This is a genomic window from Streptosporangium sp. NPDC004631 (genome assembly GCF_053601935.1).
Genome location: NZ_JBSGCR010000001.1, coordinates 1 through 57,671, shown reverse-complemented (window position 1 = coordinate 57,671; position 57,671 = coordinate 1). Strand labels below are relative to the sequence as shown.

Here is a 57,671-nt window from a genome sequence, read left to right as displayed (position 1 = left end):
GGGGTGTGCATGGTTCATATGACTTAGGTCACGTTTAGGGCACTTTTTGGCGGGCAATGCATGCCGGCCGGCGGTCAGGGGAACCGGGGGTGTCGCGGGCGCGGTGACCTGGGACATCGGGACAAGCCGGGGCGGACGTGGAGCCGCAGGGGTTTCCGGGGATCGACCCGGGTGATCCGATCCGGCGGAACGGCGGCCCCCGCCGGGGGGCCGCCACGGCGGAAACGCCCTGCCGCGGGCCGGCGTCACCGGCGACATCGGACGGGAACGCGCCGCCCGCCGCAGCAGGGGGGCCGGCCCGGGTGTCGTCGCAGGCCGGCCGGCGGGGCGGCGTCCTTGGAGGCGGGATTGCGGGTTTCCCGCGACGAGCTGCGAGACTTCCTCCGTGCCCGCCTCACGGATCCGGTGGATCGAGGCGGCGCACGGTGCCGGCGCCGATTTGGAGACCTGACGATAGATGCTCGAAAAGACCCCGCTCCGCATCGAGGTGCGGCGCACCCCCTCCGACGCCACCCTGCTGGTGCTCAGCGGTGATCTGGACTACGACACGGCCGCCGAGCTCCTCACCCTGGCGGAGGGCCTGTCCCGCCGGGACGTGCGCCACCTGGAACTGGATCTGTCCGGCCTGAACTTCGTCGACTCCTCCGGGGTGGCGGCCCTGATCAACGTCTACAACGCCGCCCGCGACCACGGCGTCGCCATGCGCGTCGTCGCCCTCACCTCCTATCTGCGTCACATGTTCCGCGTCACCGCCCTGGACCAGATCTTCGACCTGCCCCCCGGCTGACCGGCCGCCCGTGGCACAGGGGCGCGGGGGGCCGGGAGGGCCGGGCCATCCGGTGCGGACGCCGCCGCGGTCGCCGTACCCGGCCGGTGGGAGAGGGCCACGGCCGGGGGCCGGTGGTCAGGACGGGGGCGCGGGGCGGGGCGGCTCGGCGAGCGGGCAGCCGCCGGGGCGGGGGACGTGCTCACCGTCCACTCCCCAGCTGTCCCGCAGCCGCGAGGGAATGTCGAGCCCGACCCGCCGCCCGCCGGTGAGGGTGCGCACGCCGCCCATCAGGAGCAGCCGGGCGGCCCCGTCCAGGACCGTGCGGGCCGTCGCGCTGCTGTCCTCGGCCCGCTCCAGGCCGCGCAGCAGGCGGTTGCCGGCCGCGGTCATCCGGGTCCAGAAGCGGGCCCGCGGGACCCGGAGCGCGTCGGCCACCCACGGCTCCACCACCTGCCGGACCAGGGCGGCGGCGACTCCGTCGAAGGCCCTTCCGGGGGTCATCTCCCGGTAGAAGTCCAGCAGGCCGCGGGTGAGCTCGATCCCCTCGGGGGACGCCCCGAAGTGGCGTTCGACCACCAGGGCGTTCACCTCCCGGGCCTCGGCCAGGCTCCGGGGCATGATGTCGGCGCGGACGCCGAGCATGGCACCGGTCACCCGCCAGACGTAGTAGTAGTCCTCGGCCTCCCGCGCGGTGACGGTGACGCCGAGCCTGGCCATCCCGTCGAGGACGTGGACCGAGAAGATCAGCATCGCGCCGAGCAGGTCCTCCTGGCAGATCGGGACGCCGTCGCGCGCCTCGTCCCACTGCCCGCTGGAGCGCACGAGATGACGGACCGCGGCGTGGATCAGCCGGGTCTTCTGGATGGTGGGGACGAAGTCGCCGCCGGAGCCGAACGGGTCGGGCGCCATCATGTTCATCACGAACTGGCAGGTCTCGGCGAGCCGCCGGTGCGGCCGGTCGAGCCGGTGGGTCAGCGCCAGCACCCGCGAGGGGACCACCGCGGCATAGCAGCTGACCATCGCGCCGTAGCAGAGCACCGAGGCGACGTGCATCCCGTCGTCGAGAAAGAAGTCGTGGGCGTCCGCGATCCGGGAGGTGTCGGCCCACTCGGGCGGGGCGTCGGTGGCGAGCAGGAACGCGCGCACCGAGGGGGGCAGGTTCTCCGGGATCGGCTGGTCGTTGTCGTGGAACTCCCGCAGGACCTGGTTGACCTGGTCGGTCTTTCCGGAGCTCACCAGATCGGCGATCACCGTGTCGGCCATCGGGTCGCCCTCGCGGCGGAGGGCGTCCAAGGTCTGCGAGGTGTGCCGCATATGCATACCACCACCTGGATCCGGGGGGGGGGCGCCGGTCCGCGCACGCCCGGGGGCGGTCGCGCGCGGCGGCGCCGAGAAGCCCTGTGACTCCTCTGAGTGAAATTCATGCTACAGAAGGTAAAGGTGGTGTGATCGGCGTATGCCCAGGGGGTGCGGCCGCCGCCGATCGGTGGCCCCGCGAACTAGGGGGTGGCCTCCCACAGGTCGGCGCTGTGAGCGTCGACGAGCAGGCCGATGCGGCGCAGGGCCGCGGCGGCGGGCTGCGCGTCCAGGCGGCGGCCGTCGCGCAGGCGCAGGGCGACCTGGTCGCCGGCGGCCTCCTTGGGGCCGATCACCGCCTGGTAGGGCACGAGTCGGGCGGCCCGGATGCGGGCGCCCAGGGTGCCGTGGTCCGGGCCGGTGATCTGTGCGCGCAGTCCCCGGTCGAGGCAGCGTCGCGCGAACCGGGCGGCCTGGTCCGTTTCGGCGCCGGAGACGGGGAGGACCACCAGCTGAGTGGGGGCGAGCCAGGCCGGGAAGGCGCCGCCGTGCGTCTCGACGAGGTGGGCGACGGCCCGTTCCAGGCTGCCGATGACGCTGCGGTGGACCATGACCGGCCGGTGCCTGGCGCCGTCGGGCCCGATGTAGTGCAGGCCGAACCGCTCGGGCTGGTGGAAGTCGACCTGGACGGTGGACAGAGTGGCCTCGCGGCCGGCCGGGTCGGTGATCTGAACGTCGATCTTGGGGCCGTAGAACGCGGCCTCCCCCTCGACGGCCTCGTAGACCACGCCGGAACGGTCGAGGACGTCGGTGAGCAGGGCCGCGGACCGCTGCCACATCTCGGCGCCGGCGACGTACTTGCCGCCCGCCCCGGGAAGGGAGAGCCGGTAGCGGGACGGGCGGATGCCGAGGGCCGCGTACGCCCGGCCGATCAGTTCCAGGGCCGCGTGCGCCTCGTCGGCGACCTGGTCCGGAGTGCAGAAGATGTGCGCGTCGTTCAGCTGGATCGCCCGGACGCGGGTCAGCCCGCCGAGCACCCCGGAGAGTTCGGAGCGGTACATGCCGCCCAGCTCGGCCATGCGCAGGGGGAGCTCGCGGTGGCTGTGGGCGCGGGACCGGTAGATCAGCGCGTGGTGGGGGCACAGGCTCGGGCGCAGGACGAGCTGTTCCGCGCCGAGGTCCATCGGCGGGAACATGTCCTCTCTGTAGTGGGACCAGTGGCCGGAGATCTGGTACAGCTCTCGTTTGCCCAGGATGGGTGAGTACACGTGCCGGTAGCCTGCCCGGCGCTCGGTGTCGCGGATGTACTCCTCCAGCGTGTGCCGTACGGCCGCGCCGTCGGGCAGCCAGTACGGCAGTCCCGCGCCCATCAGCGGGTCGGTGTCGAACAGGTCCAGCTCGCGGCCGAGCCTGCGGTGGTCGTTCATCGTGGTCTCCTCGCGGATGCCGAGGCGGGTGACCACACGGCGAAGCCCCGGGGCACTCGCCCCGGGGCCTCGGACTAGGAAAGCGGTCAGCGCGCCGGGACACTCTCCGGCGTCGTCGTGATCATGGCAGCGCGCTTCACGGCGGCAACGGTAGCAGATGAGGCCCGGTAGGCGCGGCGGCTCCTCTCCCCCGTTCTCCCCCGTGCCCGGCGGCCTCCGCCATCGGGCGTGCCGGCACGGGGGGGAACCGGCGCGGTGCCTCCGGCGTCACCGCCACGGGTGGTCTCCCGGCGAGCGCAGCCGGTGGGTGAGGCTGGTGTGGCGGCGTCCGGCGCCGCGGGTCCGCACCGCCTGCGCGAGAGCCCGGCGCGAGCCCACGATGACCACGAGCTTCTTGGCCCGGGTGATCGCGGTGTAGAGCAGGTTGCGCTGCAACATCATCCAGGCGCTGGTGGCGAGCGGGATGACCACCGCCGGATACTCGCTGCCCTGGGAGCGGTGGATGGAGACCGCGTAGGCGTGGGCCAGCTCGTCCAGCTCGTCGAAGGCGTACTCGACGTTCTCGTCTTCGTCGGTCAGCACGGTCAGCTTGTGGTCGTCGGGTTTGATGTCGACCACCATGCCCACGGTGCCGTTGAACACCCCCGCCGCGCCCTTGTCGTAGTTGTTGCGCAGCTGGGTGACCTTGTCGCCGACCCGGAAGACACGTCCGCCGTAGCGGCGCTCGGGCATGCCCTCGCGTGACGGGGTCAGCGCCTCCTGCAGTGTGGCGTTGAGGTTGCCCGCCCCCGCCGCGCCCCGGTGCATCGGTGCCAGCACCTGCACGTCCCGGCGCGGGTTGAGGCCGAACCTGCGCGGGATCCGGTTGGCCACCACGTCCACGGTCAGCGCCGCGATCTCCTCCGGCTCCTCACACGGGAACAGGAAGAAGTCGGTCATGCCCTCCAGGGCCGGGGGCAGGCCGGTGTTGACCCGGTGGGCGTTGGTGACCACGCCCGACTCCTGAGCCTGGCGGAAGATGTGCGTCAGCCGTACACGGGGGATCTCCTCCTCGGCGGCCAGCAGGTCCCGCAGCACCTCGCCGGCGCCGACCGAGGGCAGCTGGTCCACGTCCCCCACGAACAGCAGGTGCGTTCCGGGGGCCACGGCCTTGACCAGCTTGTTGGCCAGCAGCAGGTCCAGCATCGAGGACTCGTCCACCACGACCAGGTCGGCGTCCAGGGGGTTGTCGCGGTCGAAGGTGGCGTCGCCGCCGGGGCGCAGCTGCAGCAGCCGGTGCACGGTGGTGGCCTCGTGGCCGGTCAGCTCGGCGAGTCTCTTGGCCGCCCGGCCGGTGGGGGCGGCCAGGATGACCCTGGCCTTCTTGGCCCGGGCCAGGGTGACGATGGAGCGCACGGTGAAGCTCTTGCCGCAGCCGGGGCCGCCGGTCAGCACCGCGACCTTCTCGCTCAGCGCCAGCCGTACGGCCTGGGCCTGCTCGGCGGCGAGTTCGGCGCTGGTCTGCTCGCGCAGCCATCGCAGGGCCACGTCCCAGTCCACGGATCCGAAGGCGGCCAGCCGGTCGTGCCCGGAGTTGAGCAGCCCGCGCAGCGAGCCGGCCAGCGACAGCTCCGCGCGGTGGAAGGGGACCAGGTAGACCGCGGGGACGGCGCCGTCTCCGACGGGGACCTCCTCGCGGACCACGCCCTCCTCGGCGACCAGTTCCTCCAGGCACTGGACGGTCAGCTCGGCCGGGACCTGGAGGATCTTCACCGCGTCGCCGACGAGGTTGGGGGCAGGGAGATAGCAGTGGCCGTCGTCGGCGGCCTGCGACAGGGTGTAGCGCAGGCCCGCCTTGACCCGTTCCGGGCTGTCGTGCGGAATGCCGACGGCCTGGGCGATGGTGTCGGCGGTCTTGAAACCGATGCCCCACACGTCGTCGGCCAGCCGGTACGGCTCGTTCTTGACGACCGTGATGGAGGCGTCGCCGTACTGCTTGAAGATCCGCACCGCGATGGAGGTGGAGACCCCGACCCCCTGCAGGAAGATCATCACCTCTTTGATGATCTTCTGTTCCTCCCAGGCGACGGCGATCATCTTGGTCCGCTTGGGGCCGAGCCCGGGGACCTCGACGAGCCGCTCGGGGGTGGTTTCGATGATCTCCAGGGTGTCCGCGCCGAAGTGGTCGACGATCCGCTCGGCCATCTTCGGCCCGATGCCCTTGATCAGCCCGGAGCCCAGGTAGCGCTGGATGCCCTGGACGGTGGCGGGCAGCACGGTGGTGTAGGACCACACCTCGAACTGCTTGCCGTAGCGCGGGTGGGAGGTCCACCGTCCGGTCAGCCGCAGCGACTCGCCCGGCTGGGCGCCCAGCAGCGGCCCGACCACGGTGAGCAGGTCGGTTCCCGAGCGTTCGGCGGCCACCCTGGCGATGGTGTAGCCGGTCTCCTCGTTGGCGTAGGTGATCCGTTCGAGCACGGCCTCCAGCACGGTGCCGGGGGTGCGCTCTGCCGGAGGGGTGGTCATGCCGGGTATTCTGCCGCAGACGGGCACCGTCCTGCTCCGGCGCCGGGCATTCCGTCTTCCGGGCGTGCGGCTCCCCCGGTGTGCGTTCCGCCGCGCTCCGGGCGGTCCCGATCACGGAGGTTCGGCTCCGCATCGGAGTCGCCCCCTGGCGGGCCTTCATGACGGGTCATGCCCGGTGCGGCGGCAGGTCGGCCGTCCAGCAGGGCCCGGGCGATCGCCACCTGCTCCGGCTGCAGGGCGGTTCCGCCGTCCTCGACGTCCCACAGGGCGTTCTGCGGCACCCGGCCGAGGGTCCAGCCCGCCGCGCGCCGCCGGTCCAGGCCCAGGATCTCCGTCAGGGGCAGGCCGTCCGGCGCCGGGAGCGAGACCGGCCGGGCCAGCAGTTCGGAGAGGATCCGCAGGGCCGCCGGGTCGTCGTGGAGGCGGGAGAGCGGGCGGGCGGTGTCCAGGCGTTCGAGCAGCATCGCGCCGGTGGCCGGGTCGTCGTGGAGCGGTCGTACCGCGCCGTCGCCGTTCCAGGCGCGCAGCGCCACCGGCTCCCCGGCGTTCTCCTGGTCGACCGGCTGGAGTTTGAGGGCCGCCGCGGTGCCGTGCCGGTCGCCGCCGAGTGGCGCTCAGTGCCGCCTCTCCAGCAGGGGGTCGGTGATGCCGGGCGGGCTGATGAGCAGGGCCTCGTCCCAGCAGGCCAGGCGGGCGCCCGCCTGGTAGGCGCTGCCGAGGAAGTCCAGCACGGTGGCGACGGGATCGTCGTGGGCGCGCGCGTCGTCGTAGCGCAGGACCGCCAGGTGGTTGCCCCGGGCGGGCAGCCAGGCCGCCCGCTCGGGGCGGAGCGGCTCCGCGGCGAGCCCGGCCGGCTCGGGGGCGGTGTAGGAGTAGAAGGCCGGCCAGGGCATGGCGTCGTCGCCGAACCAGAACCCGCTGCTGATCACCTCCTCGGAGTAGGCCTCCCTGGTGACGGGGTCGGCCTGGGGCTGGGCGCCGGCCGGGCGGCCGGAGAAACGGGTCACGGCGATGTCGAAGGTGTGCCAGAAGTGGTGCACCGGGCTGATCTTGCCGTGGAACTCCGCCGCGAACCGTTCCAGCACCAGGTTGACCTGGGACAGGATCCGCCAGTAGCGGGTCACCAGGGCCGGGTCGTAGCCGGCGTGCCCGGTGTCTCGGGCGAAGGGCGTCTCGTCGGTGAGCCCGAACGGCTCGGCTTCGATCTCCACCTCGGCGCCCAGGTCCTCCAGCACCTCGAACAGGGTTCGGTGGAAGGAGGCGACCGACTGGCCGATCAGGCTGAACGTCGCGCTCCGCCCGTCCAGCCGGCTGACGACGAGCCGGTGGCCGACGAAGTCGAAGTCGACGGTGAGGATCGGCGTGTCGTCGAGGCCGCCCATGGGGCGCGAGGTGATGCCCCGCCCGGTCAGGTGAAAGGCGACGTTCCACCAGTGGTTGCGGCGGACGCTCAGGGCCAGCCGTACCTTGCCGACGATCTGGGCGAACCGGTGCACCGTCTCCTTCGTGCCGCTCCAGTCCTCCAGGGGCATGGCGGGAAACCACTCCATCGCTGCCTCCTTAACCGTCCGTCCTGCCCGGCGGTCTCCGACCGGCACCCCGCCACGTCAGAGCCACACTTTCAGCATTATTCCCACTTAAAGTAGTTAAATCATGACTTTTGGTAGTCTATTCGTGGGCGGTCCCGGATGGAGGGGCTCCTCGCCGGGTTCCGGGCGACGCGTTCCCGCGCGGCCTCATCGGCGCGGCGTACCCGGGACGAGGTTGACGACCGCTCGGCGCGGGGCGTTTTCGGGGCCTGAGGAGGCCGCACGCGCGCCGGAGGTTCCGAGGCCGGCCGTCGACGGGCCGGGCCTCGCGCAACCGGCGCGCCCGGGTCCGGCGCAAGGGCGGGGCTATCGACATCATCACCGGCCGGGTGGCTGACAGCGTGCTGTGTGCGGTTTGTGAGCGGCGGGTTGGAGGGTGAGGTCGTCCGCGTCACCCATCACCCATCACCCGGAGGAACGGGTATGTCCCCACGTGATTCTTCGTCTGACCGCGCGGTGCGGCCACGTTGGCTGCGCACGCTCGCAGCCTCGGCACCGGCCGTGAGCCTGGCCGTGGCCGCGGCGTTCCCGGCCGCCGCCGCGGCCACGGCGTCCGTGCCCCGGAGCGGCACCAAGGCGCAGCGCGCCCAGCTACAGCAGCTGGCGCGGAAGCTGGTGGAGGCCGGGGCGCCCGGCGTGATCGTGCGGGTCGACGACGGCCGCGGAAGGCCGGTCGAGATCACCGAGCAGGCCGCCTGGACCAGACGGGATCACCTGCTCAAGGCGGGGGACGAGTTCCGCATGGGCTCCAGCACCAAGACCATGGTGGCCACGCTCGTGCTGCAACTGGTCGCCGAGGGCGGGCTCGCCCTGACCGACCCGGTGGAGAAGTGGCTGCCGGGCAAGGTGCCCAACGGCAAGGCGATCACGTTGCGCATGCTGCTGAACCACACCGGCGGCCTGTTCGACTACACCCAGGACGCCGTGGTCCGGCCCTCGATGCTCGGCAGAGACCGGCGGCGGTGGACCTCGGCGAAGCTGCTCGCCGTGGGGGTGAAGCACGATCCGCTGTTCGCGCCGGGCACGAAATGGTCGTACAGCAACACCGGCTACGCCGCCATCGGCGCCGTCCTGGAGAGGGCCACCGGGGCGAGCCTGGCCGATCTGGTCCGGGACCGGATCGCCCGGCCGCTCGGCCTCAAACACACCTACTACGCCACGGACTCCATCTGGCACGGCCCCCATGCCCGCGGCTACGAACCGGACGCCGCCCACATGCCGCCGAGTGTGCCGGCCGGGTTCAGGAACTTCGCCGGGGCGCGCCACCACGGTCACGTGAACGTCTCCGACAACGACCCCGGGTGGGGCGGGGCGGCCGGGGCGGTGGTGTCCACCACGCAGGACTGGTCCCGGTTCCACACCGCGTTGATGTCCGGCGCGCTGCTGCCCGCCGCCCAGACGGCACAGATGCGCACCACGGTGCCGGTGGACTCACGGCAGCCGGCCGGCCCAGGCTACGGGCTGGGCATCCAGACCGGTGCCACCCCGTGCGGCACGTTCTGGGGTCACGACGGCGGCATGCCCGGCTACCTGACCACCGGCCTCACCGACCGCACCGGCAGCCGCACGGCGACCGTCCTCATCTCGACGGAGTTCTGGGCCGAGTTCGAGACCGACCCGAAGATCGCCAAGGCCGCCCAGGCGCTCCAGGCCGCCGTGACCTGCACGATGTTCGGCAAGCCCGTGCCGGCCGCGGCTCACGCCGGCTGACCGGCGCAGCCGGCCGCGGGTGCGGTGACGGTCGCGGACACCAGGCCTTCGGCCTCGGCGCGCGACATCGCCGCACCCGCGGCGTGCGCGGCCGCGAACCCGTCGGCGCCCAGGGCGGCCGTGGCCCGCCGCGTGATCACCAGCATGTCGGCGTCGCCGAGGTCGTCCCAGCCCCGCAGCACGGCGGCGACCCCGAGCAGCCGTCCCGCCCGCTCCGGCCGGTCGCGGCACAGCTCGATCGCGGCGACCACGGCCGCGATCGAGGCCGCGACCGGCGTATGCCAGGTCAGCGTCAGGTGCACCGCCGGGTGGTCGAGCCGGCGTAGCGCCCTGTCCGGGAAACCCTCCGCGACGTCCACCTGGGCGAGCACGCCCAGCAGCAACGCGGCCAGGTGCGGGGTCGACCGGCCGGGTGGCGCCTCGGCCAAGCCGGCCCGGGCGTGTTCGCGGGCCGGCCCCGGCCGCCCGGCCCGCCACTCCAGTCGTGCCAAGCCCAGGCGCGCCTGAGCCTGCGACTCCGCCGACCCGGTCCGCTCGGCCTGGTCGAGCAGGCCCGTCAGCTGCCGCCGCCCTCCGTCCACGTCGCCGGCTTGAGCCCGGTGCAGTGCGGCCGCCACCTCGTTCTCCATCGTGTGCTCGGGCATGCCGAGTTCCCGGAAGTACCGGGTGGCCCGCTCGGCCGACGCGGGCGCGCCGGCCGGGTCGCCGGCCCGCCGCAACGCCGAATTCAGGGTGCTCAGTGTGATCGCCAGGCCCCACCGCTCGCCGAGTTCCTCGAAGCCGGTCAGCGCGCGCGACAGCACGTGCGTCGCCTCGGCGGGGTGCCCGGTGTTCATGGCCAGCACGCCTCGGACCAGCAGGGCCAGCGACCGGCTCCAGAGATCCGTCCGCTCGTCCGGGGTACTGAGCGTGTCCGGTGCGGTTCGGTCGCGTCCCGAGCCTATGGCGAGCGCCAGCCGGGCCATCTCCAGAATGGGGTGGGTGCCGGGGGCGGCGTGCTCCAGCGCCTCCCTGATCCGGTCGAAGGCCGCTTCCGCCTCGTCCGGCCGGCTGATGGCCTCGGTGGTGGCGAGCGCGTGCGCGGCGACCACCAGCGCGCGGGCCCGCGGCTCGGTCGGGCCGCGAGCCTGGAGCACCCGGCCGAGCAGGTCCAGCGACTCCGGCGGGTGGTCTCGCAGGAACCAGAACCAGCACAGTGCGGCGCCGAGCCGGACCGCCAGGTCGGCGTCTCCGGACTCGGCCGCCCAGCGGATCGCGGCCGACAGGTTGTCCCGTTCCGCGGACAGGCGGGCCAGCCAGCGCAGCTGGTCGGACGTGCGCAGGCGCGAATCCGCGGTCTCGGCCAGCCGGAGGAGGAACCCGGCGTGCCTCCCGCGTACGACGTCGACCTCGTCACGCCGGGCCAGTTGCCCGAGGCCGTACTCCCGGATGGTCTCCAGCACGCGGTAGCGCGGCTCGACCGGGTCGGCGGGCTCCACCGGGTGCAGCAGGGACTTGTCGACCAGCGCCGTCAGCAGCTCCCGGACGTCGCCCAACCGGCCGATCGCCTCCGCCGCGTCCTCGGTGAAGGCGCCGGGCACGACCGACAGCCGTTCCAGCAGCGCTCGCTCGTCGGTGTCGAGCAGGTCCCAGCTCCAGGCCACCGCCGCGCTCAGGGTCCGGTGTCGCGGCAACGCGGTGCGGCTGCCCCCGGTGAGCAGCCGGAACCGGTCGTCCAGCCGTGCGGCGACCACCTCGACCGGCAGGGCACGCAACCGTGCCGCGGCCAGCTCGATCGCCAGCGGCAGGCCGTCCAGGCGGCGACAGATCTCCACCGCCGCCGTCAGCGCGCCGCCCTCCGGGGCGAAGCCCGGCCGCACCGCGGCGGCCCGGTCGTGAAACAGCCGGACCGCCGCGCAGGCACGGGCCCGCTCCACCGTCGCCCCCGGTTCCGGCAGCTCCAGCGGGAGCACCGGGTGCAGGGTCTCGCCGTCGATCCGCAGGGGTTCCCGGCTGGTAGCCAGCACCCGCAGCCTCGGGCACCGGCCGAGCAGGGTCCCGGCGAGCGCCGCGGCGGCCTCGATCACGTGCTCGCAGTTGTCCAGCACCAGCACCAGGTCGTCGTCCGCGAGTGTCCCGACCAGGCGGTCCAGAACCGCCTCCGGGGTGACAGGCCGCGGCTGCGCGCCCTCCGCGCGCACCCGCAACAGGTCGAGCACCACGCGGGGCACGTCGTCCGCGCCGACCGGGGCCAGCGGGACGAACCACACCCCGCCGGACGGTGTGAGCCGTCGGCCGACGGTGTTGGCCAGCCGGGTTTTGCCCGCTCCTCCGGGACCGGCCAGGGTGACCAGCCGGACTCGGCCGAGCAGTTCGACCACGCGGCGGACGTCGTCGTCGCGGCCCACGAAGCTGGTGAGCGGGACGTCCAGATTGCCGTGCGATCGCCGGGGACGGGGAGGTTCACCGCGCAACACCGCCAGGTGGGCCTCCTGGAGCCGCGGCCCGGGATCGCTGCCGAAACCGTCCGCCAGCAGGCCGCGGATCCGCTGGTAGGCGGCCAGCGCCTCGGCGCCGCGGCCGTTCAGCGCCAGGGCTCGGATCAGCTGGGCGTGCAGCCGTTCGCGCAACGGGTGCGCGGCGGTCAGCGATTCGAGCTCGGCGACCAGGTCGAGGTCGGCGCCCAGCGCGAGCTCGGCTTCGACCCGGTCCTCCAGGGCGGCCAGCCGGGCCCGCTCAAGCCGTTCGGCCTCGGCGGCGGCGAACGGCGCCTCCCGCACGTCCGCCAAGGCGGGGCCGCGCCACAGGCTCAGGGCCTCGCGCAAGGTGGCGGCGGCCTCGGCGGGCCGGGACTCCGCGTGCGAGCGCCGGCCCGCGCGGGCCAGCCGCTCGAACCGGACGGCGTCGACCGCGTCCGGCTCGACGGCCAGCCGGTACCCGGCCGGGCCCAAGGTGAGCAGCCCGGGGTCGCCCAGGACGCGCCGCAACCGGGACACCAGCGACTGCAGCGCGTGCAGGGGGGCCGCCGGTGCCGTCTCGCCCCACAGCGCCTCGACCACGGTCGCCGGCCGGACGGCACGCCCGGCGTCCAGCGCCAGCCGGGCCAGCAACACCCGCAGCCGCGCGCCCCCGACCCGCGTCGGGCCGGCAGCGGTGTCCAGCACCAGGGAACCGAGGACGCCGACGCGCACCCGTCCACTGGTGCCGCACGACTCGACCGCGTCTGCCATGGCCAGGAGTCTGTCAGACGGCAACGTATTACCTGACAATCAAGGTTCGAGGCCCGCCCTCTTCCCCGCCTCCGCCGGCCTCCTGGTCCCCCGTCGCGGTTTTGACCGTCACCGCCTCGAAAGGGCTGGGATTCGACGCCGTGGTGGTCGTCGAACCCGCCGAGATTCTGGCCCGGACCCCGATGGGCGGCCATGATCTGCAGGTGGCGATCACGCGGGCGACGCGGCGGCTGATCGGTGACCCACCGGGGGGATCTGCCGGGATGCTGGTGAGGCTCCGGCGGCACTAGCCTGGGGACACTTGTCGTGTCGGGGAGGGGTCAACTGATGTCGCCGGTTCTGGAGAGTACGGCTCGCGCGCTGCTGCGCAGGATCGCGGTGGAGCAGGCCGAGTCGCGACTGCCCTCCCTGACCGCGGCCGTGGTGCGAGACGGACGGCTCGCCTGGTTCGGCTCGCGCGGCAGGGTGGAGGGGGCCGCGCCGGACCAGAGCACCCAGTACCGGATCGGCTCCATCACCAAGAGCATGGTCGCCACGGTGGTCATGCGGCTCCGCGACGAGGGCCGGGTGGACCTGCTCGACCCGATCGGCAAGCACGTTCCCGGCACGCCGGTCGCCGAGGTGACGGTCGCCCAGTTGCTGTCGCACACCGCCGGGCTGACCGCCGAGTCGCCGGGGCAGTGGTGGGAGCGGACCCCGGGCATGCCGGTGGACGAGCTGATCGGCCTGCTCGGCCCGGAGACCGCCCGGCATCGCCCAGGCCGCCGCTTCCACTACTCCAACCTGGGTTTCGCCCTGCTGGGCGAGCTGGTGTCCAGGCAGCGGGGGGTGAGCTGGGCGCGGGCCGTGCAGGCGGAGGTGCTGGAGCCGCTGGGCATGCGCGACACCACCACCCGCCCGCGCTCCCCGCACGCCACCGGCTACGCCGTGCACCCGTGGGCGGACGTGCTGCTGCCCGAGCCCGAGCACGACGCGGTCGCGATGGCCCCGGCCGGGCAGTTCTGGGCCACCTCCGCCGACCTCGCCCGGTGGGCGGTGTTCCTGGCCGGCGACACCGCGGGCGTGCTGGACCCGGCCACGGTGGCCGAGATGCGCGAACCGGCGATCGTCGACGACGGCGACGCCTGGACCGGTGGTTTCGGCCTGGGCCTGCAGCTCGCCCGGGCCGGCGGTCGCCGCCTGGCCGGTCACACCGGTTCCATGCCGGGCTTTCTGGCCACGGTCTGGGCCGACCCGTCCGACAGGGTGGGCGTGCTGTTCATGGCCAACTCCACCTCGGGGGTGAGCCGTACCCTGCTGACCGAGCTGCTGGCCATCCTGGACGCGTACGAGCCGCGCCTGCCCGCCGAGTGGGAGCCCGCCACGGCCGACGCCGACCTGCTGGAGCTGACCGGCCCGTGGTACTGGGGGCCGAGCGCGTACGCGCTGCGACTACTGCCCGGGCGGGGGCTGTCACTCAACCCGATCGGCGGCGCCGGGCGGGCCTCCCGGTTCGCCGCCCAGACCGACGGGACCTGGCTCGGCCTGGACGGCTACTACGCCGGTGAGAGGCTGAGCCTGGTCCGCCGGGCCGACGGCTCGCTCAGCCACCTGGACCTCAACACCTTCGTCTTCACCCGCACCCCCTACGACCCCGCGGCGGGCGTGCCCGGCGGGGTGGACGAGGGGGGCTGGCGCGGCTGAGCGGCGAGTGCGGCGGGCGGGCCGACCCGGTCGTCCGCGCCGCCGGACTTTTTCGCACCGCCGTACGCTGCGCGTTCTCCGAGCGGCTGACGGCCCCGGCAAGAACAAGACTGTTTCTCCAGGAATCCTCCCGGCATCCTGGCACGGCCGGATCGAACGACGGGAGAACCCAGCAGATGACGGCCGCGCAGAACGCCGACACGCCCCTCCACCTGGCGGGGAACAACGCACCGGTCACCGAGGAGACGACGCTGGAACCGGCCGAGGTGATCGGCGCCGTTCCCGGGGAGCTGAACGGTGTGTACCTCCGCAACGGCCCCAACCCGCGGACCGGCTGGTCGCCGCACTACTTCGCGGGTGACGGCATGGTCCACGCGGTGGCTTTGGGCGGCGGGCGGGCCCGCTGGTACCGCAACCGGTACGTGCGGACCCCGCTGTACGAGCACCCGGGCGAGTCGCGCTTCGCCCTGGCCTTCGACCAGGCCACCGGGCAGGTGGACTACCGGGTCTCCACCGCCAACACCCACCTGGTCTCCCACGCGGGCCGGCTGCTCGCCCTGGAGGAGGGAGGCTTTCCCCACGAGATCACGCCGGAGCTGGAAACGGTCGGGCCGTTCACCTTCGGCGGGGCGCTGCGCACCCCCATGACCGCCCATCCCAAGATCTGCCCCGGGACCGGCGAGCTGCTGTTCTTCGGCTCCCGGCTGCGCCCGCCGTACCTCACCTACCATCGCGCCGCGCCGACCGGCGAGCTGCTCCAGTCACAGGTGGTGGAGGTCCCGCGGGCGACAATGATGCACGACTTCGCCATCACCGAGAACCACGCGATCTTCATGGACCTGCCCGTCGTCTTCGACCCGGCGACGGCCGCCGGCGGCGGGATGCCGTGGCGGTGGGACGACGGGCACGGCGCCCGGTTCGGTGTGATGCGCCGGACCGGCGGGCCGGTGCGCTGGTTCGACGTCGAGCCGTGCTACGTGTGGCACACCATGAACGCCTCGGAGGCGGACGGCGCGATCACGGTCACCGGCTGCCGGGTGCCGACGCTGTGGCGGGACGGCCCCGAGGACATCGGCGGTGGCCTGCCCACCTTGCACGAGTGGCGGCTGGACCTGGCCGCGGGCACGGTCGCCGAGCGGCCGCTGGACGACGCGGCGATCGAGTATCCGCGGGTCGCCGACGCCGAGGTCGGGCGGCGCCACCGCTTCGGGTACGTCACCGGCTTCTCGCTGGAGGCCGAGCCGGAGCGCTCGGAGATCTACAAGTACGACTTCGCCAGGGGCGCGACCCGCGAGGTGCATCGGCTGCCCGCCGGGCACACCTGCGGCGAGGCGGTCTTCGTCCCCCGGCGGGTGACGTCGGGTGACGACGACGGATACCTGATGACTTTCGCCCACGACCGCTCCCGCGGCACCGGCTACCTGGCGATCCTGGACGCCGCCGACCTGTCGGCCCGGCCGGTGGCGGAGGTGCACCTGCCGGTCCGCGTCCCCACGGGCTTCCACGGCAACTGGCTCCCCGGCCGCTGCCCCGATCGTACGGACCCGAATGGAGGGCTTTGATACGCGGCGGCCGGGCCGCGGGCCGCTGACGGAGCCGACACCGACGCTGAGACCCCGGCCGCGGCCGCCGGGGAGGGAACGGCCGCGCCACGGGATCGTTACGGGGTCAGGCGGTGAAGGTCACGCGGGAACAAGGTGGTGCGGCGGATGTTGTCGGCCCTGGTCAGCCGGGCGGTCCACCGTTCCAGGCCGAGGGCGAAGCCGCCGTGCGGGGGCATGCCGTGCCGGAAGGCCGCCAGATAGCCGGCGTACGGCTCGGGCGATTCCCCGCGGGCCGCCAGGGCCGCGAGGTAGTCCTCGTAACGGTGCAGGCGCTGGCCTCCGGTGACCAGCTCCAGGCCGCGGAAGAGCAGGTCGAAGCTGTTGGAGTACTGCGGTCTGCCGGGCTCGGGGTGGGTGTAGAAGGGGCGTTTGGCCATCGGATAGCCGGTGACGAACAGGAACTCGCTGCCGTGCTCGCGCAGCGCCCACTGCGACAGCAGGCGTTCGTGGGCCGGGGCGAGGTCCGGCTCGCCCCGGGGGTCTTCGCCGGTGTGGGCGGCGAGGAGTTCCTGGGCCCGGGTGAAGTGGATCTCGGGGATCCGGTTCGGGACGTCGGGTGGTTCGACGCCCAGCAGCGCGCACGCCTCGCCGGCGTGGTGTTCGACGGCGGCCGTCATGCCGGCGAGAACCTCGCGCAGCACGGCCATCACCTCCCGGTGGTCGGTGATGAAGCCGAGTTCGGCGTCCAGCGAGGTGTACTGGGCCAGGTGTCGTGCGGTGTCGTGGGGCTCGGCCCGGAAGACCGGGCCGGTCTCGTAGACGCGTTCGAAGACGCCGACCATGGCCTGTTTGAAGAACTGCGGGGACTGGGCCAGGTAGGCGTGGGTGCCGAACCAGTCGATCGCGAAGACGTCGGCGCCGGACTCGGTCGCCGAGGCCACCACCTTGGGCGTGTGGATCTCGGTGAAACCGAGCGCGTCCAGCGCCGTTCGAAAGCCCGTCACCGAGGCCGCGGAGATGGCGTGGGGGGCCCGCAGCAGCGGATGCCGCAGGGCGACCGGGGCGTGGTCGAGGATGGTCGGCAGCGTGGCCGGCACCGCGGGGCGGTAGAGGTCGAACGGCGGGGCCGCGGCCGGCCCCGACAGTGCGGTCACCGCCGGGGAGGTCACTTCGGCTCCCCCGGGGGCCTGGGGGCTGGCGGTCACGGTCCCGGTGATCTGCAGGACGGTCTCTTCGGGGTAGCCGCCGACCATGGTCATGGCCTCAGGGTCGGTGACCACGGCCTGGGCCAGGCCGGAGCGGTCCCGCAGGATGAGGAAGGCCACGGATTTCAGAGTTCGCCTGCGGTGGAGCCATCCCTGGACGGTGACCTGCCGGCCGATCCGTCGCGGAAGCTCCGCGGCCAGGGTCCGGCGGACGGGTGAAGCGGATGTGGATGTGGATGTGGAGATCATCACAAACCTCTGGTCAGTGAGTGGTGATCCCTTGGGAGTGCGGGCGAGAAGGGAACTCGCGGTGCCACCGCACTTTCGCCGCCGTACGACGGCGGCCTCAAAGGGCCCGGTGACGGGGGCCGGCCGGCGGGGCATCGGGCGCGGACGCCGTTCCTCCCCGCACTCGGGAGGGTCTTCGTCACCGGGGGCAGGTCCGCCTTCGCAGCTGCCGGCGGCTCTCTCCTACCCGCCCCGGTCGGTGACTACTCGTCTCCGTCAACGCGTTGCGGGAAGAGTACGTGTGCGCTGTCGTGTATCGCAACCGAATTGCCGTGAGCCGTGTGCTGGTCGAAGCTGGTCAGATCAAACCAGGCGACGCCGATGGAGACCGCGAAGGCGGCCCCGCGTAACCAACAGATGGAGACACGATGAGCATGGTCACGAGGACGGACACGCGGTCGCCTGCGCCGCACGTTGCCGACAGCCACGATCTGATCCGCGTGCAGGGCGCGCGCGAGAACAACCTCAAGGACGTCAGCGTCGAGATCCCGAAGCGCCGGCTGACGGTGTTCACCGGCGTCTCCGGCTCGGGCAAGAGCTCTCTGGTGTTCGGCACGATCGCCGCGGAGTCGCAGCGGCTGATCAACGAGACTTACAGCACCTTCGTGCAGGGCTTCATGCCGACGCTGGCGCGGCCGGAGGTCGACCTGCTGGAGGGGCTGACAACGGCGATCATCGTCGACCAGGAGCGGATGGGCGCCAACTCCCGCTCCACCGTCGGCACCGCCACCGACGCCAACGCGATGCTGCGGATCGTCTTCAGCCGGCTCGGCGAGCCGAGTGCCGGGCCGTCGTTCCACTACAGCTTCAACCTGCCCGCCGGCGCCTGCCCGCGCTGCGAGGGCATGGGCAGCGTCACCGACATCGACCTCACCCAGCTCTTCGACGACTCCAAGTCGCTCGCCGAGGGCGCGATCACCGTCCCCGGCTACAAGGCGGACGGCTGGGGGACAGTGCGGATCTTCACCGAGTCGGGCTTCCTCGACCTGAACAAGCCGATCCGCGACTACACCGAGACCGAGCTGTACGACTTCCTTCACCGCGGGCCGACCAAGGTGAAGGTCAACGGCGTCAACCTCACCTACGAGGGGCTGATCCCGAGGGTCCAGAAGTCGTTCCTCTCCAAGGACCGGGAGGCGATGCAGCCGCATATCCGGGCGTTCGTGGACCGGGCGGTCACCTTCACCGCCTGCCCCGAGTGCGGCGGCGGCCGGCTCAACGAGGCGGCCCGGTCGTCGCGGATCGGCGGGATCAACATCGCCGATGCGTGCGCGATGCAGATCAGCGATCTGGCCGAATGGGTCCGCGGCGTCGGCGAGCCGTCGGTGGCGCCGCTGCTCGCGACGCTGCAGCAGACGCTCGACTCGTTCGTGGAGATCGGGCTGGGCTATCTCTCGCTCGACCGGCCGTCGGGCACGCTGTCGGGCGGCGAGGCGCAGCGCGTCAAGATGATCCGCCACCTCGGCTCCTCGCTCACCGACGTCACCTACGTCTTCGACGAGCCCACCACGGGTCTGCACCCCCATGACATCCAGCGGATGAACGACCTGCTCCTGCGGCTTCGGGACAAGGGCAACACGGTGCTCGTCGTGGAGCACAAGCCGGAGACGATCGCGATCGCCGACCACGTCGTCGATCTCGGCCCCGGCGCCGGTACGGCGGGCGGCACCGTCTGCTTCGAGGGCACCGTCGAGAGGCTGCGGGCCGGCGACACCCTCACCGGCCGTCACCTCGACGACCGGGCCGCCGTCAAGGAGACGGTGCGGACGCCCACCGGCACGCTGGAGATCCGCGGCGCGACGGCGCACAACCTGTGCGACGTCGACGTCGACATCCCGCTCGGGGTGCTCGTCGTCGTCACCGGCGTCGCCGGCTCCGGCAAGAGCTCGCTCGTGCACGGGTCGATCCCCGCCGGCGCGGGTGTGGTGTCGATCGGCCAGGGCGCGATCCGCGGCTCGCGGCGGAGCAACCCGGCGACGTACACCGGACTGCTCGACCCGATCCGCAAGGCGTTCGCGAAGGCCAACGGCGTGAAGCCGGCGCTGTTCAGCGCCAACTCCGAGGGCGCCTGCCCCAACTGCAACGGCGCCGGCGTCATCTACACCGACCTGGCGATGATGGCCGGCGTCGCCACCACCTGCGAGGAGTGCGAGGGGAAGCGGTTCCAGGCATCGGTGCTGGACCATCACCTCGGCGGCCGCGACATCAGCGAGGTACTCGCGATGTCGGTGACCGAGGCCGAGGAGTTCTTCGGCGCCGGCGAGGCGCGCATACCGGCCGCGCACGCCATTCTCGACCGGCTCGCCGACGTCGGGCTCGGCTACCTCAGCCTCGGCCAGCCGCTCACCACACTGTCCGGTGGTGAGCGGCAGCGGCTCAAACTGGCCGCCCACATGGCCGAGAAGGGCGGCGTCTACGTCCTCGACGAGCCGACCGCCGGCCTCCACCTCGCCGACGTCGAGCAGTTGCTCGGCCTGCTCGACCGGCTCGTCGACTCCGGCAAGTCGGTCATCGTCATCGAGCACCACCAGGCGGTCATGGCGCATGCCGACTGGATCATCGACCTCGGCCCCGGCGCCGGCCACGACGGCGGCCGGATCGTCTTCGAGGGCACCCCCGCCGACCTCGTCGCCGCCCGCTCCACCCTCACCGGCGAGCACCTCGCGGCCTACGTCGGCACCTGACCGAGGCCCTCGCGGACACCGTGAGACGAGTTCTCTCACCACGCGGCGGGCGCTGCGGCGGGGATGCCGTCGTGCGGGGCGAAACAGGTGACCAGGCCGATGGTGGCGCCCCACACCCCACGCCATGCATGGGTTGCGGCTGGGCGGCAGGACGGGGCGCGGGGTGCGTTCGCCGGCCGCCCGCGCGCGTCCGCCAGCCCATAGCCGGCGGCGACAGGCCAGCGGTGATCGGTGCGGACGTGCCACCACCCGGCTACGTTACCGCTTGGCCGCAGACCGATCCGCCCGGCCACCGGAGGGTCCGCCTCGCCTCAGGCGGGCGAACCGCAAGAGGGCGGCTCCGGCGAAGTAGGCGGCCAGCGCCGCCGTGGGAAGACCGGCGGGACCATGGTGTCCCGGACCGGCCAAGGCGATGCCCAGGAGTCCGGCCAGCACGCCGGTCACGCCGATGGCGGTGAGGGCGCAGGCGCCGCTTCCCGGCCGGGGGCGCGGGCCGGTACGCCGTTCGACCGGCCCGAACACCGCGACCAGCACGCCGAGGATCAATGCCAGGACGGCGAGCCAGGGCAGGCGCAGCAGCAACCAGGGGACGGACCCCGCAGGAGGCTGCGGGAGCAGTCCGGTCGGATACAAGGCCAGTACGCCGAGCACGACGGCGGTCATGTGCCACAGGAACAGGGTCATGACGACCGAGTTGACCGCGACGACGGCCGTCCACGGGCGTATGCCGCGTAGCCACCGGTTGGCCGGGCCGTGGAGCAGCAGCGCGAGCCCGGTCTGGGCCGTGGCCAGCGCCAGCAGGGCCAAGGTGGGCGGCGAGGTGTTCTGGATCTCCTGCCCCGCCGCGCCGACCATGCTGATCGGGTAGGGACCGAACACGGTGAGCGCCACCAGAGCGATCAGCCCGAGGAGGGCCAGGGGCAGCGCGACGGACCGCCGAGATGGCAGGCGCCCGTCCTGCCAGGCGAAGCCGAGCTGGTGGACGGCCAGCCAGGCGAACAGGAAGTTACCCTCACTCGCGTACGGGATCCGCAAGGTCAGCCTCGCCATGTCACCGGCTCCGACCAGGGCGGCCAACACGATCGGCACGGCCAGGCCGTAGCGGCGGTGGAGCGCGTGCATCGGCGGGGTAAGGACCACCACGGCCAGATACGCCGTCAGGAACCACAACGGGATCCCGGCCAGCCAGGTCGCCGCGCCGATCAGGGCGGGATCGGCTCCCGCGGCCTCGGCCGTCAGAGCGGCCGTGGTAAGCACGGCCAGCAGCGTGGTGGTGGGCCGCACAAGCCGGTCGGTACGGCGCAGCGTCCAGCCGACGGCGTTGCCGCCGTGGCGGCGGTGGGAGGCGAGCGAGGCCGCGTTGGCGAAGCCGCCGACCAGGAAGAAGATCGGCATGACCTGGAACAGCCAGGTCAGCGGGTGGGTCCACGGCACGATGTCCAGGACGTTGGCCCCGCGCAGGGCGCCGTCGTAGGTCACCTGGACGGCCAGCCAGTGCCCGGTCACCACGATGGCGATCGCGACAGCACGCAGCAGGTCGACATGGCGGTCCCGGTCTGCGGGGGTCTGTTCGGCCTTTCGCCGCAGCCTCCTCGTCGCTCGCCGGATGGCTCCCATGACTGTCCGGCCTCACGCGGTACGCGCGGTGGCGCGGGCCCCGTACACCGTGTGTTCTGTCATGTGGAGCCCTTACCCACTCGGGCGCGGAACGCCTGCGATCCTCAGGTCATGCCGGCGGCCGACCGAGCCGGTCTACGTGCCTTCGTGATGGATGTGTACTCCCGGGCGATCGCCGGGGGTGTCCCCATGGGATTCGTCAAACGGCGTCGGGCCCCCGCCCCTCGCGTCGGCGAGGCGTCCACGCTGTCTCCTCCGGTCATCAGATATAGCCAGCGATCAACTCTCGAACACTCACTCACAGGCGCTTTCCTCATGTAAACGACCAGAACCGCCAAACCCCGCGCGAAAGCGCGAGGCTAATCCCTGAAATCTCCCGCGCGGGACACTGGATCCTGTCACGTTTAAAATCTCCTTCCGCTTTGCGATCTTTACCATCCCGCATCATCTCATACGATGGGCGAACTGCTGCATTCGGTAATTATGGCGGGCCGGCGGAAAGGATATCGGCACACGCAGAGGCTTACCGGAAAGGTAGACTGCCATGAATGTCTTCCGTCGCATATTGCCCATCCCGGCGCTTACACTCACGGTCGCCGCACCGATCGCGCCCGGGGTCGCGCACGCCGAGGCGCCCGAGCCGGGCGCCTATCGCCTGCTCAATTATCGCCGCGTACAGTGCCCCACCGGGCGGTCCGACAATCTCGTTTCGCCGGCGGACTGCCCCGATAATTCCACCGATCAGGTCTGGCTGATCGAGGCGCTGCCGCTCGCCGGATACTACCGGTTCCGAAACCGGGTCAGGAACAAGTGCCTGGCCTTTCCCAGCGGCGAGGACGGCTCGGACGCCAAGATAGTCGACTGCGTCGACACCTTCGACGATCAGTGGTGGAAATTCGATCCGACGTCGGACCCCAATGCGTTCGAACTGCGAAATCACAGGAGGAACAAATGCCTGGTGGGCCGATCCACGTATGGTCGGGCTACAGAAAGCGCTTGCACGCTCAACTTCACCGAACAATGGTGGTACTTCGTCCCCTCAAGCTGACCTGGCGGTTGAGCTGGGCCCCGTTCCTGGCGAGCGGTTGACGGCTCGTTGGCGGCGAGCACGGTATGCCTCAGTGTGAGGTGCCGGCGTTTGGGGGTGGAGCCGGCGGCGGCGTGCCTGCGGCCTTGGCATAGCGCGCGGCGAGCTGGGCGAACGCGCTGGTCAGTTGTGGTGGACCGATGACGTGGATATCGGTGTCGAAGCGGCCGATGATGGCGGCGAGGCCGGTCCACGACCAGGAGCCGAGGGTGAGGCGGCAGCGGCCGGGGCCGAGTTCTTCGACGATTCCGTCCTGCGCGAAGGGGGCCACGGCCTGGGCAGGGAGGTTGAGGACGACCTCGCCGCGGCAGGGCCAGTCGCAGGCAGAGCCGTCGGTTCCCCGGAATCGGCCGATGAAGAACGCGGTGACGTCGTCGCCGGGCAGATCACGTGGGGTGAAGCGCGGCCCGGTCGGGGTACGGGGGCGTATGCGGTCGGCGCGAAAGGTGCGCCAGTCACCGCGATCGAGGTCCCAGGCGATCAGATACCAGTGGCCGCGCCAGGTGAGCAGGTGGTGGGGCTGTGTCCGGCGGGGCTGCCCGGCGGAGCCGGTGGTGTCGTGCCCGTAGTCGAAGCGCAGCTCCTCACGGGTGTGGATGACGCGGCTCAGCTCCACGAGGAGCCGCGTGCCGGCCGCAGAGGTGTTGCCGCCCTCGGGTGGCCGAACGGCGGTGATCTGCAGTATGTCGATGCGCTGACGCAGACGGGGCGGCATGACCCGGCGGATGGTGGACAGGGCACGTGCGGCGTCTTCGCCGATCGTGCCGCTGGTGGCCGCGGACTGCAGGGCGAGGGCCAGGGCGACGGCCTGGTCCTCGTCGAACAGCAGCGGAGGCAGCTGGGAGCCGGCATCCAGGCGGTAGCCGCCGGAGGGTCCCTTGAAGGCGAGGATCGGGTAGCCCAGTTCCCGTAGGCGGTCGATGTCGCGGCGTACCGTGCGCGGGGTGATGCCGAGCCGCTCGGCGAGGTCGTCACCGGACCAGTCGCGCCGCGTCTGGAGCAGTGAGAGCAGCGAGAGCAGCCGTGAGGACGTTTTCTGCATGTTCCCCATTCTGCCCGCAGTACAGGACGCAACCTGTCCGCTATCCGTGGAAGGGTTGGTATCACGACCCGCCGGAGGGGCCATGGCCCCTGGTCACGAGGTTGCTTCCCGCAAGGTTTCATCGCTGCGGCGGTGCGCCTCACCGAACCGCGAGCAAGGAGAAAACCATGTCCGTTACGACCACCACCCACCTGAACTTCCGGGGCGACGCGCGAGTGGCGCTGGACTACTACCGGTCCGTCTTCGGCGGGCGCGTCGCCGCCGTCACGTACAAGGACATGGGAAACGCGCAGAACGAGAACGAGGCGGACTGGGTGGTGTGGGGCGAGGTGGCGGGCGGCAACGGCTTTCACGTCATGGCCTGCGACGTACCCTCCCGTCTGCCCTGGGACCAGGGCAGCAACCCGTTCTTCGTCTCCGTGCGCGGTGACGATACCGACGAGATCGGTGTCCTGTGGCAGAAGCTGGCAGAGGGCTCGACAGTGGTGCAGCCCCTGGAGGCGTCGCGGTGGGCGCCCCTGTACGGCATGCTCACCGACCGCTTCGGCGTGACCTGGGTCCTGGACGTGGCGGCCGCCCCGTACAACGGCTGATCCGCATCCGGCACCCCGGGTCTGCCGGGGCGGGCGGCGCTGCTTCCGGCCGCACGGCCTCCAGCAACCGCAGGGGCCGCGTCGACGTTCGGCGCCCGCCCCACACCGACAACTTCTTTTGTATTGACAAAAGAAGTTGTCGGTAACTATCGTCAAGGCATGTTCGAAGTCGGGATAATCGAAGAGGCCGGTGCCGCCGAGGTGGCGCTCGACCCGATCCGGGCGCGCTTGCTCGCACTGCTGGTGGAGCCGCACTCGGCGACCAGCCTGGCGGCGATCGTCGGGCTGTCCCGGCAGAAGGTGAACTATCACCTGAAGACCCTTGAGACCCACGGCCTCGTGGAGCTGATCGAGGAGCGGCGCAAGGGCAACGTCACCGAGCGGGTGCTGCGGGCGACCGCCGCGTCGTTCGTGATCTCGCCGTCGGCGCTCTCCGAGGTCCAGCCCGACCCGGCCCGCTCGCCCGACCGGCTCTCCGCGCGCTGGTTGCTCGCCGTCGCGGCCCGGCTGGTCAAGGAGGTGGGCACGCTGATCACCGGCGCCGCCCGCGCGGGCAAGCCGACCGCGACGTTTGCCCTCGATGGCAATGTCCGGTTCGCCTCGGCCGCCGATCGCGCCGCGTTCGCCCAGGAGCTGACCGCGGCGGTCGCCGCCCTGGTGAGCCGCTATCACGACGAGCACGCCCCCGGCGGCCGTGACCACCGGGTCATCGTCGCCATCCACCCGAGCCTCCGCTCGGACACCGCACCGCAGATCGACGCGGGCAGCATCGACACCAAGGAGTCCTGAAATGTCGCATGAATTCCGCCTCACCCACGACATCGACCTCCAGGCCACCCCCGAGCAGGTCTGGGCGGCGATCGCGACCGGCCCCGGCGTCGACTCGTGGTTCATGGGCAAGAACGAGATCGAGCCTCGCGAGGGGGGTAGCGCGTCCATGACGATGCCCGGCTTCACCGGCGAGTCCACGGTCACCGCCTGGGAGCCGCCGCACCGGTTCGGCTACCGCGCGGAACCCGGCGAGGACGGCGCGTTCATGGCGGTCGAATACCTCATCGAGGGCCGTGACGGCGGCAGCACCGCGCTGCGGTTCGTGCACAGCGGCATTCTGGCCGGCGACTGGGAGGCGGAGTACGACGCGCTCCGCAAGGGCAACCCGCTCTACCTGCGGACCCTCGCGCGGTATCTGGAGCATTTCACGGGCCGCACCGCCGTGCCGGTCACCGCGTTCGGCCCGCAACAGCCCGACCAGGACCTGGTCTGGGCCGGCCTCACCCGCGCCGTGGGCCTGTCGGAGCAGGTTGGCGAGGGCGACAAGGTGCACTTCACGGTCGGCGGCCAGACTGTCGACGGCGTGGTCGACACGGTGCTCGCCCCTGGTTTCCTGGGCGTGCGGACCGACGACGCGCTGCTGCGGTTCGTCGGCGGTGGCGGCGTCATCCTGACCGGCCACCACATCTTCGCCGACATCGACCAGACCGCCGCCGAGCAGACCTGGGGCGCGTGGCTCGCGTCCGTCTACGCCTGAATCACAGGTTCAGCGCCGACGGCACCACGGTCACCGGCGCATGGACCTACTCCCGCCCGGATCAACGTCGTGATCATAAAGTTCCGGGACGACGGCCGCCCGGGCGGGGCGGCCGTCATCTGGACTGGTAGAGGAACTCCAGCCCAAGGGGCGTGAGCCGGTGCCGGACGGTGTTGCCGTGCCGCTCACTGGCCACGAGCCCGGCGGCGCGCAGGAGTGAGGCGTGCTCGCTCGCCGAGGCCATCGAGATGCCGAGGGTTCTCGCGAGTTCACCCGTCGTGCAGATCTTGTCGCTCAGCGTCCGCAGAACCGAGGCGCGCGTGCGGCCGAACAAACGCCGCAGCACCTCTTCGGTCGGCCCTGTTCCCTGGGCGGCCCGGGTCAAAAACGAGACCGGCTTGTGGCCGACCGGGTACAGGAGCACCGGCGGCAGGGAGGGGTCGTGGAAGGTCACGGGGTTGATCGCGCAGAAGAACGCGGGGATCAGCACTAAGCCGCGGCCTCGCAGGTCCAGGTCCTGGTCGTTTCCGTAGGCGAGTTCCACCGTGGTGCGGGGGGCTCTTCGGACCGACGGCTGATCCTTGAGGCGGAGGATCGCCGACACCGGCCCCTCCGCCGCGCCGCCGATCGATGTGGCGCTGCGCTCGGCGACCTGCGAGATGTAGCCCCAATACGGCCGCAGCGCCACGTCGAAGTAGGTGCGCATGGACCTGCCCAGCGTACGTACGGCCGCGCCGTCCTTCCGCGCCAGCGCGTCCGTCCAAGGCGGCCGCCAGCCTCCGCCGAACCGCAGGTCGAGCTCCTCGGCGATGCGCTGACGCGGGGTGTTCAGAACCGCGTCGATCCCGTCCCGCGGATCCTCTCCCCCGACGAGAGGACTGAGGAAGTCCGGCGAATAACCTTGGGACGGTACGACATCCAGAAGTATTCTGCTCTCCGGTGGTATCCGGGCCAACGCCCTCTGTCGCCACTGCCCGAAGACCAGTTCGTCGGATGCCGCTCCCAGCATGTACAGGCTGAGGACGATCTCCCACATGGGATCGGGTTTGGAGACGACGCGGAGCCGCTCCCAATCTTGGGAGGAAAAGTGGATGCGCAGCATCTCGCGTTCCGTCTCACTCTCCCCCAGAACACATGAACGGAGCGGATCACACGGTCGGCCGCCGTGATCCAACTGGGGCGAACCCCGTGAAAGTCCTCTCTCGTCCACGCCCACCGGCGTCCGGGCCGCCCCGGGTGGCCCCGCACCAGGCGAAAAACTCCGGCTAGACGGATCGCCGTCGAACACCGGGAGGTCATGGTTTCTGACTCCGGACACCAGTATGCCGAGACGCGGGCGAGATGTCGATCTCCAGGAGGCATGGGGATCACGACCCCGTGACCTCTGTTTTTCGGCGACCACCGAAACAGCGCCCGATCGCCTTTCTGGTCGGCGAGACCCGACCTACCGTTTCCGGTGTGGATCTACAGGGGAATCAGCACCGAAGGGGGAAAGAGCGATGATGCGCGTCTCGAAGAAGATCGCCGCGACGGGACTGGTCGCGGCCGCGATGACCGCGGGAACACTGGTGACGGCCGCTCCCGCGTCCGCCGCCACCTACGGCGGGCAATGCGGCAGCGGATACAGCGTCGTCAACCAGCGGACCATCAGCGGTAAGGGCACCGTCTACCTGACATACAACTCCTCCAACGGCAACAACTGCGTCGTCACGATCCGCAACAACCCCGGCGCGGCCGTCCATATGTTCGCGGGCATCGCACGGCAGTCCGATCCGGCCTGGGGGGCCGTGGACGAGGGCAACTACACCACCTACGCCGGACCCGTGTACCGCTACGCCAAGGGGTCGTGCGTCACCTGGGGCGGGGCCATCAGCGGCTCCTACGCCGGTGGCGAGAACACCAACTGCGGCTGACCCGACGACCGACGGGCATTCAAGGAGGACTTCATGAAGAGACCGCTCTCGAAGGCCGCACTGATCGGCGGTGCCGCCGCGGCCGTCGTCGCCGGGACCATCGTCACGGCCGCCCCCGCGTCCGCCGCCACCTACGGTTCGCAGTGCGGCAGCGGATACGGCGTCGTCAACCACTTCAACCTCCCCGACAACCGGGGGACGGTGTTCCTGACCTACAGCTCCTCCACCGGCCGGAACTGTGTCGTCACCGTACGGACGAACCCCGGGGCCGCCACGCTGACGGAGGCGTACCTCAGGCGCTCCTCCACCTCCACCTGGACCAGGGACAGCGGCAACTACACCACCTATGCCGGGCCCGTCTACGTGTCGGCGGCGGGTCATTGTGTCGACTGGGGCGGCACCATCGGCACGGCCACCCAGTTCCGCTACGGCACCAACTGCGGCTGATTCGAACGAAGAGCCTGGAACGATCAGGAAGAAGGAAGGCCATATGACGCCCGTCAAGAAGGTCGCCGCCGCAGCGGTGTTCGCCGTCACCGCACTCGCCGGGGCACTCGCCACGGCGTCGCCCGCAGCCGCGGCGGCCTACGGAGGCGAGTGCGGATCCGGCTACAGCGTCGTCAACTCCGCCGCGATCGGCAACAAGGGAACGGTGTTCCTGACCTACAGCTCCTCCACCCAGAAGAATTGCGTGGTCGCCAAGCGGAACACCGCGGGTTCGGCCGTGCTGGTCGAGGCGGGTCTTTCGATCAGCCCGGCCGGAAGCCACTGGGACGTCTATGACGGTGGCAACTACACCAGCTACGCCGGCCCGATCTACCTGTCCGCGGCGAACAGGTGCGTGGACTGGATGGGCCGGATCACCGGCACCGAGGGCGGCAAACGCCGGACCAACTGCGGCTGACGCCCGGTCGCGGCAGCCGTACCCGCGGCCGCCGATTCCATCAACGAGGGCCGCGGTGTGTCATGACCGCGGCCCTCGTTGACCCTGCCGGCGTGTCCCGGCCTCCCCCTCGGCCGAGTGGTGAATCCGTCACCGCCGCCGCCCACCTCGGCGTCGGCCCGCACACCCCCTACGCCCTGGTCCCCCGTGCCGCCCGGGGTCAACCGAGCCGAACGCCCGTTCTTACGGCCGCGGCCACTTGAACGGGATGGCTGAGCTGCGGGTGGTGCCCGGCCCCGGCGACGACGGTCACCGCAACATCAAGGGGGGCGCCGATGAGCGGGTCGAACTCACCGGCGACAAGGTGGACCGGCACCGGGCAGGTGGCTGTCAGCTCTCGCAGCTCGGCGCGCTCGGCCTGACGTTGCGCCCGGTTGAGCCATCGCGCGGTGCGCCGGGCGACGCCCGGCCGCCGCAACTGCGCGACCGCGTCGTCCAGCGATCGCCGCCGCGCGAGGTCGGCGCCCTCGGAGCCGAGCAGCGCCTTGCCGAGTCGCCGGGCTGAGGCCGTCCGGAGCAGAGGGCCGCTGAGCGCCGGTGTCCGCAGATGCCACCGGGCGCGCCGCTGGAGGAAGTAGGGCGAGACGAGGACCAGACCGGCGACCCGTTCCGGGTGGGCGTGCGCATAGCGCAGAGCGGGCGCGGTGCCCGCCGAGTGCCCGACGAGGATCGGCCGGGTCCGCACGGGAGACAGCAGTTCGGTGAGCCAGTCGGCGGGGTCGCCGGCGGAACGGGAGGAGCGGCCAAGGCCGGGAAGGTCCGCCACCAGGGCGGTGTCGTTCAACTCGGGCAGTACGCCCTGCCAGGCTTCGGCGTTGAGAGGCAGGCCGTGCAGCAGGACGTAACCCGGAGAAACGCGATCACCGGCGAGGTGGGTCCGAGCCCCCGCGACCAGGTGGAATCCACCCTTCAGCGGCGGCTGGGCGGCACCGAACCGTTCCGTGACGAGCCGGTCACTCCAGCGGCGCAGTGCGTCGTGCACGGGTGGGTGGCTCAGCCCGGCCGCCTTGGCCAGCGCGTCGGCTGATGAGGTGTCGTATCGATCCTCGGACAAGAAGGTCAGCGTCTCGGGGTCGACCCCGGTGAGCGCGCGAGGCAGCCGTCGTACGAGGCCGACCGGCGCGACCGCGCGTGGCTCGCGCACGCCGAGATGCCGCGCCAGGAGCGCGACCAGGTCGGGCAGTTCTGGAGTGGCGTCGTCCAGGACCCAATGAGCACGGTAGGGCTCACGGTCGTGCTCGGGTACGGCGGCCAGGAAGCGGGCGAGGTGATCGACGGTGACCACGGGGACGAACGTGCGCCGGGAGCCGGCCAGCACCGGTAGCCGTCCCGTCCACAATTTCTCGATCACATCGGCCAGGCCGATGTACTGCCCGGCTTCGCCGCTGATCGAGTGCCCGATCACGGTGGCGGGATGGACCGCGGTCAGGGGAACCCCTTCTTCCGCGGCAAGGACCCGTACCGCCGCGTCACCCTCGCGCTTTGAGGCCTCGTACGCGCCGTGACGCCGGTAGAGCTTGGTCAGCTCGTTCTCGGGGGCGGGGTACGAGGGCGTCTCCGCCCCCACACGGTATCCGGATATGTGGATCAGGCGCCGCAGACGCGGGCGTGTACCGGCCCAGCGCAGCACGTTCAGGGCACCGTCGACATTGGCGCGCCGGGCCTCTTCGCGGCCCAGCCCGAAGCGGAACACGGCTGCGGCGTTGAAGACGTCCTGTACGGAACTCAGCCGGTCCCGGCCGGCCGTGACGAGTCCGAGCCCCGGCCGGGTGATGTCGGCCGTGACGACGGTGAGCGCCCGTTCGTCAACGCCGTGCTCACGTAGCCAGGCGCGCAGTTCAGCACCACGGGCCGGGCCTCCCCGGACGGTCACGGCGACCTGCCGTCCCCGGGCGAGCAACTCCGCCGTCAGCCATCGGCCGATGAAGCCGGTCGCGCCGACGACGAGGGTGTCGGGTTCCGTCACCATGAGCACTCCTATAGACCGATCTACATATTCTTGGCCCAAGCGGATGCGAGGGCCCTCACGCCTGGCCGAGACGGCGCCGGGCGCCTCTCAGGCGCCGAGCAGAACCCCCGCGGAACGCCGTGCCCGCTCTATGGGCTCTCGACTGCGCCGGGCACGGGCCAGGACGAGCGCTCCCTCGATCAGGGCGAGCAGGGAACAGGCCAGATCCTCGGCGTGGCCGGGGGCATGGCCGTCGGCGACCAGGCGGTCCGCCAGCGTCCGCTGCCAGCCGTCGTAGGCGTCCGCGCAGACCTTCTGCAGCGCGTCGTTGGTGGCCGCCACGTCCAAGGCAACCGTGGCGATGGGGCACCCCTTCGCGTACCCGGCGCTCTCCATCCGGTCGGCCAGCGCGTCCAGCACCGCCTCGATCAGCGCCCTGGTGCTGGGGACACCGTCCGCCAGGCTCCTGATCAGGGTGTCGATCTCCCGGCCGGAGACGGCAAGGGCCTCCGCGATCAACTGATCCTTGCCTCCGGGGAAATGGTGGTACAGCGAGCCCCTGGGGGCCTTGCCCGCCTCGATCACCTCGTTGAGCCCCGCGCCGAAGTAACCCCGCGCCTCCACCAGCGTGCGCGCGGCGTCGATCAGCCTCGCCCGCGTCCGGTCTCCCTTCACAGCCATACGGCTAAATTAGACCGATCTACATAATCTGTCCAGCCGGATCGATGTATTCCGGGGCGGATGCCGCGACCGGCTACGCCGGAGGTGCCCTCTATCGGGAGGTCGATGCGATGACCGGCGGCGAGCCGAATACCGCCCCAACCCCGCGCACCGCAGGGCTGAACTCCCAGTTGCCACCAACCGGGGTTTGGAAGCCGTACGCCGTATCAACCCGGCTCACCGGGCGCTGGCGGATCAAGTAATCGACAAGGCCTCCGGCGTACTTGTTCATGAGCGCTTACGCCGATGGGCATCCCGGCCCCCTGTGATCAGGGCCGTTGTCCGGCACCGGGCCCGGCGAGAGCGAGCGGAATCAGGCCGGCTCCGCTCGCGTGGCGGGTACGTTCGATGGCGGTTGGACGGTAGGGAAAGGCAGTCGCGGTGACAGGCACGTCTCCCCGTGACGACCACGAACCCGACCGCGGCCGAACAGGCGACAGCTGATTACACGAGGTCGCCAGAGTGGCACCCGTTCGTCGGCGGCCGGCGCGGCGACCTCGTGCTGGAGCCCGATGACGGACTCCGGCAGTTCCATCAGATCAAGGCCCCGCCCTCGCCCTTGAGCATGCCCGAGAGCGGCCAATTCCGAGGCCCGGCGTCGGCGGTCCTTCGCTCAGACCCGTGCGACCAGGCGCAAAGTAGCTATGAGTGACCGGAAAGGCCCGGACGGCTCGACATGTAGCACTTACCGACAGTCCACCTCATAGCAAATGGTAACCACTAAGATACGTTGCGTCATGTGGAGGGGTGGGGATCACAGCGAGGCACCCATCACCCGCGAGAAAGGTCATCCCCCTGATGCGCACTCGTATCCGCCTGGCGGCACTGGCGGCCGGCGCCGCCGTCCTGGCTGTCGGCGGCACGATGCCGACCTCGGCGTCGGCCACAACCCCGGTTTCGGCCTCCGGTACCCGCTACCAGCTGCTCGCGCCTTCTGGCATCACCTATCTGCCCGCGAACGTCGACCTGCAGCCCACCGCGTCCGGCACCTGGGCCAACACCGGGTTGCAGGTCACCCTGCCCGTGGCCGGTACCTACGCGCTCGACCTGAACGTCCGGGCACGGCTGCAGGCAGGTCCCCCGGTCAACACGTACATGGTCGCCCGTCTGTGGAACGTCACATCAGGCACCGTCGTGCCCAACAGCGAACGGATCCTCAGCCAGCTCATCGACTACACCGCGGCCGGCGCCGGGGCCATCGCCAAGAACACGACCTCCCCGATCAGCGAGCGCATCACCGTGACCGGGCCGACCACGATCCGGCTGCAGGCTCAGCGGGTCAACGCCGCCGGCGCTTCGACCATCGCCGCCATCTGGAGCGATGGTGCCGGACGCACGTCCTTCCGCTTCGACAGGATCTCTTGATCGGATCGCGCGCCGGTGAACCCGACCCCTGAGATCCCCCGAGTGTTCGGTGCGCCGGGCAGGAAAAGGGGTTGGGGGGCACCGGCACGAAAACCCGCGCCGAGCATCTCCGGGGAGGAGCCTGCGGGCAGCTGTTAGCACCGAGAACGACCGTGGAGCCTCGGCACTGTGGGCTGACTGGACAGAGCATGAACTCTGTCCAGTCACCCCCGGTCAACGCCTCCGCGCCGGTTCCCTCGCCGATTCGGTCCCATGGACTGTCCAGCGGCGGGCCGCCGAGGCGTTCCCGTCCACCGCCCGGTTCTCGAATCCGGACACCCACCGCGCCTACACCGCCGAACGCTGTCCCGTCCCCACGTGTCGCCCGGCGACCGCCGATATCTGCCCCCACACCGGACGCGCCCGCCTTGGCTACGAACGTCCCCGCGTCCTGCTCGACCACTACGCCGGACTGGACCTCCACCAGCTTCGGCACTCCGCGGCCACCCACCTCGGCGACGCCGAAGTCCCCCTCCAGCTGATCATGGGCAAGACCCGGCACAAGAGCCCCCGCACCGCCATGCGCCACGTCAAGCTCGGCAGCGAGGCCTTCGCCAAGGTCACCGAGCATCTCGCCCTACCCCGCCGCCGACACCGAGGCTCGTAATGGAGTACGGCATCTGGACGCCCCCACACGGCTCAAACAAGATGTCCGCTCATACGCCCGGCGGTCGATGACGACAAGCGCGCCGCGATCCTGGCCCGCCGCGAGCGCGGGGAGTCCATCCGCACCATCGCGGCCGGAGTGAAGGTCTCGGTCGGCGTCGTGCACAAGACCGGCCTTCGAGGAGGCTGAGTGCAGAAATTAGCGATAGAGAGTTGATCTTCGTACCGGCTCGGTGACAGCGCCTGTTTGGCCAAAAGGTGTGGTTTTGAGCGGTCTCGGGCGCGCGCTATGGGGAAAGCGGAGATACATCAAGGCGGTCAAGGCCTATATCAAGCACAGCTGATACTGCGTGACTTCAATGAGGAGCGACCGCAAGAACCGCGTCATGAGCCCAAACAGCGTTGGTCTTGACTGGGTGCCGCATCGGCCCTGCCGACCTGATTCTCACAAACGGTCCGTTTATGAGAGTGGCTGACCTTTTCAGCGTAAGGTCGGTGCCGTAGTGGGATTGCCGAAGCCCTGGTTCGGGCACCGAGGAGCCGTCGATGCTGGACCAGGATTTGCTGCGCACCGCGCGCCTGGCTGGTTACGGGACCGTGAGCACTCAGCTCTCCTTGCTGAGCGACCGCCGGCTCGGGGAGGTCGTGGCAGACGCTACCCCGCTCGGGTCGGGCATCGGCGGCAGGTCGGCAGAGCTGGACATCAACGGAACGCGCGTCTTCGTCAAGCGGATCCCTTTGACGGACATCGAATTGCGCCCGGAGAACGCGCGGTCGACGGCGAATGTCTTCGAACTGCCGATGTTCTACCAGTACGGGGTGGGCTCGGCCGGGTTCGGTGCCTGGCGGGAGCTTGCCGTGCACACCATGACCACGAACTGGGTTCTCGGCGACGAGTATGCGGGATTCCCCCTGATGTACCACTGGCGGGTTCTGCCTGACTCCCCTCCCGAAGGGTTCACCGACGAGTTCGGGGGCTTGGAGGGTGCCGTCGCGCACTGGGAGGGATCACCCGCCGTTCGTGACCGGCTGGAGGCCATCGGCCAGTCCTCGTGCAGCCTGGTGCTCTTCCTGGAGCACGTGCCGCACACGCTCGCCGGGTGGCTGACCGACCACCGCAAAACCGCCGCGCCGGAAGGCGGGGACGGCTCGCCCTTCCGCTGGGTGGAGGAAGCTCTGAGGAGCGGGGCTGCCTTCATGAGTTCTCGCGGACTTGTCCACTTCGATGCTCACTTTGCCAACATCCTGACCGATGGCCGCCGGCTCTACTTCGCTGACTTCGGACTTGCTCTGAGCTCCCGCTTCGACCTTTCGGTGGACGAGTCCGTCTTCCTCTCGGACCACCTCGCGTACGACCACTGCTACACCGCGAGCCACCTGCTCCAATACCACTTGCTCGACGGCGTGCGCGGTGACACGGAACGTGAAGTCTTCCTGCACGACTGGATCGCAGGCCGGCGACCTGGCGACATCCCGCCCGAGATCACGGCCATCATCGACCGGCACGCCCGCCCGACCGTCGTCGTGGACTCTTTCTTCCGCCGTCTGTTCACCGAGAGCAAGCAGACGCCGTTCCCGGCCGCGGAGATCGAGCGGCAGTTGGGCGCTGGCGCCACAACCCCGAGCTGATCCACGCCCTCGCCTCGGCTGTCCGGCAGTACGGCATCGGCTGCCACGGCCGCTGCCTACCGACGGGCCTCTCGGTGCACCTTCCCGGGCCCTACGACCATCCGGCAGTAGCCGACCGTCGACTTCCCAACCGCCGTAGCACCGCACAGCCACAGCACGAGTACCGGCACGGAAACGGGTGCGGCATCCACCGAGGTCGGGTGGTCTGCCGGTCAACGACAGCGTGGAACGTCGCGGCGGGGAGCATACCCGGCCATCCCCCCACACGCTCACAGACCAGCCGGTCCGCCTCGGACACCACTAAGCCGCCCGTATCCACGCACACGTCGGCGTAGTCCCCCGACCGGATCCGGGGCCGCTTACGGCCGCTCCCGGTCGGCTGCCCCGGCCTGACCTGCGGCGCCCCGAAGCTCCGCGGTCACCGCACGCTCCCGTAGCTGAGCGGCCTCCGAACGCGCCGCCTCCATCTGCTCGCGCAGATCGGACAGCCTCATCTGCTCCATGGCGAGTTGCATCCGGATCCTGTCCCGCTCCGCCTCCGCCTCCGCGACTTTCGCCGCAGCCTGCTTCTGCGTGTCGGCGATCTGCTTGGCGGCCCGTTCCTCCACCTCGGCCAGCTGCCTGGCCATCCGTTCGGCGGCCTGGGCCGCCTGCCGATCCGCGCGAGTTGCCTGCGCCCGCGCCTCGGACGCCTCGGCCACCGCCTGGGCCCGGGCCTGTGCTTCACCGTCGGCCCGGGCCTGCGCCCGATCCCGCTCGGCCGCGAACGCCTGGGCCTTGGCCTCGGACGCGACGACGGCCCGTTCGGCCTCGGCTCTGGCCTCCTGCGCGATCTCCGCCGCCCGCTCCGCCAGGTCGCGCTCCACGCATGCCTGCTCCGCCTGCCGCTGCTCCTGTACGGCCACCGCCCGCGCCTGCCCCGCCTCGGCCTCGGCGGCCTCCACCCGCCGGGTCATCTCCCGGACCGCCGCGTCCCTGTCCGTCTCGGCCCGCTCCGCCCGCCGGCGGGCCTCCTGCTCCGCGTGTTTGGCCAGGCGCTCGGTGGCCGCAGCCTCGTGCAGCGCGGCCAGCGCCTGCTCTCTGGCGGTCTCGGCGTCGGCCAGCGCGACATCCCGCTCGGCGTTGGCCTCCTCCACCTGCCGTGCCATTCCGTCCCGCTCCCGGCGGGCGTGGCCGGTGGCCTCGCGTGCCAGCCGCACCTGCTCGAACGCCTGTTCCCGCTCGGTGCGCGCGATCGCCACCCGGGTGTGGGCCTCGGCCTGCACCGCGCTCAGCTTGGCCTCCACCCCCGCTGGGCTCAGCTCGTCGGCCAGAACCTGCGCCAGCGGTGCGATCACCGCCGCCATGCCCTTCTCCATGCGCTCGTAGAACTCCTCCGCCCGGGCCAGCGCGCCTTCCAGGCCGGGTGTCGCCCGTTTCAGCTCCCGATCCCGCTTGGCCGCCGTCTGGCAGTCGCCCTGCGGGCAGTACGCCCGGGGACGCCCTCGCCCGGGACGCTGCTCTATCGGCGTACCACAGTGCCTGCACGGCGTCACCGCGCCTGACCTCTCACCCATCTCATCAGGGTAGCATTTTTGATTTTCTAGAAAAACAAAATAAATAATTACGATCTGTTGCGCGCCGGGCACATACTGCCAACTACCGGGAATGTAAATTCCCGCAAGTTGACCCCTGTCCGTGTGGGGCTCGACGCGAATCTGCGCCGGGATGTCAATGGCAGGGGAACTCGCGGGGCCGCCAAGGAGAACGGTGGGCTTGGCCACGATCGAGCTCCTCCGGCGGCCGGGACGCCAGTGCGTCAGGTCTCCACGTACCGACTTTCCCGCCCTGGAAGGGTTTGGCGGGTGGAGCGACGACTCGGTGGACGATCCGCCCGGCACGATGCTCGGGTGGGAAGACCGGAGAGATCCCGGCGCGGTGCACGCGGTTTGCGGCTCGCCGTAGCTTCGGGAGTACCGGGGCCACGCCGGGGAGGCGGCTCGAAGGTGGACGGTGGCCGGGGACGTCGTGGGCCCGGCCAGAGAACGGCGACGGTGACGATCGCGGAGAACGTCAGCAGGACGCCCAGGAGAAGTTCGAGAAACAGGTTGACCGGCATGGGATCCCCTTCGTCCTCACTGTGGACACGTGGATACGTGGACACGAGGACGGAGGTCTTCCCACACCCTCCCCCGCACGGGAAGGGCCACCTCGCCGGGCTTCCCGTGCTCCGGGTGCCGTGCTGACGGACGAGGTGTCGGACGGCGGGTACTCCCCTCCGCTGAATCCACTATCCGCCCGGCTCAGCTCTCCGGTCAACCGCGCGGGAACGGGACGAGCGGATCGCTCGCGAGGACGGGGGTGTTCACTCGGAACCGGGAGTGGCCTAACCTGGAGGGACGAGGGGAGTACTTCCCAAGAGCCGCCCCGGTCAGTACGGACGCCCCGAGGCGTCCCCGGACGGCCACCCGCGTAGCGTGGGTGAAGGAGACCTCGGACAGCCAAGCGCGTTCGAGGAGTTCTCATGCCCATCGAGGCGAGTCCACTGGCGACCGATCTCACGACGATCGCCTCACCCGGACTGTGGGCGATCACCGTTGCCGTCCTACTGCTCCTTCTGGTCCTGGACTTCGTGCTGACCCGCCACCCCCACAAGGTGCGGATGCGCGAGGCGGTGGGCTGGTCGGCCTTCTACCTGATGCTTCCGCTGGTCTTCGGCGTCTACCTGTGGGGGGTACACGGCTCCACCGTCTCGGTGGAGTTCTTCACCGGCTACGTGGTGGAGAAGTCGCTCTCGGTGGACAACCTGTTCGTCTTCATGCTGCTGCTGGCGGCTTTCGCGGTCCCGCCCGCGCTGGCTCAGCGGGTCCTGCTGTACGGCATCGTCGGCGCGCTGGCGCTGCGCGCGGTCTTCATCGCGCTCGGGGCCGCCGCCCTGAAGAGCGGTACCTGGGCGTTCCTGCTGTTCGGCGCGGTGCTGATCGTCACCGCGGTGAAGGTCTTCCGGGACGCGATGGCCGGGCACGAGCAGCAGATGGACATCTCCTCCATGCGCGTGGTCCGCCTGATCCGGCGCTTCATGCCGGTCACCGACGACTATCGGGGCTCGCGCCTGGTCGTCCGGGAGGGCGGACGGCGCGCGCTGACCCCGCTGGCCCTGGCCGTCGTGGCGGTCTTCGCCACCGACATCGTCTTCGCGGTCGACTCGGTGCCCGCGGTGTACGGCGTGACCGAGGACCCGTTCCTTGTCTTCGCCACGAACGCCTTCGCCCTGCTGGGCCTGCGGGCGCTCTACTTCGTGCTCCAGGACGCGCTGGCGAAGCTGCGGCACCTGAACCACGGGCTCAGCGTCATCCTCGCCTTCATCGGGGTCAAGCTCGTTCTGCACTGGGCGCACGGTATCTGGACCTGGGTCCCGGAAATCCCCACGCCCGCGTCGCTGGCGGTCATCGTCGGCGTGCTGACCACCGTCACCCTTACCAGCCTCCTCACCGCCCGAAAGGCTCCGGTCACCCCGCCGGCCGGGACCGCCGCCCCCGCGCCGACGCGGCCGGCGGAGCCCCGGCCGGAGTCACCGCGAACGGCACGCCCCACCTCCCCCGAACGCCGCCCATAAGCCGGCCCACCGCGACGTCGGTCACGGTTGGGGTGGAGGGGGATACCGACCAGCATGACGACCTGTCCGGGCACGGTCCGACCGGGTGTGCCTGGGGTCAGGGAATACGTCACGAACTCGCTCTCACAGTGGAGTAAGGAATTTGCATCCGGGCGGTTTCATGCGCAGTCGGGGGAAGAGCACGGCTCGGGATCAGAAAGGAAAGGCCACCCCGGCATGACCCCGACTCCGGGCAGAACGTAGAACTCGACTCCGGATTCTGGGATCAGGATCTTCGAGAGAACTTGGACTGGTTCATCGTCAAGCATGATCCACTTGGCGCCACTGGGGCCCTTGGCGAACACCGCACAAATTGCTCTACAAATTGCTCTGACTATCCCTGACGCGGTTGCCTGCACGCCATGCAGGTGGTGGCTGATGGTCGGGTCAGGGCATGCATCGCGGTAGGCCGGCGTCCAGGGAATAGGGGAGCTGTCGGGCCAGCTCCCACCCTGCCTCGAAGGTCCTGGCCATCCCATTCGCATGAACGGGTAGCGGGTCTGCGCGAGTTCCATAGTTTCCCTACGGTTCCTATAAGGAACAGCTTCCACGAAAACGCGGTGGTAGGTCAGGTCATCGGTCGCCAGGGTCACCCTTTTCCGACGCCCCCGCTTGTCTAGCACTGTGCAGTGGAGCAACCCCCATCCAAGCGGCGCGGGAATCAGGCCGGAGTCACTGCAGAGCCGCTCGTAAGGGATTTGAAGTTCACGCGCAGCGTCAGGTGAGATCTCAGAGTACTCCTTAATCTCTGGTTCCTTTAGATCTGCACTCACATACTGAACCCGCTTCTCCTTTATTGGATTTTTGGGAGAGCTATAGCGGGACTTGCGTTTCTTCGTTGTCATGTCGTAAATGCTGCCGGGTTCGAGACGCTTGCGCTACCCGATGTTTTCCAGCGCTCTTTGTCCTCCTTGTGATGGTGGTGAGCTGGACGGATGCCCGTCCGCAGACCTTTTCAGGAGTGCACTGCACGAGCCCAAGGGCTCATATGTAACTGATCTGTTACCGTCGACGCCATGCCTAGGGGGCGGATGCACGGAACAGGCCACCGCCCTCGTCGAACGCGTCTTCGCGTAGCAGCTTGAGGCCTCAGACAGGGGTGGCCTGCTTGGAGATCATCGCCCAGAAGCTCACCCAGCTCAGGGGCTGCTGTGGCTTTTAGGACGGGGGTCTACGCGCTGTCGGGACGTTCGGTGTTCTCGGCGGGGGCGAACCGGGCGATGATGTGTGCGCTTGCCCGACCTGTGCCAGCCTTGCCGGTTGTGTAGTTGGATACTTCCGTTACCGCTATCGAGTTGTCCTTATGTCCGAGCTTGACCCGGCCGTCGTCATAGAGGAACAGCTCAAGCCCGTTGGGCCATACGTACTCGTCGAGGTTGTGGCTTTCGCGGCGGATGGTCTGGGGGTGGCCGTGGCGCAGCTGGGAGTCGGCGTCAGCGACCGTCTCGCCGGCACTGTTGTGGATCTTGTCGAACCAGTCCAGGAAGTCCAAGACGGTGCCGATCTGACCGACGCGCTCATGCAGCGCACGCTGGTCGTGTCCGGGGACAAACTGGCCGAGGGAGATCTCGGTGCCGCAACCGCATGCGCATGTTCGTCGACCGACGACCGAGTCGATGTAGTTGATCGGGTTGCGATTGCCGGTGATTGGGTTGCCGACGTAGGCATCGAAGACGGGGTGGCCTTCAGACAGGATGTTGCCCGTGATCACCCCGCGGCCCGGGACTGTCTCTCGGTCGATCTTGTCGATCTCCACTACCAGCACCACGGTGCGTTCCCCGTTGTGGTCGGGGGCGGAGAACAGGGCGTAGTTCTCGCGGTCAGCCCGTGCGCCGAGTACGTAGTAGCCGTGGTTGTCGCGGTAGATCTCGGAAGGGGACATGTTCGGCGAGTAGCCGTAATGGGTGCGCCCGAGGGGGTCGTCGGAGGGGCTTTCCTTGCGGTCGGAGAGTGTGATGTGAATCATCGCCATACCCTTCATGCCTAGGAATCCGGGGTATCCGTGTATCTACAATGGTGGCATGGGTGATAGATACTTGCAATACCTAGACTGCTTGGGTATCGGGTTATCGGCATCCGGTGAGCCGGGAAAAGGAAGCCGGGCCGTTCGCAGTACTCTCATACTCCCCGGATAAGAAGAAGGGGCGGCCGGAGACGACCGCAACCGCAGGTGACCATGCCGACAACGTGGTGCCGATCCGCCCACCGCAGACCTGGCAGCTGCAGTGACGTTCGCCGTATTTACGGCGCACCTGGATTGCTGCGCCTTGGCCGCCGATACCGTAATCGCCTACCGCCGTCAGGCCCACACCTACGACAATTGGCTCCTCTCCCGCGCCGCCGACATTCCCCTCGTCCATGCCGTTGCCCACGCACTCCAGCGGGTTTCCTGAGGAATCAGACACCCGTAAGAAATGGCGAAAAGGCAGCGGAAATGCGGGTTCGCCTGCGCGCGATGAGCCGAAGCTGGAGATGTCCCAGCAGCACCGCTTCTCCGGAGGTCCCGATGGCGCGACGCAAGGCGAACGACGAGTTGAACGCGGTCGAGTCGCTCAACATCGCTCTGCAGACACTTACGATCTTCCATGGCTATGTCCAACAGGCCGATGCCAAGCTGGCCACTGCGGCCACCGTCCATCTCGGTTTCACCGCAGTCGCGGTCGCCCAAGCCGGTGATCTGAGCAAGGCCTGGACGAGTGGCCCACCGCTGGCGGTCGCCGCAGTCATCCTGGTCCTGCTCTTTGGGGCTGGGAGCCTTGTCGCGGGACACCATCTCATCGCCGCGCTGCGCCCCCGCCTTGCCGGCCCGGCCGGACCCAACAGGTTCGGCCTGGTGCGGGCGGACAGGATCCCGTCGCCCGCCGGCGCGGCGAGGCAGCAGCGCGAGGCGTGGTCGCTGATCTCCACGCTCTCCGACATCGCGCTGCGCAAGCACGAGCGGATTCGGCGCAGCCTGCCCTGGATGGCCCTGATGGCCGTCACCACCGTCGCCTGGCTGGCACTGACGGCGCTGACCAGCTGACCAGCTGCGAGGTCACGGGCGGTCGGGTCAGGAGATCTCATGGAGGGGGGCGAACAGGGAGTCGGGGCCGGCCGGCGGCAGCGGAACCCCGAGCCGCTCAAAGGCCTCACGCAGCGCGCTGTCGCTGGCGAGCACGAGATCGTAGACACCTGCCGACTGCTGGGCGTTCACGATCTTTACGACGAGGGTGAGAAGTTTCTCGGCTTCCTCCTGGCGGGCGTCGAGCATCTGCTCAAAGATGCCAGCCGCGTTGTCGGGATTTTCGGTGAGCTGTATGGCGTAGCGCGCGAATGAGCTCTTGGTGGCTTCGGACAGGAGTTCCTCGCAGACCTCGCTGGACTCTCGGAGCTTTTCCATCCGCAATTTCGTGGCCTCTGCCCGCGCCTCGATCTCATACATGGCAATCAGGTGGGCACGCCTGATTGCCTTCACCTCCTCGGGCAGTTCGAGCTCGGCCCTCGCGCCCCAACGGGAGATGATCGCGGTGTCGCGCGAGGTCTCCGCGAGGCGGCGGTCGAGGGTCTCGTTGACCGCTTTCTCGGCTGCGTCTGGCTCGAATATGGAGTGGTTGCGCGTCGTGGCGCGGACTGTCTGGCGCACGAGGTCGCCGACGTGATCGACCTCCTCTCGATCAGGCGTCCACTGGCCGCGCCTGCCGCTCGGCAGGCGAAACAGGCGGACGGCCACCGCGAAGTCGAACGCCTCTCCCAGCGCGGGCGCGGAGAAGACCAGCTCGTTGCTTACCTCGGGGAAGGACGGTTCGGGGGCGGCGGTGAAGCGCTGGATGAGAAACGACATCGGTTAACCGTCCTTCAGGATGGAGGCCAGATGGCGAAAGAGGTCGGCGGAAATGGTCCCGTTCCGCTGCCATAGCAGGAGGTAGAGCTGGTAGGTCCGGCGTAGTCGGAGGCTGCCAGAGTTGCCGGTTCCGAAGACGCCCTCGAGTACTGGCCGTAGCGCCGGATGTTCGTCCCACTCCCTCACCCATCCGGTGAACAGCTGCCACAGCCGACCTGCCAGGCTTGATCCCTGCCCTGCCATCTCGTCGGCAGACAAGCTCAACTCCAGAGAGCGGGTCCACAGGGCGACCAGGTCGGTCCCGGTGCAATGATCGAGCAGGGTCGGCCGGGTACCGTTATGACGCAGCGAGCCGAGCCGTACCAGTGCGAGCGCGGCGGCGAGCCGCCCGCCGAATGCGTCGCCGCGCGCCCATCTGGCCAGTTCCGCGGCGATGGGCCGTGCGGTGTTGGTCACGTAGATGTCGGAAATGGATCGGGCTACGGCGTCGCAGAGCCAGTAGCCCTTCGTAGTCAGCGTGATCATTCGGAACGATGCAAGCACCTCGTTGACGTTCCGGATGCCCATTTGCGAGCCGTAGGCTATCGCCGCCGTTGTCCGCCGTTCGTAGGGGCCGATCTCGGCCCATCTGCGCAGCAGCGCCTCCACCCGGTCCCTTATCTCGGGGTCGCTGGCCGCAGCCTCTAGCGCCCACGCGGCGAGTTGTTTCTGACCGACCTTGGAGGCACGACTCCACCCATCGAGGAACTCCTTCTCCATCAGGTCGAAGTCGCATGTTGCGAGCAGTCCAACCGCGTGCGCGATTTTGATCCGCACGTGCTCGTCCGAGCTCTCGCCGAGACGACGCAGCCACGCATAAAGGTGCCCGCGGACGGCTGGCAGCTCCTCCCAGATCATCGGCAGGAGCAGGGGGGCAAGCTCATCACGCAGCTGGACGCGCCGCCCCTCACCCCGGCGAGCACCCTGTATCGCGCTGATCCCCGAGTAGCTGAGCCAGCTCCCAAGCCGCTCCCAAACTAAAGTGTCGTCGTGCTCTTCGCTTTCCCGCTTTCCATCGAGGATCTGCTCGGCCAAGTCGAGCGCGGCCCCCGACACGACCGGTTCGGGCAGGCCATGTAGCACAGCGCTGCTCACCAGGAAACACCGGCCGAACCTCGTCGGCTCTTCGTCGAGATGTTCGTGAAACCGTGTATGAGTGAACAGCGGCTGGGCGTTCAGCACATCAGGGATGGCCTGGCCCTGCCGCACGCCCTCCACCAGCCGCTCCGCGAGTTGCAAGGCCTCAGCTGGCTGGCAGCCAGACAGCCAGCCGACGATGTCGTGCTCGTCCAGCCTGTGCGTATCCCATGCGTCAGGATCGCCGAGCAGGTAGGTGAACGTCTTTCGGAAGACGTGGTCAGCGGCTGGCGGCGCATGGTCCACCATCCGATGGGGAAGGTCGTAGTCCGGGCCGACCAGGACGACGATGCGGCACTCGCTGCGCGTCGCCACGGCCGACAGGTGATCGGCGACCTCCTCCAGCTGCGACGTCCACGGGCTCTCGTCGGCGAGCAGAAGGTATCCGGCGCCCTTCTCCAGGTCGGCCATGTCCACGCGGAGTGGCTCACCCCTGATCATCAGCCGATGGCACGACTTGGCGACATCTAGCAGGGCGGCGATGGCGGTCATGGTCCTGCCGGTGTTACGGGGGCCGCGCAGCAGCAGGAGCGGCTCGTCGACCAGCAGCTTGGCCAGCCGGGTCTGTGATTCGGTGAGAACCAGGCAGGCTCTGAGCCGTTCCAGGCGCTCCCCGGCTACCGGCGCGGTCTGCACAGAAGGTCCGTCGGACGAGCCGAAGTTGTAATAGAGATCGCGGCCGGCGCCGTAGACCCTGGCGTTGTCGCTGGCGTGGTTGACGGGACCGCCGAACCAGTCGCGTCCCGCCGTGGTGTCCTTGCCGGTATTGAGCTTTCGCAGGCTGGCCAGCCGCAGCCGCAGGTTGTCCTCCTCCTGCTGGATGCGGCTGACCAGCGCAGCATCCCCATCGTGTTCATCTTGAGCGTCGTTCTCGTCGTGGTCATCTCGGTCGTCTTGGTCGAATGACGGGGGCGATGCCCCAGCCGGCGAGGACGTCTCCTCCTCGTCGGGGGCCGGCCCGGCGGGGACGTCCGGTTCGGGAGCGGCCTCGCTCATCGGGATGGCCTTCCTCGCCGCGGATCCTCGCCAAAGAAGGCGTCCCTGCCGCCCGAGAGCGCGATGCCGTTGCCGCTGGCTGTGTTGGTGCTGCCGCCGTAGTAGTCGCGGCCGGCGGTGACCCCGCCATGCCGGGCGCTTTCGTCCGGCTCAACCACGCGTTTGGACGCCTCGGATTCGACGTTGTATTCGTCCAGCTCGGCAAGCCGGTGCACGTTGTGCCCGGGAAGGTGGACGTAGGCGCGGTACTCCTGGGACTTGGCCTTCACGTGGACGTGGCGGAAGTCCTCAGGAGAAGGGCCGCCGTAGCCTTGTCCGACGAAATCCTCGAATATCCGGTCTGAGACGATCACCCCGAGATCAGCCTCCGGGCATGCGCTCATGGCGGCGCGCAGTGGGTCGGCCCCTACCAGCCGCCCGGACTGTACGGCGTGGCCGCCCGGCGACCCGGCGGCACCGTCCACATGAATGTGCCCGCCGTGCACGGCCAGACGCAAGCGCGTACGGAACCGTCCCCGATTGACCGCCTCGACGCCCTGTGCGAGCGCCGTGACGAAGGGGCCTAAGACGGCTGCGGCATCGGTGTCCGGCGGCAGGACGGTGAACTCGCCGTCTCCCTGCGGCTGTCGCTTCCAGTCGAGAAGCGCCAGGCCCGCCGCTCCGGCGGCCAGGTCGAGCACCCGGATGAGTGTCTTTTGCAGTTCCACCTGGTCGCCGTCGTGGCGGCCTCCGTAGTCCTCGATGTCCGAGGTGATCATCAGGCGATATTCTCGTTCGTCGGACATGTGATCCTCCTGGCTTTCCGGCTTCGCGGTCGCGTGCCAACGTCGATTGTGCGGACGACTGACTTTCGGGAACCCGGATTAATAGGGCTTTGCCGGATGATTTCCCGGGGGGAGCGGGGCGAGGTTGGCGAAGACTTCCAAGCCCGGAAGGTCGGTGACGACCACTCGCCGATGGCCGGTGCGCACCAGCCCCCGCACCGATAGGTCGCGCAAGATCTTCTGCACGGTGCTCTCCTTGGCGCCGATCAGGCCGCCGAGCTCGATCTGGGTCAGCGGGACGCCCAGATCTGTGCCCTCCGAGCCGGGACGGCCGTGTCGAGCGACCACTGCTAGCAGCAGGCGGGCCAGGCACACGCCGCTGTCGTATCCAGCGAACTCCAGCCGACGCTGATTCGCCCAGCGCAGCCGATCACTCATCAGGGTGCTGAGAGTCAGCGCGGCGGAGGGGTGTCGCCGCAGGTAGTCGAGAAAGACTTCGCCCCTGATCAGCCGGGCGACGGTCGTTCCGCAGGTGATCGCAGTCGCCGAGCGCGTCGACCCATCCAGCACGGCCATGTCACCGATCACGTCCCCCCTGACCCGCACCGCGAGCAGGGATTCCTTACCGTTTTCCGTGCGCGCAGTCACCTTGACCAGGCCATGCGTGACGACAAAGACGAGATTTCCAGAATCACCCTGGTGGACTATCACATGATCGGTGGGATACGTCCGGACAACTCCCATCGCCAGCAGGGGCTGCCTGGACGGATCCGGCAGCCGCGCCAGGAAGGTTCCCGATGGCCAAGGGGATGCGCCTGGCGAAGCCGGAACCCGTCGCATGGAGGCTCTCCCGAGGATACGAGGTGGCACGCTGCCAGCGCCAACATGTTATCCACGAAAAGGCTTAGCGATACCTTTTAGATAATGGCTGTCCCTATCTGCGAATATCGGGAGGCCTTTTCGACTGATGTCGGATCCACGGCCGTTGATCGCATGCTTTTCTGCTCTGTGAGTATGGAGGATTGACCATCCAGCCTTAAAGAACTGTCTCGTTCATGAGCATTTCGCTGCTGCTCAGGTAACGGTGCAGGGAGGTTTTTGGATGGCGGTTTTGGCCGCGATCTGCCCGATGGATTTGCCTTGGGCTTTGAGTAGGCGGGCGTATTCGATATTCGGCGGCACTGGCAGGGGCCCGGTGCTAAAGAACGCCGACTTTCATCCGTTGGCCGAGGCGCTGCAGGTGCCGAACAGCTCTTTGACCGAAACGTCGAGAGCGTCGGCGATTTGAAAGACGTTGTCCAGCCGGGGACTGTACATGCCGTTTTCGATGCGGTTGATGGTCTTGCGGTCGACCTCGGCGAGTTCACCCAGTCGCTCCTGGGTGAGCCCTTGTTGTTCCCGGACGTCGCGCAGCCGCAGGCCGAACTGTCTGCGCAGTTCAGCGAGGCGGGGCGGGATCGGGACGGGCACCTACCCAAGGTGGCGTGCATGATCCTCAAAGGTCTGTACCAAGGTTGGTACATATTGCGGAAGGTGGTCAGCGCACGCTCGCGCAGGGCGGGAGGCTGGGGCGACCCCTTTGCTCGCCCCGGCTGACCTTGAAGAGGCAACGATGATCACAACGGAGTCGCGTCGTCCTGTTCGCACGATCGCCCTGCCCCGCCGCAACCATCACGGCGGCTATTCGCCCGCCTGGCTGCTGGTGCAGGCCGCCTAGCTGTCCTGGGAGATCCACTCCATCTTGAGTTTGATCCACGGCGCCCGGCTCAACCTCACCGAGGAGTTGTCCGCCCAGTACGAGACGACCCGCGCGCTGATGGACGCTGCCCACGCCGGCGTCATCGTGGAGTCACGGATCCCGCTCGCCCCCTCCTGGAGCAGCGGGGTGCCCCGACCCCGCTCAGTGTTCGCCCAGGCCCGTGAGGCCGGCAGCGACCCGCAGTCGGTCATCCCGGAGATGTTCGCCCCCGCCAAACCCGACATCGCCGCAGAGCACCTGCAGGCGCTGGCCGAGGCCTCCCGTCCCGACCAGTTTCCCCACGCCCAGTGCGCCGGGGTCAATCTCAAAGGCGCCCGCTGTGCCAAGCGCATCTTCACCGGCATCGGCGCCCAGCACTGCCACATGCACTTGACCACCGCTGAGAAACAGCGTCGCGAGCAGCTACGCGTCGCTCGCGAACAGGTCCGCCAGGCCGAAGAGGACGCGGTCGAGATCCAGCAGGTTGTGCTGGCCCAAGACTGGATCGATCGCTACGGTCGGCGGCCGCACCGTGTTGAGCTGCCCACGTTGCCTCCGCGATCGCACCAGATCACCATCACCCACCCCGACGTCCCGGATGCGGCGGGCACCCCGCCTCATGCGATCATCACTGTTTATGAGAGCGGCTGGCTGACGGTCTGCCCCCGTGCCGGTGAGATCGTCAGAGCTTTCCTCGACGCGCCCTGCGCCTCACTGCAGGAGATTGCCGCACACGCCGCCGAGCAGACACCGGGGCGCTGGACGGACGGTGAGCAGTGGCTGGATTCGAGTGTCTGGGATGGCATCCAGCCGCCGTTGGACTACATGCCGGCCCTTGGCGAGGCGCCCGAGCTGGACGAGTACCCCGGTATCCACACCTTGCGCCTGCAGATGATTGGTGATGAGCACGATTGGGCCCGCTGGCAGAGCGGGTTTTCCGCGTTGGTGCAGGCCTGTGGCCACCCAGCGGTGGAGAACATGGCGGATCTGCTGGCGTTCTGGCAGCACGTCGGCATCCTGGCCCAGACACAAAGCGTCGATACCCCTTCGGGCGCCGGCCCGCAGTTGACAGTCGGAACCTCGGTGCGCTCACCCTGGCGGGTGCTGCACGCAATCGGGAACTTCGAAGCGCCGGATGCTTTGATGCGAGCGGTGCGTTTCCTGCTTGCGGTAGGCGCTCCCTGGGATCAGGAAATTCCCCCTCACGAGGTCCTCAACCTGGGCCGCGTCACGGCGTAGCTGAAGCTGGTTGCCGCCCACCGTCTGATCGGCGGATGCCCTCAGCATGAGCTCCGAGGCGCCTGCACCCCGGAGCAGGCGCCTTCAGGGGGCATGCAAGGGACAGGCCCTGGAGGTCGACATCGGACTCCAGTAATAACTTGACGACCGGGCGCCGACCCTGGATGCCCCTTGTCATATCAGCTCATCGACCAGGTACCGCAGTGACTTGATCGCCCACCGCGGCTGCGACTGGATCGCCTCGCTCACCCGGCTCGACGAGCACCAGTAGGGCGTGGCCCAGTCGCTGATGCAGCTGCGTGGCATTCTTGTCATGGTTCGATCACTCCACGACGGTGCTGCTCTGGGCGTGTGTGAGCGCAGTGAGGTCAAAGTCGCGTTTGAGCTTGTTACCTTCTTTCCAATCCAGGGCTTTGTCGTGTTGGAGACGGCCGACGACGATGCCGGGAGCGACGCCGACTTGTTCTGCGAAGCGGTTAATGTTCATGAAAGGTTTTGGATGTCGCCGCAGTGTTTCGTAGGCCGTTTCGTATTGAGGCGGAATGAGGGCCTGCGCGGCGAAGTTGTTGGCTTCTTCCTCAGCCGCACCGGTTCCTTTAAGGGGATCCTCGTCGAGGAAGGTCAGCCGTTTGCCATGTAGGAGGACGTGTCCGATCTCGTGGAAGACCGTGAACCAGAAGCGGTCGTCCTTCTTGTAACGGTCGGTTAAGGCAATCATGACTTTGTCTGAGGTGAGCCAGCGGGTGGCTCCAGATAGGTGGGTGTTCCTGAACGCCGAGGAGAAGACCATGGATACCCCTGCCTGTGCGCATAGCTCGGGTAGCTGCGTGATCCAGAGGCCGGGGTCTTGTGCGCTCAGGAGGCGAATGTCTGGTAACAAGTCCTGCAGTGCCTCACGCCGGTAGGGCTTGCATGGGCGTCGGCGTGCCTCCAGTACATTCAGTCGAAGCCAGGAGTAGGTGGCATACTCGCTCGGCGGAGTCGCGGTCGACCGTCGGAAAGCGGCGCTGTAGCCACTCCACAAGTCTTCGGCGACGGTAGGACTAGCGACACCGAAGAAGTCCAGGAGTTGCCGGAGGTTAACAACGGTCTTGCGCTGGTCAGGTAGAACACCACGGGCAACGAGATCGGCCAACGGAAACTTGTCGAGCCACCCAACCTGCTCGGCGAGGGCCTTGTGTTCTTCCTGCCGCACCAACTGGGTACGCCAGGCGGCTTCCAGAATGTTCCATACGCTGGCAGGGACGCCGATGGCCCGTTCGAGCAGAAGTGCGGTTTCCGGGCTGAGTGCCGCAGTGCCCTGCACGATCTGATTGACGTGCTTGGTCGATAGGCCGGTGCGGCGGGCGAGGTCAGCTTGGGAGATGCCGAGTTCCTCCAGGGTCTCCTTCAGAGTCTCCCCTGGGGACGAAACGGTCTGCGGGACGTACTCGAACGAGGCTGCGGTGTCGAGGGTCATCAGATGTCTCTCCTGGTGAGGAAGGGCCTGCGGGATGAGCGGCAGCCGAGCTACGCGACGATGGCGGTGACGACGAGGTCGTGGACGGTATGTTCGTCGAGCCGTCCGTCGGCGAGGGTGGGAGCGGGGTCGTCGCGAGGGCGCACAAGCAGGTTGGCGGTCGTTCCCAGAGAGATCAGTAAGTATCCGCTGCCGCTGCCGGGGTGGTAGCGGAGGCGGGCCGCAGGCAAGCGACGAAGCTCGGCTAGATGCGTCACGGCGGCGATCTTTCCCAGGCGCCTGCGAATCGTCGCAGTCAGCGCGGGCCCGTAGTAGCTGCGTCTGACGTCATCGTCGATGCAGACCCGGGCCACCTCGCCATCGCCAAAAAGGATCTTCAACTGTCACCCCAGGGAAAAATTTGCATTCACCGGACCGGTTCATGCTACCGTCTTGCCCTAGATCAGATGATCTCATGAACCCGATAGGTGCATGGAATCGGAAAGGCGGGACCACCGCGGCACGACACAGTCATGTCGATCACGGGGCGGTGCTCCCATGCAGTCCACCGGCGAGCACCACCTTCGCAAGAGCAGGTACCGGACGCCGCCGGTACTGTTCCCGAACCAAGAAGGTGAAGACATGAACGACGACACCCCGAGTATGGGCGCGGTGTTCTGGCCCGTTGGGACCGGCGACAGCAGCACTATCGTCGTCTCGGACGAGATCGTCCTGCAGATCGACCTGCACGACATGGCCAAGGCCGACGACGACGAAAACCCTGAGGTGCCTGTCGTGGACCGCCTCGTCGAGGCGCTGCCACAAGTCGGCGACCGGCCCTATCTGGCCGTGTTCGCGCTTACCCACGCCGACAAGGATCATTGCCTGGGGTTCGCGGACCTCCTCGACAAGGTCGAGATCGGCGAGCTGTGGGCCACCCCGCGACTATGGCGTGAGTACGAGGAGGCAGACGGCGACGGGCTGTGCGAGGACGCGAAGATGTTCCAGATTGAGGCCGAGCGTCGCGTAGCCGCCGTGCTGGACGCGGTCGAGGCCGGTCGGGAACCGGCCAGCGGGGATCGGATCGTCGTGATCGGCTACGACACCGACCATGACAAGCACGCTTACCACGAGCTGCCCGATGAGTACAAGTCGGGGCCCGGAAAATCAATCACCATCCTCGATGGACACCCCTGCTCCGACCGCTTCGAGGCTTTCATTCACGCGCCCTTCGCCAAGGACTGTGCCGCAGCTCGTAACGAGACCTCTCTGGCGATGCAGGTGACACTCACCGACGACAGCGGCCAGACCGGACGGATCCTCCTGTTCGGGGACCTCGCCCACGACACGATCATGAAGATCTTCGACTACAGCGAGTACCACAAGCGCGAGCAGTACCTGGCATGGGATCTCTTGCTCGCGCCACATCACTGCTCGAAGAAGGTCATGTATGCCCCCGATGGCGACGGCAACGACGTGTTCCAGATGGATGTGATGAACGCATTCCGCCGCCACGCAGGCGACCAGCCAGTCGTCGTATCCAGCAGCGGCGTGTTTCCGGCCACCGACGCCCCGGGAGCAAACCCGCCGCACCGCAAGGCCGCGAACCGCTACGAGGCGATCGCCGATGAGCTTATCTGCACGATGGCGTGGCCCGACGCTGGCGCACCGGCACCGGTCGTGTTCGCCGTCGATGCCCAAGGCGCCCGCATCGTTCGGGAGGAGACCGTCAAGCTCGCCGCTCATGAAGCCTTGACCAAGTCCGCTCCGCACACGTTCGGTCGCCGACTGGCCGCTGTCACCGCGGCCGCCTCCATCGCCGCTGGTACGGTCCCGACCCAGGCCACGCACGGCGCGACGGGCCCGGAGCGACTGCGTGAGGCAATTGCGGCCGACCGCGGCGGAGACAAGGCACCAGAGACCGCCGTTGGATTCGGGCAGTGACCCGCCTCGCCCGCGAGCTCGCCGCTCGCCAGCTCGCCAACCTCGAGCAGGTGAGCGGCGGCGCGTTCGAGGTGCTCGTTCAGCCAGACGCCGACGACGATCGCTTCCTCGTCTCCCTCGACACCCACGGCATCCCGAAGGGTCCCGGCATCCGGGTCCGAGCCCGCGAACAGTTTCGCATCCGCGTCCCCGACACCTTCCCCTACCAGCCCCCATCGGTGTCCGTCGATCACCCTCGCTGGAAGGGGACACCGCACGTCCATTGGGGCAGCCTGCTGTGTCTGTACGCGGCGCCATCGGTGGAGTGGAACCCCGCCGACGGCATGCGCGGTCTTATCGAGCGGCTCGTCACCTGGCTTGAACGGGCTGCCGAAGGCACCCTCGACCCCGCAGGTCAGCCCCTGCACCCACCAGTGACCTACGCAAGCGCTGAAGCTGGGTGCGCCATCATTCACCCTGACCTCGGCGACCGCGTGCCCTGGTCCAGCGGAGCCCTCGACACCACCACGAAGAGGTTCACAACCCTATTCGCTTGGTGCATCAGGGACGGTGAGCGCGTTGAGATACTTGAGTGGCTGAGCACGCTCGACGCCTACGACCGTGTCTTGTCCGAAGACGTCCAAGCCGTCGACGAGCAGGGACGACCCTACTTCCTGATCTCAACCGTACTCATCAGCGATGAAATTGGGTGGGAGTACCCCGCGAAAGCGCGCGACCTCGCGGTCAGCTTGGAGAAGTCGGGGTACACCCGCGAGCAATTGCTGACGGACCTGACCAGGACGAGCCGACTCAACCGAATTCTGCGCTACAAGGTCGGTGAAGACGCCGACCTCGACGCGGATCCGATCGCGATGCTGCTGGGCACCCCGTCGCGCCGTATAGACGACACTCACCGTCTCGCCCACCTGGTCGGATGGAAGCTGAACAAGCTGGGCGGTTCTATTACGAGCCTGCTCAGCAGCCTCCCGGCCGGCGCACGTGACGCACTGGCTGAGGAGGTTCGCCAACTCGCCCATGAGTGGCTCCAGATCGCCACCGTGCACTGGATGCGGGTTCACGAGATGAGGCCTGAAGTCACCAACCGTCGAGACCACGGAACAGCGGTCTCATGGCTGCTCGGTAAGCGGGTCCTGGTCTTGGGGTGTGGCGCGTTGGGGGCACCTGTGGCCGAGCACTGCGTCCGAGCCGGCGTTGAGAGTTTGACCGTCCTCGACGTCGGAGTGGTAACCCCCGGCATCCTGGTTCGGCAGCCATATAGCTACTCCGACATCGGCAAGGCGAAGGCCCGGGCATTGGCGGAACGGTTGAATACCATCACGCATACGCCGGTCGTCAAGGCAGCCGTCAGCAACGCGGTGCCGACCCTCCTTGACAGCGCCTTCGACCCGACCGCCTTCGACCTGATCATCGACGCGGCCGCCGACGTCGGTGTCCGGGCTGCGCTGGAGCGCACCCGCTGGCCGCGACGCGACATCTGGCCATCGGTGGTGACAATGGTCATCGGTCACCAGGCCAGCCGCGGACTCGTCACCGTCTCCCGCGCCGGCGCCACCGGCGCGGGCCATGACGTGCTGCGACGTGTTGCGATCCGTGCCCGCGGTTCTGAATCGAGGACATGGGGCGATGTCGCCGACGACTTCTTCCCCGACCCACCGCGCACCGAGATGTTCTTCCCCGAGCCGGGCTGCTCCGCACCCACCTTCGTCGGATCTGCCGCTGAGGCGTCCGCGCTTGCCTCACACATGCTGACCGAGGCCCTTCGTTCGCTAGCCGCGGGTGAACAGTCTCGCGGGAACACAATGACGGCGATCGCGGTCAGACAAACCGCCGACACTGGCAAGAGCATGGATGCGCTAAGCGTACTCACCTGGGACAATGATCTCGTCTGCACCGACCCCGGCACCGGGTACGAAGTTCGGATCGCGGCCGAGGCACTCGCGGAGATGCGGATCGAAACCCGACGCGGTGCCCGGATACGCGGACCCGAGATCGAGACCGGCGGCATGATGCTGGGCGCCTTCGACGACTCCACCGGCGTTATCAGCATCGACATGGCCACCGGACCGCCGCCGGACAGCCAGCTCTCAAGCGTCTACTTCGACCACGGCACGGCCGGAACGCAGGAGGTAATAAACCACCATATACGTCGAACTGGCAACTTCGCAGGCTTCGTCGGGATGTGGCACACTCACCCGAACGGTAGGGCGCAACCCAGCCCCACGGATGAGGCCGGTATGGCGGCAATCACCACGTTCGCGGGGACCGGACGCCGGGCGCTGATGATGATCCTGGCCGGGACACCTCGCGTGTGGGAGACCTGGCGGGAAAGCACTGGTATGCCAAGTGTGTATGTTCGAGTCGTGAGCCGCGACGAATCACCGGTCACCAACCACGTTTCTGGGCGGCTCCAGGCTGAGCCACCTCCTGGGAGGTACTTCGCCGGCGGTTACGCTTACCCAGTTCACGCGTCCTCAGCCGCTCGGCGGCGTCCGTGGTGGCTGCAGTGGGTGAACAAATGACTACCTCCCTCTCGATAGGACTGGCGCTGTCCGGTGGGGGTTTCCGAGCCACGGCCTTCGGCCTGGGGTGTCTGCGCGCCCTGCACGACTGCGACCTGCTGTCACGGGTGCGGGTGGTCTCCGGCATCAGCGGCGGCAGTTTGCTGGCCGCGATGTGGGCCTACGGCCCGGCGACGTTCGGGGAGTTCGACGACAACGTCACCGCCCTCCTGCGGCAAGGCCTGCAAGGCGAGCTCGTCCGGCGGGCGCTCTCACCGCGTCATCTCGCTAAGGGTGCGGTCAGTAAGGCCCGGTCATTCCCGGGCGTTCCTGGACGCCGGCCACGGAGCTTCACCCGCACCGAAGCCCTGGTGCGGGCGCTGATGTCACGACGATTCGGCTTGCGCAATGTCGACGACGTCACCCATCCGAACCTAGACACCGTCATCTCCGCAACCGACCTCATCACAACGAACGCGGTCCGTTTCGGCAGTGCGACAAGCTCATGCTCGGCCTACGGTCGCATCATCGATCCGGTTCAGGTGGCAGACGCCGTGGCCGCCTCCGCTGCGTTTCCACTGCTGCTGCCCGCACTGACCAGGACCTACGAGTTCGAGAACAATCAAGCCGAACGCCACACCCGCACCGTAACCATGACCGACGGCGGGGTATACGACAACCTGGGTCTTTCACCGCTGTCGCCGGGACGGTCACGTACTTTCACGAGCCACGTGTACGACTTGGACTATGTGATCGCGGTTGACGCTGGCCGCGGTCAGACAGTCAAAACTGGCGCGTCATTTTTGCCGGGCCGGTTGGCGCGGAGCTTCGACATCACCTACAACAAAACCCAGGACGGGAGCCGGGCACAGTTGAACGCGGCGGCCGAGCACGGACGGCTGCGAGGGTTCCTGCACGCCTACCTGGCCATGCAGGACCGCAACCTGCCGACCCCGGTCGCGGACTACATTCCCCGTGCCGCGGTCGTCAGTTATCCGACCAACTTCGCGCCAGTACCGGCGGAGGACTTTCGCCTGCTGACGGTCCGGGGCGAGCAGCTAACGCGGGTCTTGCTAGCGCATTACTGCCCCGAGTTGTACACCGGAGTCTGACCTTTCCATCCTGTTGTAAGAAGAGAACCTAAGGTCACAAACCCGCAGCCAGAGGAAAGACAGCTCCGCGCGGCGGGAGATTGCGACGCGCGCCTGGCCCTACCAGTCTATTGTTTCGTCGCCAAGGAGCGTAAATATCACGTGACTGAGTCACCATGGCGTAGTGACCATTGCCGCTGAGGTTTCGTGCCCATCCTGCCGGATGCCCCCGCGTGATGTGTGTGTGAATCCGTCCGGTGAGTCTCGCTCTCGACCTCATCTGCGGCGCGTGCTCGTCGAGCTTGCCAGGTGGTTGCTCCAGCGCAGTGTGGATCCAGACGATCAGTCGCTTGTCACGCAGATCTTGGATGAGGTGCAGCCTTGTCACAGAAGCCTGGCTCAAGAAAGACACCCCATCATCAACCAGATCGACGATGATGATGCCGAGCTCGATGGCTATGAGGAAAATTCGATGCTGGTCCGGCAGGTATCAAAGTCAATCACTGAACTGAATGGGTGCACCTTTAACTTGGAGCCGCTGGTAAAGCAGCTGCGGCAGGTCGAGCGCGAGTTAGACAAGGCGTTGACGATGGCTTCGCGTCTACGGAATGGTCTAACTCGGCCCGATGGCAGTGCACCAGAGTTCGGACTGCCGACGGTGGACCAAGTCGTGGTGTGGGAGGAGTTGCATATGCTGGAGACGATGCGTGAGCAGATGCGCGCGCGATGAGCACAGCGCCACCAAGGGGTCCGCCGACGGCGCAGATACCTGGACCGTACGCTGGCATGCCAACGGATGCCTGGATGCCACTCGTCTTCGCGACGGGTTTGAGATCGTCGGATGGGCACCGACGTCTGAGGCCGTGCCCGATGCGCTACGCCAGTGGTCAACACCCTGCGGCGCACCGGTCGCGCTGCAATGGACCACCCCACCGCAGCGACCGGCGCGGCAATTGCCGGTGAACGGCTCGGGTGGTAGCAGCGGGTCCAGCCTGGAACTGGACACAGGAGAGGTATGGCGACGGCACGAGGAGGACAATCTCGCCGAGTTGGCCAGAGCACAGGCTACGTTTGTGGATCTCGATGCTGTGCGCACGTTCGTCGCCGTCGTAGACACCGGCCAGTTCCAGGACGCCGCCGCAGACCTGTCGATCACCCAGCAGGCCGTCTCCAAGCGCATCGCCGGGCTGGAGAAGGACCTCGCCGTACGGCTGTTCACCCGCACCGCGCGCGGGGCCCGGCTCACCATCGACGGGCAGGCGTTCCTGCCCCACGCGCGCGAGTTGCTACGCGTCGCCGAGCGCGCGGTCGCGTCCGTGCTCCCCGGCAGCCGTCCGCTGCGCGTCGACGTGATCGCCTCGCGCACCGCGGCGTCGGGCCTGATGCGCGGCTTCCACCGCGCGCACCCCGAGATCGAGCTCGACGTGGTGATGCTGTTCGACATCGAGACGGCCCTCGCCGCCATTCGGTCCGGTGCGATCGACGCGTCCTTCCGCGCCGTCGCCGTGCCCGGCCGGCCCCTTCCCGAGGACATCGAGTCCGTCCGGGTGCTCGACGAGCCACTCCAGCTCCTCACCGGGCCCGCCCACGCCCTGGCCGGCGCCCGGTCGGTGCCCGTCGCTCAGCTCGCCGGGCACCGGATCTGGATGCCCGGCATCGTCCCCGGTACCGAGTGGGCCGCCTACTACGACGATCTCGTCGCCGAGTTCGGCCTCACCATCGAGGCGACCGGCCCCAACTTCGGCTCCGACGCGCTCCTCGACACCATCGCCGACACCCCGGCCTTGGCCACTCTGATGGGCGAGCAGACCCGCCTGGTCTGGCCCGCCGGCCACGGCCTGCGCCGCATCCCGGTGACCGACCCGACGCCCGTCTACCCGCACTCGCTCCTGTGGCACCGCGACAACCCCCACCCGGCGCTGGCCACCCTCCGCGCCCACCTCGCCGCCACAGCGGCCGGCCACGACGCCGCCGGGACCTGGGCGCCGGGCTGGGCGATTCCGCACTGAACGCCGCCGCGTCTGCGATCGTCGTGGCCGGATCGACCGACGGTGATTTGAGACAGGCGTGACTCCTCCGCTCCCTGAAGGGGGCGGCTTCTCGCTAAGCCGCTTGCGCAGCCCGGCGAAGGGCAAGCCCTGCCCTGAGGATGTTGATCGCCGCGTTCACGTCGGCGTGCGCGGTGTGCCCGCACGCCGTGCAGGCGAACCCGGCCTGGGTGACACGGTTCTCCTTCGCGATGTGCCCGCAGTGGGCGCAGGTGCGGGAGGTGTGGGCGGGGTTCACCGCGATCAGCTCTCGACCGGCGCTTTCGGCCTTGTACGCGAGGACTCGCAGGAACACCCCCCAGCCCGCGTCCAGGATCGAACGGTTGAGGCCGGACTTCTGGGCGAC

Annotated in this window: 46 protein-coding genes; 23 read left to right on the top strand and 23 right to left on the bottom strand. The window is 69.0% G+C overall.

The features are described from left to right. Positions 1-457: 457 nt before the first annotated feature. Positions 458-787 (top strand): STAS domain-containing protein, encoded by a 330-nt coding sequence (locus tag ACWEF2_RS00230; RefSeq protein ID WP_453810801.1) that lies wholly within the window; start codon positions 458-460, stop codon positions 785-787. Between the two features lie 117 nt (positions 788-904). Here ACWEF2_RS00230 and ACWEF2_RS00225 read toward each other — a convergent pair whose 3' ends face one another. The 5 genes from ACWEF2_RS00225 to ACWEF2_RS00205 all read right to left on the bottom strand — a co-directional run bounded on the left by ACWEF2_RS00225 (position 905) and on the right by ACWEF2_RS00205 (position 7,547). Then, positions 905-2,089: an oxygenase MpaB family protein gene (locus ACWEF2_RS00225; RefSeq protein WP_453810800.1), complete on the bottom strand. Its 1,185-nt coding sequence runs from the start codon at positions 2,087-2,089 to the stop codon at positions 905-907. Between the two features lie 179 nt (positions 2,090-2,268). After that, positions 2,269-3,528, bottom strand: coding sequence for a threonine--tRNA ligase (gene thrS / locus ACWEF2_RS00220; RefSeq protein WP_453810799.1), 1,260 nt, complete (start codon positions 3,526-3,528; stop codon positions 2,269-2,271). A 231-nt stretch (positions 3,529-3,759) separates the two neighbouring features. Continuing rightward, positions 3,760-5,997: an SF1B family DNA helicase RecD2 gene (recD2, locus tag ACWEF2_RS00215; protein WP_453810798.1), complete on the bottom strand. Its 2,238-nt coding sequence runs from the start codon at positions 5,995-5,997 to the stop codon at positions 3,760-3,762. After that, positions 5,994-6,530 (bottom strand): aminoglycoside phosphotransferase family protein, encoded by a 537-nt coding sequence (locus tag ACWEF2_RS00210; RefSeq protein WP_453810797.1) that lies wholly within the window; start codon positions 6,528-6,530, stop codon positions 5,994-5,996. The genes recD2 and ACWEF2_RS00210 overlap by 4 nt, the downstream gene beginning before the upstream one ends. Before the next feature lie 81 nt (positions 6,531-6,611). Continuing rightward, positions 6,612-7,547 (bottom strand): DUF5996 family protein, encoded by a 936-nt coding sequence (locus ACWEF2_RS00205; protein WP_453810796.1) that lies wholly within the window; start codon positions 7,545-7,547, stop codon positions 6,612-6,614. 495 nt (positions 7,548-8,042) lie between these two features. Between ACWEF2_RS00205 and ACWEF2_RS00200 the strand changes: the two genes are divergently transcribed. Continuing rightward, positions 8,043-9,296: a serine hydrolase domain-containing protein gene (locus tag ACWEF2_RS00200; protein ID WP_453810795.1), complete on the top strand. Its 1,254-nt coding sequence runs from the start codon at positions 8,043-8,045 to the stop codon at positions 9,294-9,296. Here the strand turns inward: ACWEF2_RS00200 and ACWEF2_RS00195 are convergent. Next, positions 9,284-12,529, bottom strand: coding sequence for a BTAD domain-containing putative transcriptional regulator (locus ACWEF2_RS00195; protein WP_453810794.1), 3,246 nt, complete (start codon positions 12,527-12,529; stop codon positions 9,284-9,286). The genes ACWEF2_RS00200 and ACWEF2_RS00195 overlap by 13 nt on opposite strands. A gap of 303 nt (positions 12,530-12,832) precedes the next feature. Here ACWEF2_RS00195 and ACWEF2_RS00190 point away from each other — a divergent pair, with 303 nt between their 5' ends. Both ACWEF2_RS00190 and ACWEF2_RS00185 read left to right on the top strand, forming a co-directional pair. Further along, complete coding sequence (locus ACWEF2_RS00190; protein ID WP_453810793.1) at positions 12,833-14,188, top strand: serine hydrolase domain-containing protein; 1,356 nt, start codon at positions 12,833-12,835, stop codon at positions 14,186-14,188. Positions 14,189-14,364: 176 nt separating this feature from the next. Then, positions 14,365-15,750 (top strand): carotenoid oxygenase family protein, encoded by a 1,386-nt coding sequence (locus tag ACWEF2_RS00185; RefSeq protein ID WP_453810792.1) that lies wholly within the window; start codon positions 14,365-14,367, stop codon positions 15,748-15,750. Between the two features lie 98 nt (positions 15,751-15,848). Here the strand turns inward: ACWEF2_RS00185 and aspS are convergent, their stop codons facing one another. Further along, positions 15,849-17,186 (bottom strand): aspartate--tRNA(Asn) ligase, encoded by a 1,338-nt coding sequence (gene aspS / locus ACWEF2_RS00180; protein WP_453810791.1) that lies wholly within the window; start codon positions 17,184-17,186, stop codon positions 15,849-15,851. A 413-nt stretch (positions 17,187-17,599) separates the two neighbouring features. On the opposite strand from aspS, the gene ACWEF2_RS00175 reads away from it, so the two are divergent. Then, positions 17,600-19,909, top strand: coding sequence for an ATP-binding cassette domain-containing protein (locus ACWEF2_RS00175; RefSeq protein ID WP_453811074.1), 2,310 nt, complete (start codon positions 17,600-17,602; stop codon positions 19,907-19,909). 258 nt (positions 19,910-20,167) lie between these two features. On the opposite strand, the gene ACWEF2_RS00170 is transcribed toward ACWEF2_RS00175, so the two are convergent. Further along, the gene (locus ACWEF2_RS00170) at positions 20,168-21,526 is read right to left on the bottom strand and encodes an acyltransferase family protein (protein WP_453810790.1); all 1,359 of its coding nucleotides are present in this window, start codon (positions 21,524-21,526) and stop codon (positions 20,168-20,170) included. Positions 21,527-22,070: 544 nt separating this feature from the next. Between ACWEF2_RS00170 and ACWEF2_RS00165 the strand changes: the two genes are divergently transcribed. Next, a complete protein-coding gene (locus ACWEF2_RS00165; protein WP_453810789.1) occupies positions 22,071-22,574 on the top strand; it encodes an RICIN domain-containing protein in 504 nt (167 codons plus the stop codon). Positions 22,575-22,644: 70 nt separating this feature from the next. On the opposite strand, the gene ACWEF2_RS00160 is transcribed toward ACWEF2_RS00165, so the two are convergent. Beyond that, positions 22,645-23,655 carry a helix-turn-helix transcriptional regulator gene (locus ACWEF2_RS00160; protein ID WP_453810788.1) on the bottom strand — a complete coding sequence of 337 codons (1,011 nt, stop codon included), beginning with the start codon at positions 23,653-23,655 and terminating at the stop codon, positions 22,645-22,647. A gap of 167 nt (positions 23,656-23,822) precedes the next feature. On the opposite strand from ACWEF2_RS00160, the gene ACWEF2_RS00155 reads away from it, so the two are divergent. The 3 genes from ACWEF2_RS00155 to ACWEF2_RS00145 all read left to right on the top strand — a co-directional run bounded on the left by ACWEF2_RS00155 (position 23,823) and on the right by ACWEF2_RS00145 (position 25,776). Further along, positions 23,823-24,248, top strand: coding sequence for a VOC family protein (locus ACWEF2_RS00155; RefSeq protein ID WP_453810787.1), 426 nt, complete (start codon positions 23,823-23,825; stop codon positions 24,246-24,248). Between the two features lie 159 nt (positions 24,249-24,407). After that, complete coding sequence (locus tag ACWEF2_RS00150) at positions 24,408-25,037, top strand: ArsR/SmtB family transcription factor (RefSeq protein WP_453810786.1); 630 nt, start codon at positions 24,408-24,410, stop codon at positions 25,035-25,037. Between the two features lies 1 nt (position 25,038). Then, positions 25,039-25,776, top strand: a complete 738-nt coding sequence (locus tag ACWEF2_RS00145) for an SRPBCC family protein (protein WP_453810785.1) — start codon at positions 25,039-25,041, stop codon at positions 25,774-25,776. 115 nt (positions 25,777-25,891) lie between these two features. Here ACWEF2_RS00145 and ACWEF2_RS00140 read toward each other — a convergent pair whose 3' ends face one another. Further along, positions 25,892-26,878, bottom strand: coding sequence for an ArsR/SmtB family transcription factor (locus ACWEF2_RS00140; RefSeq protein WP_453810784.1), 987 nt, complete (start codon positions 26,876-26,878; stop codon positions 25,892-25,894). A 400-nt stretch (positions 26,879-27,278) separates the two neighbouring features. Between ACWEF2_RS00140 and ACWEF2_RS00135 the strand changes: the two genes are divergently transcribed. The 3 genes from ACWEF2_RS00135 to ACWEF2_RS00125 are packed head-to-tail and all read left to right on the top strand — an operon-like array spanning position 27,279 to position 28,593. Beyond that, the gene (locus tag ACWEF2_RS00135; protein WP_453810783.1) at positions 27,279-27,689 is read left to right on the top strand and encodes a spore-associated protein A; all 411 of its coding nucleotides are present in this window, start codon (positions 27,279-27,281) and stop codon (positions 27,687-27,689) included. A gap of 33 nt (positions 27,690-27,722) precedes the next feature. Beyond that, the gene (locus ACWEF2_RS00130) at positions 27,723-28,136 is read left to right on the top strand and encodes a spore-associated protein A (protein ID WP_453810782.1); all 414 of its coding nucleotides are present in this window, start codon (positions 27,723-27,725) and stop codon (positions 28,134-28,136) included. Positions 28,137-28,179: 43 nt separating this feature from the next. Next, positions 28,180-28,593, top strand: a complete 414-nt coding sequence (locus ACWEF2_RS00125) for a spore-associated protein A (protein ID WP_453810781.1) — start codon at positions 28,180-28,182, stop codon at positions 28,591-28,593. A 199-nt stretch (positions 28,594-28,792) separates the two neighbouring features. On the opposite strand, the gene ACWEF2_RS00120 is transcribed toward ACWEF2_RS00125, so the two are convergent. Together ACWEF2_RS00120 and ACWEF2_RS00115 are read right to left on the bottom strand one after the other, a co-directional pair. Further along, the gene (locus ACWEF2_RS00120) at positions 28,793-30,601 is read right to left on the bottom strand and encodes an alpha/beta fold hydrolase (RefSeq protein WP_453810780.1); all 1,809 of its coding nucleotides are present in this window, start codon (positions 30,599-30,601) and stop codon (positions 28,793-28,795) included. An 87-nt stretch (positions 30,602-30,688) separates the two neighbouring features. Continuing rightward, positions 30,689-31,261 (bottom strand): TetR/AcrR family transcriptional regulator, encoded by a 573-nt coding sequence (locus ACWEF2_RS00115; protein WP_453810779.1) that lies wholly within the window; start codon positions 31,259-31,261, stop codon positions 30,689-30,691. Between the two features lie 837 nt (positions 31,262-32,098). On the opposite strand from ACWEF2_RS00115, the gene ACWEF2_RS00110 reads away from it, so the two are divergent. From ACWEF2_RS00110 to ACWEF2_RS00100, 3 genes are all read left to right on the top strand, one after another. Next, the gene (locus ACWEF2_RS00110; protein ID WP_453810778.1) at positions 32,099-32,665 is read left to right on the top strand and encodes a hypothetical protein; all 567 of its coding nucleotides are present in this window, start codon (positions 32,099-32,101) and stop codon (positions 32,663-32,665) included. A 523-nt stretch (positions 32,666-33,188) separates the two neighbouring features. Next, positions 33,189-33,311 carry a hypothetical protein gene (locus ACWEF2_RS00105; protein WP_453810777.1) on the top strand — a complete coding sequence of 41 codons (123 nt, stop codon included), beginning with the start codon at positions 33,189-33,191 and terminating at the stop codon, positions 33,309-33,311. Between the two features lie 545 nt (positions 33,312-33,856). Continuing rightward, on the top strand, positions 33,857-34,939 hold the full coding sequence (locus ACWEF2_RS00100; RefSeq protein WP_453810776.1) for a protein kinase family protein: 1,083 nt from the start codon (positions 33,857-33,859) through the stop codon (positions 34,937-34,939). A 359-nt stretch (positions 34,940-35,298) separates the two neighbouring features. On the opposite strand, the gene ACWEF2_RS00095 is transcribed toward ACWEF2_RS00100, so the two are convergent. Continuing rightward, positions 35,299-36,474, bottom strand: a complete 1,176-nt coding sequence (locus ACWEF2_RS00095; RefSeq protein ID WP_453810775.1) for a hypothetical protein — start codon at positions 36,472-36,474, stop codon at positions 35,299-35,301. Positions 36,475-37,442: 968 nt separating this feature from the next. Here ACWEF2_RS00095 and ACWEF2_RS00090 point away from each other — a divergent pair. Further along, positions 37,443-38,534 (top strand): TerC/Alx family metal homeostasis membrane protein, encoded by a 1,092-nt coding sequence (locus ACWEF2_RS00090; RefSeq protein ID WP_453810774.1) that lies wholly within the window; start codon positions 37,443-37,445, stop codon positions 38,532-38,534. Positions 38,535-39,744: 1,210 nt separating this feature from the next. On the opposite strand, the gene ACWEF2_RS00085 is transcribed toward ACWEF2_RS00090, so the two are convergent. Next, positions 39,745-40,539, bottom strand: coding sequence for a hypothetical protein (locus ACWEF2_RS00085; RefSeq protein WP_453810773.1), 795 nt, complete (start codon positions 40,537-40,539; stop codon positions 39,745-39,747). A gap of 540 nt (positions 40,540-41,079) precedes the next feature. Here ACWEF2_RS00085 and ACWEF2_RS00080 point away from each other — a divergent pair. Next, the gene (locus ACWEF2_RS00080) at positions 41,080-41,595 is read left to right on the top strand and encodes a hypothetical protein (RefSeq protein ID WP_453810772.1); all 516 of its coding nucleotides are present in this window, start codon (positions 41,080-41,082) and stop codon (positions 41,593-41,595) included. Positions 41,596-41,622: 27 nt separating this feature from the next. Here ACWEF2_RS00080 and ACWEF2_RS00075 read toward each other — a convergent pair whose 3' ends face one another. From ACWEF2_RS00075 to ACWEF2_RS00055, 5 genes are all read right to left on the bottom strand, one after another. Then, entirely contained in the window at positions 41,623-42,393 is a 771-nt protein-coding gene (locus tag ACWEF2_RS00075; protein WP_453810771.1) for a hypothetical protein, read from the bottom strand. A 3-nt stretch (positions 42,394-42,396) separates the two neighbouring features. Next, the gene (locus ACWEF2_RS00070) at positions 42,397-44,565 is read right to left on the bottom strand and encodes a hypothetical protein (RefSeq protein WP_453810770.1); all 2,169 of its coding nucleotides are present in this window, start codon (positions 44,563-44,565) and stop codon (positions 42,397-42,399) included. Next, entirely contained in the window at positions 44,562-45,350 is a 789-nt protein-coding gene (locus ACWEF2_RS00065; protein WP_453810769.1) for a hypothetical protein, read from the bottom strand. The genes ACWEF2_RS00070 and ACWEF2_RS00065 overlap by 4 nt, the downstream gene beginning before the upstream one ends. A 78-nt stretch (positions 45,351-45,428) precedes the next feature. After that, the gene (locus tag ACWEF2_RS00060; protein WP_453810768.1) at positions 45,429-46,073 is read right to left on the bottom strand and encodes a Crp/Fnr family transcriptional regulator; all 645 of its coding nucleotides are present in this window, start codon (positions 46,071-46,073) and stop codon (positions 45,429-45,431) included. 471 nt (positions 46,074-46,544) lie between these two features. Then, positions 46,545-46,799, bottom strand: coding sequence for a helix-turn-helix transcriptional regulator (locus ACWEF2_RS00055; RefSeq protein ID WP_386229061.1), 255 nt, complete (start codon positions 46,797-46,799; stop codon positions 46,545-46,547). 271 nt (positions 46,800-47,070) lie between these two features. Between ACWEF2_RS00055 and ACWEF2_RS00050 the strand changes: the two genes are divergently transcribed. Continuing rightward, entirely contained in the window at positions 47,071-48,306 is a 1,236-nt protein-coding gene (locus ACWEF2_RS00050) for a hypothetical protein (protein ID WP_453810767.1), read from the top strand. Between the two features lie 174 nt (positions 48,307-48,480). Here the strand turns inward: ACWEF2_RS00050 and ACWEF2_RS00045 are convergent, their stop codons facing one another. The 3 genes from ACWEF2_RS00045 to ACWEF2_RS00035 are packed head-to-tail and all read right to left on the bottom strand — an operon-like array spanning position 48,481 to position 50,145. Continuing rightward, positions 48,481-48,621 carry a hypothetical protein gene (locus tag ACWEF2_RS00045; protein WP_453810766.1) on the bottom strand — a complete coding sequence of 47 codons (141 nt, stop codon included), beginning with the start codon at positions 48,619-48,621 and terminating at the stop codon, positions 48,481-48,483. 7 nt (positions 48,622-48,628) lie between these two features. Continuing rightward, positions 48,629-49,765 (bottom strand): HigA family addiction module antitoxin, encoded by a 1,137-nt coding sequence (locus tag ACWEF2_RS00040; RefSeq protein WP_453810765.1) that lies wholly within the window; start codon positions 49,763-49,765, stop codon positions 48,629-48,631. Between the two features lie 50 nt (positions 49,766-49,815). Next, positions 49,816-50,145 carry a hypothetical protein gene (locus ACWEF2_RS00035; protein WP_453810764.1) on the bottom strand — a complete coding sequence of 110 codons (330 nt, stop codon included), beginning with the start codon at positions 50,143-50,145 and terminating at the stop codon, positions 49,816-49,818. Between the two features lie 241 nt (positions 50,146-50,386). On the opposite strand from ACWEF2_RS00035, the gene ACWEF2_RS00030 reads away from it, so the two are divergent. The 5 genes from ACWEF2_RS00030 (at position 50,387) to ACWEF2_RS00010 (ending at position 57,286) form a co-directional block, all read left to right on the top strand. Beyond that, positions 50,387-51,688 (top strand): hypothetical protein, encoded by a 1,302-nt coding sequence (locus ACWEF2_RS00030; RefSeq protein WP_453810763.1) that lies wholly within the window; start codon positions 50,387-50,389, stop codon positions 51,686-51,688. Beyond that, complete coding sequence (locus tag ACWEF2_RS00025; RefSeq protein WP_453810762.1) at positions 51,685-54,207, top strand: ThiF family adenylyltransferase; 2,523 nt, start codon at positions 51,685-51,687, stop codon at positions 54,205-54,207. The genes ACWEF2_RS00030 and ACWEF2_RS00025 overlap by 4 nt, the downstream gene beginning before the upstream one ends. Beyond that, the gene (locus tag ACWEF2_RS00020; protein WP_453810761.1) at positions 54,204-55,298 is read left to right on the top strand and encodes a patatin-like phospholipase family protein; all 1,095 of its coding nucleotides are present in this window, start codon (positions 54,204-54,206) and stop codon (positions 55,296-55,298) included. Before ACWEF2_RS00025 ends, ACWEF2_RS00020 begins: the two co-directional genes overlap by 4 nt. Before the next feature lie 268 nt (positions 55,299-55,566). Beyond that, positions 55,567-56,007, top strand: coding sequence for a hypothetical protein (locus ACWEF2_RS00015; RefSeq protein WP_453810760.1), 441 nt, complete (start codon positions 55,567-55,569; stop codon positions 56,005-56,007). Positions 56,008-56,365: 358 nt separating this feature from the next. Continuing rightward, a complete protein-coding gene (locus ACWEF2_RS00010) occupies positions 56,366-57,286 on the top strand; it encodes a LysR family transcriptional regulator (RefSeq protein ID WP_453810759.1) in 921 nt (306 codons plus the stop codon). Between the two features lie 94 nt (positions 57,287-57,380). Here ACWEF2_RS00010 and ACWEF2_RS00005 read toward each other — a convergent pair. Further along, a partial coding sequence (locus tag ACWEF2_RS00005) for an RNA-guided endonuclease InsQ/TnpB family protein (RefSeq protein WP_453810758.1) occupies positions 57,381-57,671 on the bottom strand: 291 nt, incomplete at its 5' end.

Excerpts from the sequence above, each read along its gene's own strand:
- ACWEF2_RS00080 (WP_453810772.1), top strand. The coding sequence starts at position 41,080 with ATGGCGCGACGCAAGGCGAACGACGAGTTGAACGCGGTCGAGTCGCTC.
- ACWEF2_RS00075 (WP_453810771.1), bottom strand. The coding sequence starts at position 42,393 with ATGTCGTTTCTCATCCAGCGCTTCACCGCCGCCCCCGAACCGTCCTTC.
- ACWEF2_RS00070 (WP_453810770.1), bottom strand. The coding sequence starts at position 44,565 with ATGAGCGAGGCCGCTCCCGAACCGGACGTCCCCGCCGGGCCGGCCCCC.
- ACWEF2_RS00125 (WP_453810781.1), top strand. The coding sequence starts at position 28,180 with ATGACGCCCGTCAAGAAGGTCGCCGCCGCAGCGGTGTTCGCCGTCACC.
- ACWEF2_RS00120 (WP_453810780.1), bottom strand. The coding sequence starts at position 30,601 with ATGGTGACGGAACCCGACACCCTCGTCGTCGGCGCGACCGGCTTCATC.
- ACWEF2_RS00185 (WP_453810792.1), top strand. The coding sequence starts at position 14,365 with ATGACGGCCGCGCAGAACGCCGACACGCCCCTCCACCTGGCGGGGAAC.
- ACWEF2_RS00045 (WP_453810766.1), bottom strand. The coding sequence starts at position 48,621 with ATGACAAGAATGCCACGCAGCTGCATCAGCGACTGGGCCACGCCCTAC.
- ACWEF2_RS00165 (WP_453810789.1), top strand. The coding sequence starts at position 22,071 with ATGAATGTCTTCCGTCGCATATTGCCCATCCCGGCGCTTACACTCACG.
- ACWEF2_RS00150 (WP_453810786.1), top strand. The coding sequence starts at position 24,408 with ATGTTCGAAGTCGGGATAATCGAAGAGGCCGGTGCCGCCGAGGTGGCG.
- ACWEF2_RS00020 (WP_453810761.1), top strand. The coding sequence starts at position 54,204 with ATGACTACCTCCCTCTCGATAGGACTGGCGCTGTCCGGTGGGGGTTTC.
- ACWEF2_RS00170 (WP_453810790.1), bottom strand. The coding sequence starts at position 21,526 with ATGGGAGCCATCCGGCGAGCGACGAGGAGGCTGCGGCGAAAGGCCGAA.
- ACWEF2_RS00090 (WP_453810774.1), top strand. The coding sequence starts at position 37,443 with ATGCCCATCGAGGCGAGTCCACTGGCGACCGATCTCACGACGATCGCC.
- ACWEF2_RS00065 (WP_453810769.1), bottom strand. The coding sequence starts at position 45,350 with ATGTCCGACGAACGAGAATATCGCCTGATGATCACCTCGGACATCGAG.
- ACWEF2_RS00030 (WP_453810763.1), top strand. The coding sequence starts at position 50,387 with ATGAACGACGACACCCCGAGTATGGGCGCGGTGTTCTGGCCCGTTGGG.
- ACWEF2_RS00205 (WP_453810796.1), bottom strand. The coding sequence starts at position 7,547 with ATGGAGTGGTTTCCCGCCATGCCCCTGGAGGACTGGAGCGGCACGAAG.
- ACWEF2_RS00085 (WP_453810773.1), bottom strand. The coding sequence starts at position 40,539 with ATGATTCACATCACACTCTCCGACCGCAAGGAAAGCCCCTCCGACGAC.
- ACWEF2_RS00135 (WP_453810783.1), top strand. The coding sequence starts at position 27,279 with ATGCGCGTCTCGAAGAAGATCGCCGCGACGGGACTGGTCGCGGCCGCG.
- ACWEF2_RS00115 (WP_453810779.1), bottom strand. The coding sequence starts at position 31,261 with ATGGCTGTGAAGGGAGACCGGACGCGGGCGAGGCTGATCGACGCCGCG.
- aspS (WP_453810791.1), bottom strand. The coding sequence starts at position 17,186 with ATGATCTCCACATCCACATCCACATCCGCTTCACCCGTCCGCCGGACC.
- ACWEF2_RS00110 (WP_453810778.1), top strand. The coding sequence starts at position 32,099 with ATGCGCACTCGTATCCGCCTGGCGGCACTGGCGGCCGGCGCCGCCGTC.
- ACWEF2_RS00100 (WP_453810776.1), top strand. The coding sequence starts at position 33,857 with ATGCTGGACCAGGATTTGCTGCGCACCGCGCGCCTGGCTGGTTACGGG.
- ACWEF2_RS00190 (WP_453810793.1), top strand. The coding sequence starts at position 12,833 with ATGTCGCCGGTTCTGGAGAGTACGGCTCGCGCGCTGCTGCGCAGGATC.
- ACWEF2_RS00140 (WP_453810784.1), bottom strand. The coding sequence starts at position 26,878 with ATGCTGCGCATCCACTTTTCCTCCCAAGATTGGGAGCGGCTCCGCGTC.
- ACWEF2_RS00155 (WP_453810787.1), top strand. The coding sequence starts at position 23,823 with ATGTCCGTTACGACCACCACCCACCTGAACTTCCGGGGCGACGCGCGA.
- ACWEF2_RS00040 (WP_453810765.1), bottom strand. The coding sequence starts at position 49,765 with ATGACCCTCGACACCGCAGCCTCGTTCGAGTACGTCCCGCAGACCGTT.
- ACWEF2_RS00160 (WP_453810788.1), bottom strand. The coding sequence starts at position 23,655 with ATGCAGAAAACGTCCTCACGGCTGCTCTCGCTGCTCTCACTGCTCCAG.
- ACWEF2_RS00230 (WP_453810801.1), top strand. The coding sequence starts at position 458 with ATGCTCGAAAAGACCCCGCTCCGCATCGAGGTGCGGCGCACCCCCTCC.
- recD2 (WP_453810798.1), bottom strand. The coding sequence starts at position 5,997 with ATGACCACCCCTCCGGCAGAGCGCACCCCCGGCACCGTGCTGGAGGCC.
- ACWEF2_RS00060 (WP_453810768.1), bottom strand. The coding sequence starts at position 46,073 with ATGGGAGTTGTCCGGACGTATCCCACCGATCATGTGATAGTCCACCAG.
- ACWEF2_RS00130 (WP_453810782.1), top strand. The coding sequence starts at position 27,723 with ATGAAGAGACCGCTCTCGAAGGCCGCACTGATCGGCGGTGCCGCCGCG.
- ACWEF2_RS00175 (WP_453811074.1), top strand. The coding sequence starts at position 17,600 with ATGGTCACGAGGACGGACACGCGGTCGCCTGCGCCGCACGTTGCCGAC.
- ACWEF2_RS00145 (WP_453810785.1), top strand. The coding sequence starts at position 25,039 with ATGTCGCATGAATTCCGCCTCACCCACGACATCGACCTCCAGGCCACC.
- ACWEF2_RS00105 (WP_453810777.1), top strand. The coding sequence starts at position 33,189 with ATGGGCAAGACCCGGCACAAGAGCCCCCGCACCGCCATGCGCCACGTC.
- ACWEF2_RS00225 (WP_453810800.1), bottom strand. The coding sequence starts at position 2,089 with ATGCATATGCGGCACACCTCGCAGACCTTGGACGCCCTCCGCCGCGAG.